General features: G+C 66.5%; 70 protein-coding genes and 1 tRNA gene (1 of these 71 cut by a window edge). 55 read left to right on the top strand and 16 right to left on the bottom strand.

What is annotated here, in order from left to right; all coding sequences use genetic code 11:
• The 4 genes from recJ to AC1PPL_RS03480 form a co-directional block, all read left to right on the top strand.
• A protein-coding gene (gene recJ / locus AC1PPL_RS03495; protein WP_479972659.1) for a single-stranded-DNA-specific exonuclease RecJ crosses the window boundary here: on the top strand, positions 1-1,423 show its 3' portion. The gene continues 302 nt to the left of window position 1, outside the view; 1,423 of the gene's 1,725 nt are visible here — the last part of the coding sequence; its start codon lies off the left edge, out of view; the stop codon is at positions 1,421-1,423.
• 94 nt (positions 1,424-1,517) lie between these two features.
• Positions 1,518-2,198, top strand: a complete 681-nt coding sequence (locus AC1PPL_RS03490) for a CsgG/HfaB family protein (RefSeq protein ID WP_479972658.1) — start codon at positions 1,518-1,520, stop codon at positions 2,196-2,198.
• Positions 2,195-2,572 (top strand): DUF4810 domain-containing protein, encoded by a 378-nt coding sequence (locus AC1PPL_RS03485; protein ID WP_479972657.1) that lies wholly within the window; start codon positions 2,195-2,197, stop codon positions 2,570-2,572. The genes AC1PPL_RS03490 and AC1PPL_RS03485 overlap by 4 nt, the downstream gene beginning before the upstream one ends.
• Positions 2,569-3,243, top strand: a complete 675-nt coding sequence (locus tag AC1PPL_RS03480; protein ID WP_479972656.1) for a DUF799 domain-containing protein — start codon at positions 2,569-2,571, stop codon at positions 3,241-3,243. Before AC1PPL_RS03485 ends, AC1PPL_RS03480 begins: the two co-directional genes overlap by 4 nt.
• 109 nt (positions 3,244-3,352) lie before the next feature.
• Here the strand turns inward: AC1PPL_RS03480 and AC1PPL_RS03475 are convergent, their stop codons facing one another.
• Positions 3,353-5,107: a methyl-accepting chemotaxis protein gene (locus AC1PPL_RS03475; protein WP_479972655.1), complete on the bottom strand. Its 1,755-nt coding sequence runs from the start codon at positions 5,105-5,107 to the stop codon at positions 3,353-3,355.
• A 212-nt stretch (positions 5,108-5,319) separates the two neighbouring features.
• Here AC1PPL_RS03475 and AC1PPL_RS03470 point away from each other — a divergent pair, with 212 nt between their 5' ends.
• On the top strand, positions 5,320-6,198 hold the full coding sequence (locus AC1PPL_RS03470) for a 3',5'-nucleoside bisphosphate phosphatase (protein WP_479972654.1): 879 nt from the start codon (positions 5,320-5,322) through the stop codon (positions 6,196-6,198).
• 15 nt (positions 6,199-6,213) lie between these two features.
• Positions 6,214-6,849 carry an L-threonylcarbamoyladenylate synthase gene (locus tag AC1PPL_RS03465; RefSeq protein ID WP_015914083.1) on the top strand — a complete coding sequence of 212 codons (636 nt, stop codon included), beginning with the start codon at positions 6,214-6,216 and terminating at the stop codon, positions 6,847-6,849.
• Between the two features lie 124 nt (positions 6,850-6,973).
• Here the strand turns inward: AC1PPL_RS03465 and AC1PPL_RS03460 are convergent, their stop codons facing one another.
• The 4 genes from AC1PPL_RS03460 to AC1PPL_RS03445 are packed head-to-tail and all read right to left on the bottom strand — an operon-like array spanning position 6,974 to position 12,145.
• Complete coding sequence (locus AC1PPL_RS03460; protein ID WP_479972653.1) at positions 6,974-9,043, bottom strand: nitric oxide reductase activation protein NorD; 2,070 nt, start codon at positions 9,041-9,043, stop codon at positions 6,974-6,976.
• 2 nt (positions 9,044-9,045) lie between these two features.
• Positions 9,046-9,849, bottom strand: coding sequence for a CbbQ/NirQ/NorQ/GpvN family protein (locus AC1PPL_RS03455; protein WP_312564659.1), 804 nt, complete (start codon positions 9,847-9,849; stop codon positions 9,046-9,048).
• 19 nt (positions 9,850-9,868) lie between these two features.
• The gene (locus AC1PPL_RS03450) at positions 9,869-11,242 is read right to left on the bottom strand and encodes a cbb3-type cytochrome c oxidase subunit I (RefSeq protein ID WP_287744555.1); all 1,374 of its coding nucleotides are present in this window, start codon (positions 11,240-11,242) and stop codon (positions 9,869-9,871) included.
• 30 nt (positions 11,243-11,272) lie between these two features.
• Entirely contained in the window at positions 11,273-12,145 is an 873-nt protein-coding gene (locus AC1PPL_RS03445; protein ID WP_011806539.1) for a c-type cytochrome, read from the bottom strand.
• Between the two features lie 272 nt (positions 12,146-12,417).
• On the opposite strand from AC1PPL_RS03445, the gene AC1PPL_RS03440 reads away from it, so the two are divergent.
• Positions 12,418-13,104 (top strand): site-2 protease family protein, encoded by a 687-nt coding sequence (locus AC1PPL_RS03440; RefSeq protein ID WP_479972652.1) that lies wholly within the window; start codon positions 12,418-12,420, stop codon positions 13,102-13,104.
• A 24-nt stretch (positions 13,105-13,128) separates the two neighbouring features.
• Positions 13,129-14,433, top strand: coding sequence for a tryptophan--tRNA ligase (locus tag AC1PPL_RS03435; protein WP_479972651.1), 1,305 nt, complete (start codon positions 13,129-13,131; stop codon positions 14,431-14,433).
• Positions 14,434-15,075: 642 nt separating this feature from the next.
• On the opposite strand, the gene AC1PPL_RS03430 is transcribed toward AC1PPL_RS03435, so the two are convergent.
• Positions 15,076-16,167 carry a phage portal protein gene (locus AC1PPL_RS03430; protein WP_479972650.1) on the bottom strand — a complete coding sequence of 364 codons (1,092 nt, stop codon included), beginning with the start codon at positions 16,165-16,167 and terminating at the stop codon, positions 15,076-15,078.
• Positions 16,168-16,169: 2 nt separating this feature from the next.
• On the bottom strand, positions 16,170-18,074 hold the full coding sequence (locus tag AC1PPL_RS03425) for a terminase large subunit domain-containing protein (RefSeq protein WP_479972649.1): 1,905 nt from the start codon (positions 18,072-18,074) through the stop codon (positions 16,170-16,172).
• A gap of 144 nt (positions 18,075-18,218) precedes the next feature.
• Between AC1PPL_RS03425 and AC1PPL_RS03420 the strand changes: the two genes are divergently transcribed.
• From AC1PPL_RS03420 to AC1PPL_RS03270, 31 genes are all read left to right on the top strand, one after another.
• A complete protein-coding gene (locus AC1PPL_RS03420) occupies positions 18,219-19,049 on the top strand; it encodes a GPO family capsid scaffolding protein (RefSeq protein WP_479972648.1) in 831 nt (276 codons plus the stop codon).
• A gap of 59 nt (positions 19,050-19,108) precedes the next feature.
• Entirely contained in the window at positions 19,109-20,116 is a 1,008-nt protein-coding gene (locus AC1PPL_RS03415) for a phage major capsid protein, P2 family (protein WP_479972647.1), read from the top strand.
• Between the two features lie 96 nt (positions 20,117-20,212).
• A complete protein-coding gene (gene gpM / locus AC1PPL_RS03410) occupies positions 20,213-20,917 on the top strand; it encodes a phage terminase small subunit (RefSeq protein WP_479972646.1) in 705 nt (234 codons plus the stop codon).
• Positions 20,918-21,043: 126 nt separating this feature from the next.
• Positions 21,044-21,526: a head completion/stabilization protein gene (locus tag AC1PPL_RS03405; protein ID WP_287806180.1), complete on the top strand. Its 483-nt coding sequence runs from the start codon at positions 21,044-21,046 to the stop codon at positions 21,524-21,526.
• Positions 21,526-21,738, top strand: coding sequence for a tail protein X (locus tag AC1PPL_RS03400; RefSeq protein ID WP_287806178.1), 213 nt, complete (start codon positions 21,526-21,528; stop codon positions 21,736-21,738). Before AC1PPL_RS03405 ends, AC1PPL_RS03400 begins: the two co-directional genes overlap by 1 nt.
• A gap of 15 nt (positions 21,739-21,753) precedes the next feature.
• Entirely contained in the window at positions 21,754-21,948 is a 195-nt protein-coding gene (locus tag AC1PPL_RS03395; protein ID WP_479972645.1) for a hypothetical protein, read from the top strand.
• Complete coding sequence (locus AC1PPL_RS03390; RefSeq protein ID WP_479972644.1) at positions 21,948-22,517, top strand: glycoside hydrolase family protein; 570 nt, start codon at positions 21,948-21,950, stop codon at positions 22,515-22,517. The genes AC1PPL_RS03395 and AC1PPL_RS03390 overlap by 1 nt, the downstream gene beginning before the upstream one ends.
• Positions 22,514-22,789 carry a hypothetical protein gene (locus tag AC1PPL_RS03385; RefSeq protein ID WP_479972643.1) on the top strand — a complete coding sequence of 92 codons (276 nt, stop codon included), beginning with the start codon at positions 22,514-22,516 and terminating at the stop codon, positions 22,787-22,789. Before AC1PPL_RS03390 ends, AC1PPL_RS03385 begins: the two co-directional genes overlap by 4 nt.
• A 46-nt stretch (positions 22,790-22,835) precedes the next feature.
• Positions 22,836-23,381, top strand: coding sequence for a DUF2514 family protein (locus AC1PPL_RS03380; protein WP_479972642.1), 546 nt, complete (start codon positions 22,836-22,838; stop codon positions 23,379-23,381).
• An 8-nt stretch (positions 23,382-23,389) separates the two neighbouring features.
• Positions 23,390-23,905, top strand: coding sequence for a phage tail protein (locus AC1PPL_RS03375; RefSeq protein ID WP_479972641.1), 516 nt, complete (start codon positions 23,390-23,392; stop codon positions 23,903-23,905).
• A 3-nt stretch (positions 23,906-23,908) separates the two neighbouring features.
• Positions 23,909-24,382, top strand: a complete 474-nt coding sequence (locus AC1PPL_RS03370) for a phage virion morphogenesis protein (protein WP_479972640.1) — start codon at positions 23,909-23,911, stop codon at positions 24,380-24,382.
• A gap of 82 nt (positions 24,383-24,464) precedes the next feature.
• Complete coding sequence (locus tag AC1PPL_RS03365; RefSeq protein WP_479972639.1) at positions 24,465-25,058, top strand: phage baseplate assembly protein V; 594 nt, start codon at positions 24,465-24,467, stop codon at positions 25,056-25,058.
• Complete coding sequence (locus AC1PPL_RS03360) at positions 25,058-25,414, top strand: GPW/gp25 family protein (RefSeq protein ID WP_479972638.1); 357 nt, start codon at positions 25,058-25,060, stop codon at positions 25,412-25,414. Before AC1PPL_RS03365 ends, AC1PPL_RS03360 begins: the two co-directional genes overlap by 1 nt.
• Positions 25,411-26,262: a baseplate J protein gene (locus AC1PPL_RS03355; protein ID WP_479972637.1), complete on the top strand. Its 852-nt coding sequence runs from the start codon at positions 25,411-25,413 to the stop codon at positions 26,260-26,262. Before AC1PPL_RS03360 ends, AC1PPL_RS03355 begins: the two co-directional genes overlap by 4 nt.
• Positions 26,262-27,209 carry a phage tail protein gene (locus tag AC1PPL_RS03350; RefSeq protein ID WP_479972636.1) on the top strand — a complete coding sequence of 316 codons (948 nt, stop codon included), beginning with the start codon at positions 26,262-26,264 and terminating at the stop codon, positions 27,207-27,209. Before AC1PPL_RS03355 ends, AC1PPL_RS03350 begins: the two co-directional genes overlap by 1 nt.
• Before the next feature lie 6 nt (positions 27,210-27,215).
• Positions 27,216-27,704, top strand: a complete 489-nt coding sequence (locus AC1PPL_RS03345) for a hypothetical protein (RefSeq protein ID WP_479972635.1) — start codon at positions 27,216-27,218, stop codon at positions 27,702-27,704.
• A 10-nt stretch (positions 27,705-27,714) separates the two neighbouring features.
• Positions 27,715-29,859 (top strand): DUF4815 domain-containing protein, encoded by a 2,145-nt coding sequence (locus AC1PPL_RS03340; RefSeq protein ID WP_479972634.1) that lies wholly within the window; start codon positions 27,715-27,717, stop codon positions 29,857-29,859.
• Positions 29,849-30,877 (top strand): virulence-associated protein, encoded by a 1,029-nt coding sequence (locus AC1PPL_RS03335; RefSeq protein ID WP_479972633.1) that lies wholly within the window; start codon positions 29,849-29,851, stop codon positions 30,875-30,877. Before AC1PPL_RS03340 ends, AC1PPL_RS03335 begins: the two co-directional genes overlap by 11 nt.
• A 9-nt stretch (positions 30,878-30,886) precedes the next feature.
• Positions 30,887-31,525: a hypothetical protein gene (locus AC1PPL_RS03330; RefSeq protein WP_479972632.1), complete on the top strand. Its 639-nt coding sequence runs from the start codon at positions 30,887-30,889 to the stop codon at positions 31,523-31,525.
• Between the two features lie 6 nt (positions 31,526-31,531).
• Positions 31,532-32,317 carry a hypothetical protein gene (locus AC1PPL_RS03325; protein WP_479972631.1) on the top strand — a complete coding sequence of 262 codons (786 nt, stop codon included), beginning with the start codon at positions 31,532-31,534 and terminating at the stop codon, positions 32,315-32,317.
• A 3-nt stretch (positions 32,318-32,320) separates the two neighbouring features.
• Entirely contained in the window at positions 32,321-32,743 is a 423-nt protein-coding gene (locus tag AC1PPL_RS03320) for a hypothetical protein (RefSeq protein ID WP_479972630.1), read from the top strand.
• The gene (locus AC1PPL_RS03315) at positions 32,740-33,513 is read left to right on the top strand and encodes a DUF7338 family protein (protein WP_479972629.1); all 774 of its coding nucleotides are present in this window, start codon (positions 32,740-32,742) and stop codon (positions 33,511-33,513) included. The genes AC1PPL_RS03320 and AC1PPL_RS03315 overlap by 4 nt, the downstream gene beginning before the upstream one ends.
• A gap of 189 nt (positions 33,514-33,702) precedes the next feature.
• Positions 33,703-34,899, top strand: a complete 1,197-nt coding sequence (locus tag AC1PPL_RS03310) for a phage tail sheath subtilisin-like domain-containing protein (protein ID WP_479972628.1) — start codon at positions 33,703-33,705, stop codon at positions 34,897-34,899.
• Between the two features lie 41 nt (positions 34,900-34,940).
• On the top strand, positions 34,941-35,450 hold the full coding sequence (locus AC1PPL_RS03305; protein WP_479972627.1) for a phage major tail tube protein: 510 nt from the start codon (positions 34,941-34,943) through the stop codon (positions 35,448-35,450).
• A gap of 109 nt (positions 35,451-35,559) precedes the next feature.
• Positions 35,560-35,901 carry a phage tail assembly protein gene (locus tag AC1PPL_RS03300; protein WP_479972626.1) on the top strand — a complete coding sequence of 114 codons (342 nt, stop codon included), beginning with the start codon at positions 35,560-35,562 and terminating at the stop codon, positions 35,899-35,901.
• 8 nt (positions 35,902-35,909) lie between these two features.
• Positions 35,910-36,047, top strand: coding sequence for a GpE family phage tail protein (locus AC1PPL_RS03295; protein ID WP_479972625.1), 138 nt, complete (start codon positions 35,910-35,912; stop codon positions 36,045-36,047).
• 11 nt (positions 36,048-36,058) lie between these two features.
• Positions 36,059-36,187, top strand: a complete 129-nt coding sequence (locus AC1PPL_RS03290) for a hypothetical protein (protein ID WP_287806123.1) — start codon at positions 36,059-36,061, stop codon at positions 36,185-36,187.
• 33 nt (positions 36,188-36,220) lie between these two features.
• On the top strand, positions 36,221-38,677 hold the full coding sequence (locus tag AC1PPL_RS03285) for a phage tail tape measure protein (protein ID WP_479972624.1): 2,457 nt from the start codon (positions 36,221-36,223) through the stop codon (positions 38,675-38,677).
• A gap of 14 nt (positions 38,678-38,691) precedes the next feature.
• Positions 38,692-39,153, top strand: a complete 462-nt coding sequence (locus AC1PPL_RS03280) for a phage tail protein (protein WP_479972623.1) — start codon at positions 38,692-38,694, stop codon at positions 39,151-39,153.
• Complete coding sequence (locus tag AC1PPL_RS03275) at positions 39,153-40,166, top strand: contractile injection system protein, VgrG/Pvc8 family (RefSeq protein ID WP_479972622.1); 1,014 nt, start codon at positions 39,153-39,155, stop codon at positions 40,164-40,166. Before AC1PPL_RS03280 ends, AC1PPL_RS03275 begins: the two co-directional genes overlap by 1 nt.
• A gap of 11 nt (positions 40,167-40,177) precedes the next feature.
• On the top strand, positions 40,178-40,744 hold the full coding sequence (locus tag AC1PPL_RS03270; protein ID WP_479972621.1) for a hypothetical protein: 567 nt from the start codon (positions 40,178-40,180) through the stop codon (positions 40,742-40,744).
• A 130-nt stretch (positions 40,745-40,874) separates the two neighbouring features.
• Here AC1PPL_RS03270 and AC1PPL_RS03265 read toward each other — a convergent pair whose 3' ends face one another.
• The 3 genes from AC1PPL_RS03265 to AC1PPL_RS03255 are packed head-to-tail and all read right to left on the bottom strand — an operon-like array spanning position 40,875 to position 42,732.
• Positions 40,875-41,318, bottom strand: a complete 444-nt coding sequence (locus AC1PPL_RS03265) for a thermonuclease family protein (protein ID WP_479972620.1) — start codon at positions 41,316-41,318, stop codon at positions 40,875-40,877.
• A gap of 32 nt (positions 41,319-41,350) precedes the next feature.
• Positions 41,351-41,977: a BRCT domain-containing protein gene (locus AC1PPL_RS03260; protein ID WP_479972619.1), complete on the bottom strand. Its 627-nt coding sequence runs from the start codon at positions 41,975-41,977 to the stop codon at positions 41,351-41,353.
• 50 nt (positions 41,978-42,027) lie between these two features.
• Positions 42,028-42,732, bottom strand: a complete 705-nt coding sequence (locus tag AC1PPL_RS03255) for an XRE family transcriptional regulator (RefSeq protein ID WP_479972618.1) — start codon at positions 42,730-42,732, stop codon at positions 42,028-42,030.
• A 100-nt stretch (positions 42,733-42,832) separates the two neighbouring features.
• On the opposite strand from AC1PPL_RS03255, the gene AC1PPL_RS03250 reads away from it, so the two are divergent.
• Genes AC1PPL_RS03250 through AC1PPL_RS03235 form a run of 4 tightly spaced genes read left to right on the top strand, consistent with a single transcriptional unit; the run spans position 42,833 to position 44,027 of the window.
• Positions 42,833-43,057 carry a hypothetical protein gene (locus AC1PPL_RS03250; protein WP_479972617.1) on the top strand — a complete coding sequence of 75 codons (225 nt, stop codon included), beginning with the start codon at positions 42,833-42,835 and terminating at the stop codon, positions 43,055-43,057.
• 18 nt (positions 43,058-43,075) lie between these two features.
• Entirely contained in the window at positions 43,076-43,288 is a 213-nt protein-coding gene (locus tag AC1PPL_RS03245) for a hypothetical protein (RefSeq protein ID WP_479972616.1), read from the top strand.
• A gap of 5 nt (positions 43,289-43,293) precedes the next feature.
• Positions 43,294-43,557, top strand: coding sequence for a hypothetical protein (locus AC1PPL_RS03240; protein ID WP_287806098.1), 264 nt, complete (start codon positions 43,294-43,296; stop codon positions 43,555-43,557).
• A 53-nt stretch (positions 43,558-43,610) separates the two neighbouring features.
• Positions 43,611-44,027 carry an Ogr/Delta-like zinc finger protein gene (locus AC1PPL_RS03235; RefSeq protein ID WP_479972615.1) on the top strand — a complete coding sequence of 139 codons (417 nt, stop codon included), beginning with the start codon at positions 43,611-43,613 and terminating at the stop codon, positions 44,025-44,027.
• On the opposite strand, the gene AC1PPL_RS03230 is transcribed toward AC1PPL_RS03235, so the two are convergent.
• Positions 44,022-44,144: a hypothetical protein gene (locus AC1PPL_RS03230; RefSeq protein WP_287806094.1), complete on the bottom strand. Its 123-nt coding sequence runs from the start codon at positions 44,142-44,144 to the stop codon at positions 44,022-44,024. The genes AC1PPL_RS03235 and AC1PPL_RS03230 overlap by 6 nt on opposite strands.
• Here AC1PPL_RS03230 and AC1PPL_RS03225 point away from each other — a divergent pair, their 5' ends adjacent.
• The 12 genes from AC1PPL_RS03225 (at position 44,145) to AC1PPL_RS03170 (ending at position 49,475) form a co-directional block, all read left to right on the top strand.
• Positions 44,145-44,561, top strand: a complete 417-nt coding sequence (locus AC1PPL_RS03225; protein WP_287806092.1) for a hypothetical protein — start codon at positions 44,145-44,147, stop codon at positions 44,559-44,561. It abuts the gene before it with no gap.
• On the top strand, positions 44,558-44,719 hold the full coding sequence (locus tag AC1PPL_RS03220) for a hypothetical protein (protein ID WP_287806089.1): 162 nt from the start codon (positions 44,558-44,560) through the stop codon (positions 44,717-44,719). Before AC1PPL_RS03225 ends, AC1PPL_RS03220 begins: the two co-directional genes overlap by 4 nt.
• A 110-nt stretch (positions 44,720-44,829) precedes the next feature.
• Positions 44,830-45,096, top strand: a complete 267-nt coding sequence (locus AC1PPL_RS03215) for a hypothetical protein (protein ID WP_479972614.1) — start codon at positions 44,830-44,832, stop codon at positions 45,094-45,096.
• Positions 45,097-45,100: 4 nt separating this feature from the next.
• Positions 45,101-47,065 (top strand): replication endonuclease, encoded by a 1,965-nt coding sequence (locus AC1PPL_RS03210; protein ID WP_479972613.1) that lies wholly within the window; start codon positions 45,101-45,103, stop codon positions 47,063-47,065.
• Positions 47,062-47,337: a hypothetical protein gene (locus AC1PPL_RS03205; RefSeq protein WP_479972612.1), complete on the top strand. Its 276-nt coding sequence runs from the start codon at positions 47,062-47,064 to the stop codon at positions 47,335-47,337. The genes AC1PPL_RS03210 and AC1PPL_RS03205 overlap by 4 nt, the downstream gene beginning before the upstream one ends.
• Positions 47,338-47,342: 5 nt before the next feature.
• Positions 47,343-47,561, top strand: a complete 219-nt coding sequence (locus AC1PPL_RS03200; RefSeq protein WP_479972611.1) for a hypothetical protein — start codon at positions 47,343-47,345, stop codon at positions 47,559-47,561.
• A gap of 23 nt (positions 47,562-47,584) precedes the next feature.
• Positions 47,585-47,863 (top strand): hypothetical protein, encoded by a 279-nt coding sequence (locus AC1PPL_RS03195; protein WP_479972610.1) that lies wholly within the window; start codon positions 47,585-47,587, stop codon positions 47,861-47,863.
• The gene (locus AC1PPL_RS03190) at positions 47,860-48,108 is read left to right on the top strand and encodes a hypothetical protein (RefSeq protein ID WP_479972609.1); all 249 of its coding nucleotides are present in this window, start codon (positions 47,860-47,862) and stop codon (positions 48,106-48,108) included. Before AC1PPL_RS03195 ends, AC1PPL_RS03190 begins: the two co-directional genes overlap by 4 nt.
• Positions 48,108-48,434, top strand: a complete 327-nt coding sequence (locus AC1PPL_RS03185) for an ASCH domain-containing protein (protein WP_479972608.1) — start codon at positions 48,108-48,110, stop codon at positions 48,432-48,434. The genes AC1PPL_RS03190 and AC1PPL_RS03185 overlap by 1 nt, the downstream gene beginning before the upstream one ends.
• Entirely contained in the window at positions 48,431-48,757 is a 327-nt protein-coding gene (locus tag AC1PPL_RS03180) for a hypothetical protein (RefSeq protein ID WP_479972607.1), read from the top strand. Before AC1PPL_RS03185 ends, AC1PPL_RS03180 begins: the two co-directional genes overlap by 4 nt.
• A complete protein-coding gene (locus tag AC1PPL_RS03175; protein WP_479972606.1) occupies positions 48,754-49,263 on the top strand; it encodes a hypothetical protein in 510 nt (169 codons plus the stop codon). The genes AC1PPL_RS03180 and AC1PPL_RS03175 overlap by 4 nt, the downstream gene beginning before the upstream one ends.
• Before the next feature lie 11 nt (positions 49,264-49,274).
• Complete coding sequence (locus AC1PPL_RS03170; RefSeq protein WP_479972605.1) at positions 49,275-49,475, top strand: helix-turn-helix transcriptional regulator; 201 nt, start codon at positions 49,275-49,277, stop codon at positions 49,473-49,475.
• An 18-nt stretch (positions 49,476-49,493) separates the two neighbouring features.
• Here AC1PPL_RS03170 and AC1PPL_RS03165 read toward each other — a convergent pair whose 3' ends face one another.
• From AC1PPL_RS03165 to AC1PPL_RS03145, 5 genes are all read right to left on the bottom strand, one after another.
• On the bottom strand, positions 49,494-49,952 hold the full coding sequence (locus AC1PPL_RS03165) for a hypothetical protein (RefSeq protein ID WP_479972604.1): 459 nt from the start codon (positions 49,950-49,952) through the stop codon (positions 49,494-49,496).
• Positions 49,945-51,105, bottom strand: a complete 1,161-nt coding sequence (locus AC1PPL_RS03160; protein ID WP_479972603.1) for a tyrosine-type recombinase/integrase — start codon at positions 51,103-51,105, stop codon at positions 49,945-49,947. Before AC1PPL_RS03160 ends, AC1PPL_RS03165 begins: the two co-directional genes overlap by 8 nt.
• Positions 51,106-51,335: 230 nt before the next feature.
• Positions 51,336-51,425: transfer RNA gene (locus AC1PPL_RS03155), tRNA-Ser, on the bottom strand.
• Positions 51,426-51,459: 34 nt separating this feature from the next.
• Complete coding sequence (locus AC1PPL_RS03150; RefSeq protein WP_312793562.1) at positions 51,460-51,585, bottom strand: hypothetical protein; 126 nt, start codon at positions 51,583-51,585, stop codon at positions 51,460-51,462.
• Positions 51,586-51,630: 45 nt separating this feature from the next.
• Positions 51,631-52,756: IPTL-CTERM sorting domain-containing protein (locus tag AC1PPL_RS03145; RefSeq protein WP_479972602.1), on the bottom strand; the 1,126-nt coding region annotated here is incomplete at its 5' end.

Below are 52,756 nucleotides of genomic sequence, written 5' to 3'. Positions count from 1 at the left end.
TGTTCAGTATTTGGTGCCCGATCGCGTGGTGGACGGCTACGGCCTCACCGCCCCCATCGCGCAGCGCGTGCACGAGCGCGGCGCCGACGTGCTCATCACCGTGGACAACGGCATCGCCAGCATTGAGGGCGTGGCGCGCGCCAAGGCGCTGGGGCTGACGGTGCTCATCACCGACCACCACCTGCCCGGCCCCGAACTGCCCGCGGCCGACGCCATCGTCAACCCCAACCAGCCGGGCTGCGGCTTCGAGAGCAAATCCATCGCCGGCGTGGGCGTGATGTTCTACGTGCTCATGGCGCTGCGCGCCGAGCTGCGCGCGCGCGGCGTGTTCGACAAGGCCACGCAACCCAAGCTGGAACCGCTGCTGCCGCTGGTGGCTCTGGGCACCGTGGCCGATGTGGTGCGCCTGGACAACAACAACCGCCGCCTGGTCGCGCAGGGCTTGAAGCGCATCCGCGCCGGCCAGATGCAGGCCGGCATCCAGGCCCTGTTCGACGCCGCCGGGCGCAAGGCCCCCGTCGCCACCACCTTCGACTTCGGCTTTGCCCTTGGGCCCCGCATCAACGCCGCGGGGCGCCTGGCCGACATGACGCTGGGCATCGAATGCCTGCTGACCGAGGACCCGGCGCGCGCAGCCGACCTGGCCCGGCAACTGGATGCCATCAACCGCGAGCGGCGCGAGCTGGAAGGGGGCATGCGCGAGCAGGCCCTGCTGCTGGCCGAGAGCCTGTTCGACGAAGGCCAGGAGCCGCCGCCCGCCATCAGCGTGTTCGACCCGGACTTTCACGAGGGCGTGGTGGGCATCGTGGCCTCGCGGCTCAAGGACAAGCTGCACCGCCCCACCTTCGTGTTCGCTGCCAGCAGCGCGCCGGGCAAGGAGCATGAGCTGAAGGGTTCGGGGCGCTCCATCCCCGGTTTTCACCTGCGCGACGCGCTGGACCTGGTGGCCAAGCGCCACCCCGGCGTGATCCTGAAGTTCGGCGGCCACGCCATGGCGGCCGGCTGCACCGTGGCCGAGGAGCATTTCGACCTCTTCGAGCAGGCCTTCGCCCAGGTCGCACAGGAATGGCTGGATGCCGCGACGCTCACGCGCCGGTTGGAGACCGACGGCCCGCTGGCCCCGGAGTACTGCCGCGCCGAGCTGGTGGACACCCTGCACCGCGAGGTCTGGGGCCAGGGCTTTGCGCCGCCCACCTTCAGCGAGGAAGTGCAGGTGCTGAGCCAGCGCCTGGTGGGCGAGGCGCGCAACCACCTGTCCATCAAGCTGCTGCACCAGGGCCAGCAGGTGGACGCCATCTGGTTCGGCCACACCGACCCGCTGCCCGAACGCGCGTTGCTGGCCTTCCGGCTGGACGTGAACGAGTGGCGGGGCGAGCGGCGGGTGCAGTTTCTGGTGGAGGGACTGGAGTCGCCTGCAATGTGACGCTCGGAGCAGCCTAAACGCAACAAAATGTGAATTTTGTATACATTAAACCGTATGATCCAGCGCCATTCCTGGACTCTTATTGGTTTTCCCCATGAATGGTTCTTTCTGGCGTTGCCACGCCCTCGTCATTGCAGTCGCCGCCCTGACTGCCGGCTGCGTGACCACCGAGCAATCGCGCACCCTCGAAACTCCGAAGCCCACCGCGTCCGCGCGCGCGTACCAGGGGGTGCGCAGCCCCATTTCCATTGGCAAGTTCGCCAACCGGTCCAACTTCCAACGCGGACTCTTTTCTGATGGTGTGGACCGTCTCGGCGGTCAGGCGCAAACCATTTTGATGACGCACCTGCAGCAAAGCGGACGCTTTAACGTGCTCGACCGCACCAATATGTCGGAAACGCAGCAAGAGGCCGCCCTCCTCAAGCAAGCCCAGACACTCAAGGGGGCGCAGTTCGTCATCACCGGCGATGTCACCGAGTTCGGTCGCAAGGAAGTCGGGGACCGGCAGCTGTTCGGGGTGCTGGGGCGCGGCAAGGAACAGGTGGCCTACGCCAAAGTCAGCCTGAACGTGGTGCGCGTACAGACCGGTGAAGTCGTCTTTGCGGCCCAGGGGGCCGGCGAATACAGCCTGTCCAGCCGCGAGGTTGTAGGTTTTGGCAGCCGCGCAGGGTATGACTCCACCCTGAACGGCAAAGTGCTTGACCTGGCCATCCGCGAAGCCGTGGACAAGCTCGTGAGCGGTGTCGAATCTGGCGCATGGGTGCCCGCACAATGAGCCGCCACACCACCACCCGCTTGGCGCTTTCCATCGCAGCTGCGTTGGTCATGGCGGGCTGCGCCACCACATCCCATCAGCCCCTGTACGGCTGGGATGGCTATCAGCCTCAGGTGTACGAATACCTCAAAAGCAGCGGCAATGCCGATGCTGAACAGCAAGTGGCCAAGCTGGAAGAAGCGCAGCAAAAAATAGAGCAACGCGGCCAAGCCTTGCCCCCTGGCTATCGCGCCCATATGGGCATGCTGTACGCCAAGGCAGGGCAGGACGAAAAAAGCGTCGCGGCCCTTACCGCGGAAAAGACCACCTTCCCCGAATCGGCGTCTTTCATGGACTTCCTTTTGCGCACACTCACCGGAAAGGCCCCCCAATGATTTCCCGTATTGGCGTTCGCACTGCCGTGGCAGCCGGCGCCGCCGCCATCCTGCTTTTGAGTGGTTGCGCGACGCCTCAGCCCTACGACTATTCGGCATTGCGTCAAGCCAAGCCCCAGTCCATTCTGGTGCTGCCTCCATTGAACCAGACGCCCGAAGTGACTGCGCCGGCGGGCGTGCTCTCACGCGCCACACTCCCCCTGGCGGAGTCCGGCTACTACGTGCTGCCAGTGGCCGTGACCGAAGAGGCCTTCAGGAACAACGGCATCATTTCGGCCCAAGACGCACAGGAATTGCCCGTGGCCAAGTTGCGGGAAATTTTTGGTGCAGATGCGGCGCTCTACCTGGACGTGCGGCAGTACGGCTCGGTGTACTCCATCGTGAGCAGTGAAACCCGGGTAACGCTGGCCGCCCGACTCATGGATCTGCGCACGGGCGAGCAACTGTGGTCCGGGGAGGCAACAGCCTCGAGTGCAGAAAACAAGAGTTCAAGCGGCGGCTTGGTGGGCATGCTGGTGTCTGCGCTCATTGACCAGATTGTGGAAACCTTGTCAGACCGCAGCGTGCAGATCGCCGAGGTCGCAAACGGCCGACTGCTGTATGCCGGCCGTCCGGGAGGACTATTGCATGGGCCTCGCTCTCCCAAGTACGGAGCAGACAGCAAGCCATGACCACGTAACGTCCTAAGCGGCGTACGGATGGCGAAAGGCGCGGCACAGGCCGCGCTTTTTTTTGTCCCGACTGGGGACGGGACGTACCAATGACGCTATTTTTTAGAGCTTAGAAGCTCTCCCATTCGCCATCCGCATCCGATGCCGCAGGCGTCTTGGCCGGCGCGATCTGGGGGGCGGACACCTTGGCGGCAGCCTTTGTCGGTGTGGGCTTGGCCAGCGTCGCGCGCGCCGGCGTTGCGGCCGGTGTCTTGACCGGGGCGGGCGCTACCGCTGGCGGCGCCACGCGGGCCGGCCTGCGGGGCGCCGCGACGGCGCCATTGCCCACGTTGAACACGGCCACTACCTGCGCCAGGCGCTGCGCCTGTTCATGCATGGCGGCGGCGGCGGCGCTGGACTCTTCCACCAGCGCGGCATTTTGCTGCGTCATCTGGTCCAGGTTCGCCACGGCCTGGTTCACCTGGCCGATGCCGTCGCGCTGCTCGGTGGACGAAGCGGTGATCTCGCCGATCAGGTCGCTCACGCGGCGCACGCTGTGCACGATGTCCTGCATGCTCTGGCCGGCCTGCTCCACCTGGGCCGAGCCCGATTGCACGTTGTCCACGCTGGTGGTGATGAGCTGCTTGATCTCCTTGGCGGCCTCGGCGCTGCGCTGCGCCAGGCTGCGCACTTCGCCTGCCACCACGGCAAAGCCGCGGCCCTGCTCGCCCGCGCGTGCGGCTTCCACGGCGGCGTTCAGCGCCAGGATATTGGTCTGGAAGGCAATGCCATCGATCACGCCGATGATGTCGGCGATCTTGCGGCTGGATTCGGTGATCTGCTGCATGCTGGTGACCACCTGGCCCACCACTTCGCCACCACGCTCCGCGGCCTGCGCGGCGTTGGCGGCGAGTTGGTTGGCCTGGCGCGCGGTGTCCGCCGACTGGGTGACGGTGGCGGTGAGCTCTTCCATGCTGGCGGCCGTCTCTTCGAGGTTGGCCGCGGTCTGCTCGGTTCGCGCAGACAGGTCGTGGTTGCCCGTGGCGATCTGGCTGGACGCCGCCGAGACCGATTCCACGCCCGAGCGCACTTCGCCCACCACACCGCGCAGACGTGCTCCCATGGCCGACAGCGAGCGCAGCAGGTGGCCCAGTTCGTCACGACGGTCATCGTGCACGTCTTGCGTCAAGTCGCCACCGGCAATCGCGTCAGCCAGCCCCACGGCCCGCTCCAGTGGATGCGTGATGGAGCCCACGAGCAGATTCGCCAGCACCAGGCCCAAGACCACCACCACCGCGGCGATGCCCGCGCCCATCCACATGGCGCGCTGGCGCAAGGCCTGGGCCTCTTGCTTGGCGGCGTCGCGCTGGCGTTCTTGCAGTTGGACGAAGGCGTCCTGTTCGCCCACGTAGCGCTCCACGGCGGGCAGCAGTTTGCTGTCCACCAGGGTCAGCGTGCGGGCGAAGTCGCCTTCGGCCCGGGCCTTGGTGGCTTCCGCCAGCGCGTCCAGCACCACCTTGCGGGCGGCGGCCACGCGTTCCATCTGGGCCTTGTCCTCCGCAGAGAAGGCCACAGCCTCCACCTGTTTTTGCAGGACGTTGATGGCCTCGATCCCCTGCTTGGCTTTCTTCTGCAGGCCCGACGCCAGGGTCTCGTCGGCCGAGGCCAGCGCGCTCACGGACTGGTCCACGGCCAGCGTGGTCAGCCCTTTCCAGCGCAGGGCCAGGCTGATGCGGTCTTCGTTGGCCTGCACGATGCGCGCCGCCTCATCATCGAGCTGGGCGGTGTAGGCCATCAGTCCCGCCAGCAAAAGCAGCATGGAGACCAGCAGCCCCAGGACGAGGCCCCACAGTTTGCGGGCGACGGGCAAATGGTTGAAGTTCATGTTCTACGCAATCAGGGGCGTCGTGGCGCCATAGCGGTGGAAGGAGGCACACGGGCGCAACAACCCGGCAGCCTGGACAAAAGGGGCTCATATTGTCGCATTTATGCACATTTGATTACAAATATTCGTCGCTGCCTGCAGCCCGACCCGTTTGTCACTGTGTTGTAACCACCACGACAACATGCCCTGCGGGCTCCCCCTAAAATGAAATCGTGTCCATCCTCCTCAATGCCGACCTTCACTGCCACTCCGTGGTGTCTGACGGCACCCTCACCCCCGAAGCGCTGGCAGCCCGTGCGCATGCCAACGGTGTAGCGCTGTGGGCGCTGACGGATCATGACGAGATCGGCGGCCAGCACCGCGCCGCCGCCGCCGCGCACGCGCTGGGCATGGACTACCTCACGGGCACGGAGATCTCGGTCACCTTCGCCGACACCACGGTGCATATCGTGGGACTGGGGTTCGACCCGGACAATGCACAACTCGCCCAGGGCCTCGCGGCCACGCGCGGCGGGCGCGGCGAACGGGCACAGGAGATGGCGCAGCAACTCGCGCACGTGGGTATCCGCGGCGCATTCGAAGGGGCGTTGCGCTACGCGGGCAACCCCGAACTGGTCTCGCGCACGCACTTTGCCCGCTTCCTCGTGGAGACCGGCGTGTGCCACGACACCTCCGAAGTGTTCCGGCGCTTTCTCACCGAGGGCAACCCCGGCTACGTACCCCACCGCTGGGCCACGCTGGGCAATGCGGTGCGCTGGATCCGCGAGGCCGGCGGCATGGCCGTGATCGCCCATCCTGCACGCTACCGATTCACGGCGAATGAGGAATACGCCTTGTTTTCCGAGTTCAAGCAGCACGGCGGCCAGGGCGTGGAAGTGGTGACCGGCAGCCATACGCCATCCGAATATCCCGTGTACGCCGCCATGGCGCAGGAGTTCGGCATGGCCGCCTCGCGCGGCAGCGACTTCCACAGCCCGAACGAATCACACACCGATCTGGGCGCCCTGCCGGATTTGCCAGGTCAGCTCACCCCCGTGTGGGAGCTGTTGTCCGATCGCATCCTGCGCGCCCCCCGCGCCACTGCCGGCTGACCGCCGCGCCCCTCCATGGCCCAATATTTCGAGATCTACGCCGACAACCCGCAGCCGCGCCTGCTCAAGCAGGCCGCCACGCTGCTGTCGAGCGGCGGCATCCTGGCCGTGCCCACCGACTCCAGCTACGCGCTGGTCTGCCGCCTGGACGACAAGGACGCCGTGGACCGGATTCGTCGTATTCGGCAGATCAACGACAAGCACCACCTCACGCTGCTATGCCGCGACCTGTCGGAGCTGGCCAATTACGCGCATGTGGACAACCGCCAATATCGCCTACTGAAGTTGGCCACGCCGGGGCCTTACACCTTCATCCTGGACGCCACCAAGGAAGTGCCACGCCGCGTGAGCCATCCGCAGCGCAAGACCATCGGCCTGCGCGTGCCCGACCGCAAGGGCCTGCAGATGCTGCTGGAGCTGCACGGCGCGCCGCTGCTGGCCACAACACTGATCCCGGCGGGCGAAAGCGAGCCGCTGAACGACCCGCAGGAGATCCGCGAGCGCTTTGAAAAGCAGCTCGATGGCATCCTCGACGCGGGCGGCTGCCCGCTGGAGCCCACTACGGTACTGGACCTCACGCCCATGAATACCGGCGGCGACCCCATCGTGGTGCGCGAAGGTGGCGGCAGCCTGGCCAAGCTGGGGCTTTAAGGGCGCGCGCCCGGGCTTGGTGCGTGCCACAGCGGCGAAATACGCCGACGGAAGAATCAGAACGTTTAAGGCCTCTAGCGCCCATCCAGCAAGCGCCAATAGCTACCAAAATAGTAGCAATCAGTCACACCACCACCAGCCGGCGCAGCCATTGCAGCAGCACCTGCGGCAGTTCCTCGGGCCGGGGCAGCAGCGCGTAGTGATGTGCACCGAACACCGTGGGCAGATAGCGGGCCGCCTGGCGATCGATGGTCAGGCAGAACGGCGCGATGCCCTGCAGCCGCGCCTCGGTCACGGCCTGACGCATGTCCTCCAGTCCATAGCGGCCTTCATAGGCATCGATGTCGTTGGGCTTGCCATCGGACAGCAGCAACAGCAGGCGGTGCGCGGCGGGCTGGCGCATCAGCGTGCTGGTGGCGTGGCGCAGCGCGGCGCCGGCGCGCGTGTAGTGCTCGGGCTCCAGACCGGCGATGCGCAGCGCAGCGTCCCGCCCGTAGGGCTGGTCAAAACGCTTGACGTTGCGTACCACCACCCCCTGCGGCCCTTCACCGGAGAATGCCTGCACCGCAAACGGCGCGCCCATGCCGTCCAGCGCCATGCTCACCAGCAGCAGCGCCTCACGCGCTACGTCAACCACGCGCCGGCCCGGCGCCACCCAGGCGTCGGTGGAGCCGCTCACATCCATGAGCACCAGCACCGCCAGGTCGCGGTGCAGGCGGCGCTCGCTGCGGTACAGGCGCTGGGGCAGCGGCAGGCCCGCGGCAAAGTCTGCGCGCGCCTCGATGCAAGCCTCCAGGTCGATCTCGTCGCCGTCGAGCTGGCGGCGCACGGCCACGCGGCGGCTGCGCAATAGCTCGAACCGCCTGCGCACGGCGTGCAGCATGGCCCGGCGCTCATGCAGCGTGGCTTCCAACCAATCGGGCGCGCCCGGGGCTGCGTCGTGCACCCACACGGCGGCGCCAGGGCGGCGGTAGCTGCCGCTGGCGCCGTCCCACTCGGGGTAGTACAGAACGTCGACGCCCGGCGCGGCGGCCGCACCACCGCCCGCCCGCGCCTGGCGCGCCAGATGCTCCGGCGGGTCATCGGACAGCAGCACCTCCTTCGGACGGCCGGGCGTGGCCACGAGGCGCGCCTCGGGCAGTTCGGACAGCGCATCGGCGAACTCCTCGGCCGCCGTGCTGGCGTCGCGGTCGCTCGGGCGCTGCATGCCCATGGGGTCCGCGGCCTGCTCGTGCGGCTGGGCGGTCTGCACCATCCATGCACCGGGACCGTTCGCATCGTCCTCATCGGGAAGCGACTGGCGCACCTGCGGACGGCGCGCCAGACGGGCAGCATGGGTCGTCCCAGAGGCATCCTCTGCGCCGTCCGCCGTGGCGTGCGCAGGCGCGGGCGTAGCCGGCGTACGCAGCTCGCCCAGCCACGCGTCGGCCATGCACCAGCGCTGCTGGCGCGCGGGGGCCGCGGCCGGACGCAGGCGCGAAGCGAGGGCACGTGCATGCGCCAGCACCTGTGGCGCCGGTGCCGGCAGCGGAGGCAGCAGGCCGGGAGGCCCGGCGCCTGCAGGGGGACTGGCTAGCAGGGCGTACGCCAGCGACTCCAGCGGTTGCAGGTGCGGTGGCAGCGCTGCCACAGCCGGGCGCGCAGCCAGCATGGCCTGCCGCAGGCGCGCCAGTGGCGCGGCCATGCCCGGCAGGCGCAGGGCCAGCGCGTGGTCGGCGGCGTGGGCTTCGAGCAGTGCGAACAACGCCCGCTCGAAACCGTCCACCGCCTGGGCAGCGCATGCCGGCGCCCCCCGCACCGCACGCATGCCGTGCATCAGCGCGAGCGTGCGGTAGCGCTCGTCGGCGGGGAGCGCGCCTTCCTTCCCCGCTTGCGCACCGGGTATGTCCGTCAGCGCGGGGGGCAGCCACAGGTTGGCGCCGTCGGTGGCGGGCACGGCGTCGCGCTGGCTGGGGGCCTCTGCACGCTGCATCCAGCGCGAGAGGAAGGTGGGCGGCGCAGGCGGTTGCGCCGCGCGCAGCTGCAGGCGGATGCCCAGCGCGGCGCTTACCAACAGGTCCAGGCGCGGCGCCACATCAGCCAGATGCAGCCGGGGTGGGCCGGCCGGCGGGGGGCGGTGGCGGCGCCACAGCGCCTGGGCATAGATCGTGGCATGTCGCGCCGCGTCGGTGATGACATCCTCGGCCTCGGCCATGGTCAGACGAAGGTGGCGTCGACAAGGTCGCGCATGGCGCCCACCAGCGATGCCTCGTCCGACAGCGGCGCCACGATGGCGTGCAGGCAGGCGCGGCGCAGGTCCACGCCACGCACCGCCAGCTGCGCGGCCGCCACCAGCAGCCGCGTACTGGGCACCTCGGCCAGGCCACGGTCCTGCAGTGCGCGCAGCCGCGTGGCGAGCTGCACCAGTGCGCGCGCCTCGGGCTCGGCAATGCCGCTTTCCTGCGCGACGATGCGCGCCTCTGCCTCGGGCGCGGGAAAGCCGAAGTCCAGTGCCACGAAGCGCTGGCGCGTGCTGGGCTTCAGGTCCTTGAGCATGCGCTGGTAGCCGGGGTTGTACGACACGATGAGCCCGAAGCCGGGCGCGGCCTCGACCACCTCGCCCGTCTTGTCGATGGGCAAGATGCGACGGTGGTCGGTGAGCGGGTGCAACACCACCACCGTGTCCTGCCGTGCCTCCACCACTTCGTCCAGGTAGCACAGCGCGCCCTCGCGCACGGCGCGGGTCAGCGGTCCGTCGTGCCACGCGGTGCCGCTGCCCTGGATGAGGAAGCGGCCGATCAGGTCGCTGGCACTCAGGTCGTCATGGCAGGCGATGGTGATGAGCGGGCGCTTCAGGCGCCAGGCCATGTGCTCTACGAAACGCGTCTTACCGCAGCCTGTGGGCCCCTTGAGCATGACGGCCAGGCCCTGCGCGTGGCACTGCGCGAAGACCTCGATCTCGTCGCCGCTGGGCAGGTAGTAGGGAGGCTCCGGCGCAAGGGAAGTTGCCGGACCGGCCATTCCCGCCCCGCCCCGTGCGTCAAATCGCTGCAGCACGGCGCGTGTCGAGGGGGCGGTCCACCGGATCGCTGGCGCTGACTTCCAGCCGCAGGGGGTGGCGGAAGAAATCGATGATGAACAACGCGACGCCAATCGCGAAGATGGACGCGGTGATGACCAGCATGACAAAGTGCACCTGGATCTTGAGCTGCGCATCCAGGTAGCCCATGCCCATGATGCGCTCCAAGTACACCTGCCCAATGCCCGCGGTGGCGAACGACAGCGTCATGCCGAACATGCCCGCCAGCTGCATCCAGAACGACAGGTAGCCCATGGCGGTGCCTTCCTCGGGCCTGCGTGTGAGGGCCGGCTGCGCATAGCTGATCATGGCCATCACGATCATCGCGTAGGCTCCGTAGAACGCCGCGTGCCCGTGCATGGCGGTAATGAGGGTGCCGTGCGTCCACTTGTTCACGCTGGGAAAAGTGTGGGCCAGGCCCAGCAGGCCGGCACCGAACAGCGTGAACACGGCGCTGCCCACCGTCCAGTGCAGCGCCAGCTTGTTGGGGTGGGCCATGCCCGAGCGGCGCATGGCGAAGTAGGCATACATGGCCATGCCCACCAGGGCCACGGGCTCCAGTGCGCTGAAGAAGCCCCCGATGGGCAGCCAGTACTGCGGCACGCCCACCCAGTAATAGTGGTGCGCCGTACCCAGGATGCCGGCAATGAACACCAGCCCCACGATGACATAGAGCCACTTTTCCATCACCTCGCGGTCGGCACCCGACAGGCGGATCAGCAGGTACGCGAGGAAGCCGCCCTGGATCATCTCCCACACGCCCTCCACCCACAGGTGGATGGTCCACCACCGGTAGAAGATGGCCACGGTGTAGTTGTGAAACTCGAGCAACGCCGGCAGGTACAGCACCGCCGCCAGGCCCAGGCCGCCCAGCAGCACACCCTCCGGTGTCGTGAAACGGCCGGACTTGCGGATCGTCATGCCGACGTTGTAGAGGAACATGAGCATCACGATCACGATCACGATCTTGGAGGGCAGCGGCTGCTCCAGCAGCTTGTTGCCCGTGCCCCAGCGGAACAGGTAGCCCACCACCGTAGCCACACCCATCACCGTCCACAGCACGAGCTGGATGTAGGCCAGCCGTGTGCTGTGCAGTTCGGTGCGCGACTCGTCGGGCACCATCCAGTACGTGGCCCCCATGAAGCCGCACAACACCCAGACGATCAGGATGTTGGTATGGATCATCTTGGTCACGTCGAACGGCAGGATGTACAGCAGCGGATCCGGCCCCAGGTACTTGGTGGCCGACAGCAGGCCGAACACCAGCTGCAGCCCGAACAGGGCCACAGCCACGGCGAAGTACCAGTAGGCGACGGATTGGGACTTGTATCTCATGGCGGACTCCGGCGATGGCTGCGGGCGTGCTTACTTCATGGACATCAGGTAGGCCACGAGCTGGTCAATCTGCTCGGCCGTGAGGTCCTTGGCGTAGGTCGTGGGCATGAAAGAGGTCCCATCAGCCGAGTACATGGGCCCAGGCACCAGGTGCGCACTGGGCGAAACGATGGACTCATGCAAGTAGGCCGCCACATCCTTGGCCTGGCCTTTGTAGTCGGACGAGCCCAGCAGTGCCTCGGTGCGGCCCTTCACACCTGCGAGGGACGGCCCGGCCATATTCACGCCAGGCGCGGTGGAGTGACACGCAGTGCAGGCGGGCGTGGCCGTGCGGAATACCCGCTCGCCCAGGGCAATCGGGTCTTCGTTGCCCGACAGCGGGCGCGCACCGGGGGGGGCAGCGATGCCGCCCCGTTCGATCTTTGCGTCGTCCGCCTGCTGCGCGGCGCTGCGGTCAGCCCCCGGCAGCGTGGAGCCCGTCACAAGGATGGGCCGCGGCGGCCATCCCTGGTTGTCCACGTTGCTGACCCAGTCGAAGAAGGCGATGAGTCCGGCAATGTCCTCGTCGCTCAGGTCTTGCTTGGGCATCAGGCGACGGTGGCGCTGCTCGTCGTAGAACTTGGAAGGATCCTTCAGGTAAGCCTTCAGATAAGCCTCGCCGCGCAGCTTGGTGATCTTGGTCAGATCGGGCGCGTAGTAGGCGCCTTCGCCAAAGATGGTGTGGCAGTTGATGCAGTTGTTCTTGTGCCAGACATCCTTGCCGTGCACGACCGCCGGAGTAATGGACTCGGCATTGGTCAGCGCATCGAACTTGCGGTGGCTGTCAAAAGTGAGGAGGAGGAACACCGCCGCCGAGATGCCCGTGGCGACGATGGCGAAAAGACGCGTCTGGCGCTTGTTCATGGGGCCCTCCCTTTCACACGCCGATGCCAGACCAGTACATGACGGCCATGGTGCCGGCGTAGACCATGGCCACGACCATCAGCAGCACCACGACGAGCGCAAACACCTTCACAGGCAGATACCAGGCATGCATGGGGTGGCCTCCTCTAGCTTGTTGTTTGGGCCGGCGCGCCGTGGGAGCGCGCGCCACTGCCGTGCATGGTGACGGCCTGTCCAACATGCGGCTGTCGGACAACTGCCCGTGCGCTGTCAGACAGGAAGCCACGGCGCGCATGGGCGACAATCGGCGGGTGCCCATGACCGACCTTATCCAGACCGTCCTCATCTACGCCCTGCCGGTGCTGTTTGCCATCACCGTGCACGAAGCCGCGCACGGCTATGCCGCCCGGCACTTTGGCGACAACACCGCGCTGATGATGGGCCGTATCACGCTCAACCCCCTCAAGCACATCGACCCGGTGGGCACCGTGCTCATGCCGCTGCTGCTGTATTTCGCCACCTCGGGGGCGTTTCTGTTTGGCTATGCCAAGCCCGTGCCGGTGAACTTCAGCCAACTGCGCCATCCCAAGCGCGACATGATCTGGGTGGCGCTGGCGGGTCCCGCATCCAACTTCATCCAGGCCATCGGCTGGGCGCTGCTGCTGGTCGCGCTGGTCGCCACCGGCACTCAGGAGCGCTTCTTCCTGGAGATGGCGCGCGCCGGCATTGCCGTCAACCTCGTGATGTGGGCGTTCAACCTGTTTCCGCTGCCACCCCTGGACGGGGGGCGCATCCTCGTCGGCCTGCTGCCGTGGAAGCAAGCCCATTTGCTCTCGCGCATCGAGCCCTACGGCTTCTTCATCGTGCTCGCACTGGTGGTGGCGGGCATCGTGGGCGCGCTGTGGCTGCGTCCGCTGATGGCGTTGGGCTACAGCGCCATCAACCTCTTGCTGTCGCCACTGGTCGCGCTGCTGCGCTGACCGGCTCCTTCTCTGACTCCCCTCATGCCAAAGACCATCCGCTTCCTCACCGGCATCACCCCCTCGGGCACGCCGCACCTGGGCAACTTCGTGGGCTCCATCCGCCCCTCCGTGGCCGCCAGCCGTAACGCAGGCGTAGAGAGTTTTTACTTCCTGGCCGATTACCACGCCCTCATCAAGTGCCAGGAGCCCGAGCGCGTGCACCGCTCCACGCTGGAGATCGCCGCCAGTTGGCTCGCCGCCGGACTGGACCCACAACAGGTCACCTTCTACCGCCAATCCGACATCCCCGAAATTCCCGAACTGCACTGGTTGCTGACCTGCGTGACCGGCAAGGGGTTGCTCAACCGCGCCCACGCCTACAAGGCCGCACAGGACAAGAACCAGGAAGCCGGCCGCGACTTGGACGACGGCGTGAGCGCAGGGCTGTTCATGTACCCCGTGCTGATGGCGGCCGACATCCTGATGTTCAACGCCCACAAGGTGCCCGTGGGCCGCGACCAGATCCAGCACATCGAGATGGCCCGCGACATGGCGGCCAGCTTCAACCACCTCTACGGCGAACACTTCACGCTGCCCGAGGCGGCCGTCGAGGACAACGTGGCGCTGCTGCTGGGCCTGGATGGGCGCAAGATGAGCAAGAGCTACGACAACACCATTCCGCTGTTCTCGACGCGCGAGCAGTTGAGGAAGCTCATCGGCTCCATCGTCACCGACTCGCGCGCCCCTGGCGAGCCCAAGCAGGTGGAGGGCTCGGCTCTGTTCCAGATCTACCAGGCCTTCGCCACCCCCGAAGAGACCGCCGCCATGCGGCGCGCCTATGCGGACGGCATCGCCTGGGGCGACGCCAAGCAGATGCTGTTCGAGCGGATCGACCGCGAAATCGCGCCCATGCGCGCGCGCTATGACGATCTGATGGCCCATCCCGAGAAGGTGGAGGCCGCCCTGCAAATCGGCGCCAAGCGCGCCCGCGCCATCGCCGCCCCCTTCCTGCAGCGCCTGCGCGCCGCCGTAGGCCTGCGCAGCCTGAGCGCCGTCGCACACCCCGCACCGGCCACACAGAAGACCAGCAAGGCCGGCCTGCCCGCTTTCAAGCAATACCGCGAGGCCGACGGCAAGTTTTACTTCAAGCTGGTGGCTGCCGACGGCCGCTTGCTGCTGCAAAGCACGGGTTTCGACGCCCCGCGCGACGCCGGCCAGTCCATCGCTCGGCTGCAAAAGGAAGCCGGCGCACTGCAGGCCCTGGCCCCCCTGTTGACGCCGGTGGACGGCGTGCCAGCATCAGAGGTGGAGGCGGCGCTGCTGGCTCTGGCAGCCGCGCAGGAATGAATTCCGGCGCCCGTTGCTATTATTTACATAGCTGCTGGCGCTAGCTCAGCAAGGTCCCGCGGGCAAAATCGCTCGAAATTTGGTCACAAGAGCTGGCCCCAGAAGGGACGCACCAAGAAAAAAGCCTTGCAAGCGACTGGCTTGCAAGGCTTTTTAGTTTGGCGGAGAGGGTGTCCGGCGGGCGCCTTTGAAAACAGGGCCGCCAAGGGGTTTTTGGTGGTTAATGGGCCATTGCTATGGGCCAATAAAAATAATGGCTCCATTGCGCGGAAAAGGGCATTGCCGGGTGTGGTTGAAGGTGGGGAGAGGATTCAAAACACGGGTCGACAAAACCCGACGATTCCCGACGCCTGGGCAGCCTAAAAAATCGCGTGCGAGGCCACGCCAGGCTTGACATTGGCCAGGATCGGCACTGCCGACGAAATCAACACATGAAGCGGGCAGGCGCGGCGGGGTCTCGACCGCGCGCCGCTGGTCATGGTGGGGGCCGGGCGGGCGCCGGCCAGGGCGCGGGGCGTGCAGGAGGGGGCGCCGGGGGCACCAGGCGGGCCGCAGGGCGCGCGCGCGGGCGCGGCCAAGGCCGGGGGTGGGCGTGAAAAAGCCCGCGCTTGGGCGGGCTTGTGGGTCGGCGGCGGGCGGGTGCTACGCGGGCGCGTCTTCCAGCAGGTAGGGCTTGAACGCGCAGGCGGGCACGCCGGCCCAGCTGTTGATGGCGTGGGCCATGGTGGACTGCAGGGGCGCGATCTCATTGCGCGCGAAGACCTTGGCGGCTTTCTCCACGTCGCCGAAGCCGCCAACGTTGTTGGGCAGCATGCCCATGAGCTGCGGCGGCACGCGGTGCACGGCCAGCACATCGTCACGGCTGGCGTTCTTGATGTTCAGGAAGTCATCCTTGGCGGCCACCTCGCTGATCGGTATCAGCTGGATGCCCTCCTTCTTGCCGCCTGGCGCGTAATAGAACAGGTTGCGGAAGTTGCCCATGCCCTTGGCCTTCGTCAGCTGCTCGCGCATCTTGTCGATGTCGCCCTGCGACTGGGCCGGATCGGTCACGTAGAGGATGAAGCCGGCGTGGCTGCCGTTGTTGTAGTAGCGGCGGCGGAACAGCGTGGCCGATTCATTGAGCAGCGCCGACTGCAGCGCGCCCAGGTACGGCGGAAGGCCGTACACCTCCTGATGAATGTCCTGCTCGCGCAGGTGGAACACATCGTGACGCGGGAATTCGTGCGGGCTCTGCATGTCCGTCACGAAGAAGTAGCGGCCGGGCTCCACGCCGCGGCGCACATACTTGCCCAGCGCGTGGCGCAGCTCCAGCAGGTTGCCAAGCCGGTTGCGGCGGCGCTCCAGATAGCCATTGCCCAGCACCATGAAGTCCAGCGCCAGCGCGCGGAAGGTCTCCGCGCTGAGCCACTGCGACGGCACGAAGGTGCTAGCCAGCACATTGATCTTGAAGCGCAGCGCCGATTCATGGTGCGCGCCAACGCGCAGCAGCCGCGCCAGCGCCGCCAGGCTCACGGGCGGCTCGTACCAGTCACCGGACTGCAGGCACTCCGCATATTCCAGCAGCGCCGACCGGCCACCGATGACGGGTTCGGGCTCGCCCAGGTCGAAGGTGAACGACTGCACGCTCGGTGCGGTGTCGGTGGCGGCCGCGGGCGCAGCGGATAGCGTGGGAGCGGCGGCACCAGCAGCGTGATGCCGTGCCTGTGCGGGAGTGCGGCGTGTGCGTTGTTTCATGGCTATTCAGAGATTTCAAGAAAGGACTGCCCCTGCACCGTGGCCAGGCCGGTGCCGACTTCCAGGGGCTCATTGCTGATCGCGTTCATGCACGCCCAGGCCAGGTCAGAGTGGCCGGTTTCCTCGCTGCGGCCGGCGGCATAAGTCACGCTGCGCCCGCTCGCTGTCAGCTCGCGCTTGATGGCCATGAAGCTGCTGGCCAGTTCTTTGTTGCCGGCGTCAAACTCCAGCCGGCCGGCGTTGATGACCTGCTGCGCCTTGAGCACCAGCATGGTCTTGGTCTCCACGCTGTAGTTGATGCCGCGCGCGGCCGGGTAGAACTTCTGCACCAACTGGAAAACACCCTGGCCGATGCCCGTGGTGTCCAGCGTCATGGCCGCCACGTTGTAGCGCTGGGTGATTTCCTTGATGGCCTTGGCCTGGGCCTCAAAGTCCATACCCTTGAACTGCTGGGTGTGCAGCACGCGCAGCTGCCCGCCGGGCTTGGCTGGCGGGGCCAGCACCACCAGTCCGGCGCTATCGCCCGTGTGGCTGGGGTCATAGCCGACCCACACCGGCATCCAGCCGGCCGGGCGCTGGCTGAACGGCTTAAAGTCGCTCCACAGCTCCCAGCTGTCCACCATGCAGCCCTGCAGCATCGACAGTGGGAACACCGAGAACGAGTCATCGACAAACCCGCACATCAGCAGGTTTGCGAACTCCGCGTCGGAATACTCCAGCCGCAACTCGTCAAGGTCGAACAGATCGCAGCCGCCCGCCAGGGCGTCCATGATCGTGACGATATTGCGCCACACGCGGTCTTCGCCCGTGAAACCACTGCCGCCGAGGCGCGCATGGCTAAGATCCACTTCAATCTTCGACTTCTTCTTGAGTCGCAGCCCGCTCCAGAACGCATAGGCCGCGTGCTGGATGCTGCTGGGCGTGCTGAAGTAGGTCTTGCGCCACTTCTTGTGCATGGCCATGCCGCTGGCCACCTTGTTCAGACGCTCAAAGTCCTGGGTCCAAAAGAACTCGTCAAAGTAGAAGTTGCCGTGGTAGCCCTGGGCCGTGCGCGCGTTGCTGCCCAGGAAATACAGCGTCGCGCCGTTGGCCAGAACGATGGGATCGCCCTTGAGTTCCACGCCAGTGACCTCATGCACGAACGCCACGATGTACTGCTTGAAAATGTGCGCCTGCGCCTTGCTGGCGGACAGAAAAATCTGGTTGCGCCCGGTCTCCAGCGCGTCGATAAGCGCCTCGCGCGCAAAGTACCAGGTGGCGCCGATCTGCCGGCTCTTGAGAATGGCCCGCGTGCGCTGCTGGCTGCTCTGCCACCAGCCCAGCTGATACTTGAACAGCGAATCGAGGAACGCACTTTTCAGCTGCTCGATCTGCTCATCTGACAAGAAGTTCTTCGCGCGGCGCTTCTTCGGCCCCGCATTGCGCGCCTCGATGGCCGGGTTCAGGTCCGCCTCGCGGCCCGTGCGTTCGTACTTGCCAATGCGTGCCAGGCGCTCCAGCTGGCGGCCCAGCAAATCAATTTCCTTGAAGTCGCCGCCCGTCTTTACATCCTTTGCGATGAGCGTGGACATGCGCGCTTCCAGCGCGAACTCAACGCGCTGCGCGGCCGGCGTGTCGGCCCACTTCTCGGCCTTGTGCCAGCCATGCAGCGTGCCGCGCGGGATGTTCAGGTGCTCCGCGATGTGCGATAGTTTCCAGCCCATCCAGAACAGCGCGCGCGCCTCGCGGCGCACGCCGGCGCCGCCATCAACCGGCCGCGTCTCGCCAGCTGGCAACGCATCCAGCGCCAGGGATTGGGCGGGCTTCGTGATGGCCTTTTGCGCGGCGCTTCCGGTGTTGCGCACCGCGCTCACCGCGCGCTTTGGCTTCGCGGCGGGTGCGGGTTTCGTGGCGGCTTTGGCGGTCATGGCTTGCCAGTGTCTGCCGCGCGCGCGCGGAAATCACGGGGTCAAAAACATGGGGCGCGCAGCCACAGCGCACACAAATTGCGGCGCATGAGGTAGGTGCGGAACATAGGCGGTAGATCAACTTCCACCGCACAGAGCCTCACCATGCCATCCAAGTTTTTCCGCGTAGCCACCGAAGGCGCCACAACCGACGGCCGCGAAATCCAGCGCAACTGGATCGAGCAGATGGCCAAGAACTTCAACCGCGAAAAGTACGGCGCACGCGTCTGGCTGGAGCACTACCGTGGCGTGCTGCCCGACAGCTCGTTCGCCGCGCTGGGCGATGTGATCGCAGTGGAAGCGCGCCAGGTGGAAGGCGGCAAGCTGGCCCTGTTCGCACAGATCGAGGCCCTGCCCGCACTGGTGGCCATGAACAAGGCCAAACAGAAGATCTACACCAGCATCGAGGTGGACCCCAACTTCGCCAAGACCGGCGAGGCCTACCTGACCGGCCTGGCAGTCACCGACAGCCCGGCGAGCCTGGGCACCGAAGTACTCAAGTTCGCCGCAGGCAACCCCGACGCCAACCCGTTCAAGGGCAAGAAGCACTCCGAGGGCGCGCTGTTCACCGCGGCGGTGGAAACGGACCTGGGACTGGAGGGCGACGCCGAGGGCATCGCCCTCCAGCTGCTGAACAAGTTCTCCACCATGCTGGAAAGCCTGGGCGCCATCGTCACGGCCAAGCCCACGCAAGCGCAGGCGGATGCATTCGCCATCAAGACCATGGAAGTGCTGGGCGCGGCCGATGCCGCCATCCAGCACCAGGCCAAGGAACTGGCGGCATCGCAAGCCGCACACGCCACGCTGGCCGGCGAGTTCTCCAAGCTGCAGACCGAGTTCAAGGCCCTGACAGAGAAGCTGAGCAAACAGGACGGCAGCACCACGCACCGTCCCGAAGCCACGGGCACCGAAGGCGCCTTGAAGGCCGACTGCTGACAAGGCCGCAGCTACCGACAACGCAACTACCGCAATCCATATCCGCGAGGGACCAACCCATGAAAAACGCAACCCGCCTGCTGTTCAACCAATACCTGGAAGACCAGGCAAAGCTCAACGGAGTGCCGTCCGTGGCGCAGAAGTTCGCCGTGGCGCCCACCATCCAGCAGAAGCTGGAAAGCCGCATTCAGGAAAGCAGCGCCTTCCTGCAGTCCATCAACATCGTGCCGGTCGATGAGATGCAGGGGGAGAAGCTGGGCCTGGGCACGTCCGGCCCCATCGCAAGCCGCACCAACACCACGGTGAACGACCGGGCAACAGTGGATGCGTCCTCGCTGGAGGGCACCGGCTACAAGTGCGAGCAGACCAACTACGACACCCACATCCGCTACAACACGCTGGATATGTGGGCGAAGTTCCAGGACTTCCAAATCCGCCTGGCACGCGCCATCCAGCGCCAGTGCGCGCTGGACCGGATCATGATCGGCTTCAACGGCACCAGCGTGGCCGCGGCCACAGACCGCAATGCAAACCCGCTGCTGCAGGACGTGAACAAGGGCTGGCTGCAGTACCTGCGCGACAACGCCGCCGCCCGCGTGATGGACGAAGGCGCCACGCCCGGCAAGGTGGTGGTGGGCGCTGCCGGCGACTACAAGACGCTCGATGGCCTGGTGTACGACGCCACGCAATCGCTGCTCGACGCGTGGCACGCCAATGCCGGTGACCTCGTGGCCATCGTGGGCCGCGACCTCATGCACGACAAGCTGTTCCCGCTGGTCAATGAAAAGCAGGCGCCCACCGAACAGCTGGCCGCAGACATCGTGCGCAGCCAGATGCGCCTGGGCGGCTTGCCGGGCATCACAGTGCCGTTCATGAAGCCCAACGCGGTGCTCATCACCAGCCTGGACAACCTGTCGATCTACTACCAGGCTGGCGCCCGCCGCCGCGCCGTGCTGGACAACCCCAAGCGCGACCGCATCGAGACCTACGAAAGCTCCAACGACGCCTTCGTGTTTGAAGACCTTGGCAAGGCCTGCCTGGTCGAAAACATCGAAATCACCGCCTGATCGGGCGCACCGCAGACCGCACATAGCCGCTCCTAAAAAAAGGGGCCGCTATTTGCAGGCCGCGCACACCACACGGCATCAACACGGGGAACAGACATGCGCCAAACACCGGCACAGCGGCACCGCATGCACCGCCTGGCACTGCAGCAGGCAGAGCTGGTGCACGCGGCCAACGCCCACGGCCAGACCACGGGCACCGCCTACGAACTGCAGCTCGCGCAGCTGCACCAGCACCGCCTGCGTCTCAAAGACCTGCAGAGCGTGGAAAAGAAGGTGGAGGCCAAGCGCACCCTGCTGCCCGAGTACGACGCCTACCTTGACGGCGTGCTGCAGGCCCGCCCCGGCACGCAAGACGACGTGCTGGCCACCGTGCTGGTGTGGCACATCGACGCCGGCAACTACGCCCGAGCGCTGCAGTTGGCCGCCTACGCGCTGGAGTGCGGCATGAGCCCGCCCGACCGCTACAACCGTGACCTGCCCACCATCGTGCAGGACGAAGTGGCCGAGGCCATCCTGGCCGGCCGGCTGCAAGGCGCCGACGCCGTGCAGGTGGCGGCCCAGGCCATGGCCATCACCGAACACGCCGACACACCCGACCAGGCGAAGGCCAAGCTCTACAAGGCGGCCGGCTGGGCCATCCTGGGTAAGACCGGCAGCCACGACGTGGACATGAAGACCCGCACGCTCAAGGCCTGCAAAGAAGCGCTGCCGCTGCTGCAGCGCGCCCTGCAGCTGGACACCCGTACGGGCGTGAAAAAAGACATCGAGCGATTGGAGCGCCGGCTGGCAAAGCTGGACTGACGCACCAACCGCTGTAACCCGAGCGCACCCCGCGCCGTGGCGGCCCCAGGGCAACGCAGGCCATTGAATTGATTGCCGCGCCGACGCCCTGGGCCACCGCCACACCTATTGCAAGAAAGCCCGCCCATGTCGTTCATCGCCACCGCCAACCCGCCAGCCGCAGGCATCGAGCCGGTGGTGGCCAATGACGGCTTCTGGCCCGACATCGGCCGCGAGCAGCTGCGCAAAGACATCCGCATGGACGGCACCGTGACGGCGGAGCGCCTGCACCTGGCCATCGAGGCCGCCATGTGGTCCATCAACGCCGAGCTGCAGGCCTGGCAGGACGAACAGCTGGCAGCGGGCCACGCCACACTGGCCGCCGTGCCGGCAAAGCAGCTGGCCGGCGAAAGCGTCAAGGCCAGGCAGTACCGCCGCGCCATCTACAGCCATGTGCAGGCACAGCTGGCCGAGGCCTACCGCGACATGGACACGCTGCCCCAGGGCGCGGGCAAAGAGCCGCGCGTGCTGTCGGCGCTGGAAGTGCGAGTGGACGGGTTCAACCAGCAGTTGCGCTGGGCCATCGCGGACCTGCAGGACAAGCCGCGCACGATCGTGGAGCTGCTGTGATGGAGAACACCGCCACCGTGCGCGCCCACCAGCACGAAACCCTGGACGCACTGGCCTGGCGCCGTCTGGGCGCGACCGCCGGGCACGTAGAGGCCACGCTGGCCGCAAACCCAGGCCTCGCCAGGATCGCCACCGACCTGCCCGAAGGCCAGCCCGTGCGGCTGGTCAAAGCGCCAGAGCCCAAGCGGCCGATGGTTTACCTGTGGGACTGACAAATGAGCAAAGAAATGGTCAAAGAAATCGCAGTGGAGGGAGCCAAGGCAACGCCGCCTGTGGCAGTCGTCACAACGTCCATGGCCAACGGCTGGACCATGAACGACACAGTGATCGCGCTCACCATCGTGTACTTGCTGCTGCAGATCGGGTGGCTGCTGTTTCGCTGGTACCGGGCCGCCTATGGCCGGGAAGTGAAGGCAGAGTGATGGACACACGGCAAGCCATCGCCCGCGTGGCCGTGGCCGCCCTCACGCTGTCGGCCGCGGGCTTCGCCACCTGGCAGGCCAGCGAAGGCGACGGACCCACCAGCGTGCGCGCAGACGGCGCCGTGGTGCACCACCCCTACATCCCGACCGCGGGTGACGTGCCCACCATCGGCCACGGCTCCACGCGCTACGAAGACGGCACCCCCGTGCGCCTGTCCGATCCGCCCATCACGCGCCAGCGCGCAGAGCAGCTGGCCCGCAACCTCAACAGCGCGGAGGAAAGCCGCTTCAAGGCCAGCCTGCCGGGCGTGCTGCTCTACCCCGGAGAGTTCGACCTGTACATCGACTTCGTGGGCCAGTACGGCATAGGCAACTGGCACAAGCCCAAGTCACCGCGCACCTGGCTGCTGCAGGGCGACTACCTGGGCGCCTGCCAGGCGCTGCTGGCCTGGCGGTTTCAAGACGGACGCGACTGCCGCGAGCCACGCAACTGGGGGCCGAAGGGCTGCAAGGGCGTGTGGACGCGGCAGCTAAAACGGCACAACGACTGCATGGAGCTGCAAGCATGAAACGCCGAGTTCTGTACATATCCATCATGGCCGCACTGCAGTCCATGGCTGGCTGCACCGTAGTGCCCGCGTCCACTGCTGTGAACGCGTGTCAGCTGCTGGACACCGCAACGCGGGAGGCCGACCTAGCCCCGGCCTGGTACATCGGCGCCGGCCAGGTGCTGGAGAGCTGCGGCCAGCAACAGGCGCGAAAGGACGGGGAGGTGCGGGCCTGCTACGCGGAAGCACGCAACGGATACCGCGATAGCCAGGAATGCGAGGCCATGCAATGAACCCCATCTTCTGGGCCATGTGGCGGCAATGGTGGAGGTGGTGGGAATGATCCTCGACAAGTTCAAGGCCTACGGCTGGATGCTGGCCGCCGTGGCCCTTGCCGCGCTGCTCGCAGTACAGAGCGTGCGCTTGGCCAACGCCGAGCGCGACCACGCCGTGGCGGTGGGCGTGTTCAACGCATCAGCTGCCAGAGCGGAGCGCGAGGCGCGCCAGCTGTCGGAAGCCTATCGAACCCTGGAGAACCAAAACCGTGAACAGATTGCCAAGATCGGGGCCGAGACATCGGCCGCCATTGCCGCTGCTGATGCTGGCGCTCGCCGCGCTCGCGCTGCTCATGACAGCATGCAGCGCGACCTCGCCGACTACATCGCCGCCCACCGTCGCGCCGCCCAAGCGCGCGCCGCTGCCGGACAGTGCTCGCCAGACACCGCCGCCATCGATCTGCTTGCCGACCTGCAGCGACGCGCTGACACGCGAGCGGGAGAGCTGGCGGCAATTGCTGACGCCGCCCGCAGCCGCGGCACCGGATGCGAGCGCGCCTACGACGCGGGCGACGCACTGAACGAGGCCGGCACGCCGGAAACACCATAGGGGCCGCCATGTGGAAGTTGCAAAGCCTGCGCGCCATCATCACCAGCGCCGTGCCGGAGCTGGCGCGCGACCCGGAACGCCTGATCGTCATGGCCACCGATGGCAAGGCCGTTTCCACGCTGGCCGGCGGCCTGTCGTTTGAATACCGGTACACGGCAGCCATCACCGTGCTGGACTACACGGGCCACACCGATGCGCTGTTCGTGCCCATCCTGGCATGGGTGCGCCGCCACCAGTCCGAGCTGCTGGCCAACCCCACCGCACAGGAGCGCGGCGTGGAGTTCACCGTGGAGCACCTGAACACCGCGGCGGTGGACATCGGCATCCGCGTGCCGCTGACAGAGCGCGCCATCGTCAAGCCAGACGCGGCGCACGCCACGCGCTTCAACGTCACGCACCCGCAGGAGCCGTGCCACCCCGGTGGCCAGTGCCTGCCCGAGCACTGGGAGCTGTGGCTGAAAGACACTCTGCTGGCGGCCTGGGATATCGAGGCGCCGGCCGAGCAGTCGCGCTTCGGGATGTAGCGCGTGGCCGACTTCACCGCGCTGGAGGCCTGGGCCGAGGGCATGCTGCGCAAGCTGCAGCCCGCGCAGCAGCGCCGCCTGCTGGTGGACGTGGCCCGCCGCCTGCGCACCGCCAACGCCCAGCGCATGCGCGCGCAGCAAGACCCGGAAGGCCAGGCGTGGGAGCCGCGCAAACCGCCCGGCCCGGCGCTGCGCAGCCGACGCGAGCAATTGCGCCAGCAGGCCCAGCAGCGCCAGCCCATGTTCGCCAAGCTGCGCCAACGAAAGCACCTCAAGGCCCACGCCGCTGGTGCAGCGGCCGTGGTGGAGTTCGCAAGCCGCGCCCAGCGCATCGCGCGCGTGCACCACTTCGGCGAAGAAGACGCCGTGAACCCAGGCGGGCCGCGCGTGCGATACCCCGCGCGCGAACTGCTGGGCATCAGCGAAGACGACGCCAACGCCCTGCGCGACGTGTTGGTGGACCACTTCCGCAGCTGACAAACGCCCCCCGAAAACGTGAAGCGCGCAGCCACAGCACACCGCGCTGGCCTTCGCGCGCGCGCGGCAGCACCATGCCTGCATGCCGCAACACACACCACCGCAAGACAGTCCGCAAGAGGTAACGCGCCGCGTGGAAAACCTCGCGCGCCTAGGCACCGTGGTGGCCGTGCGCCTGGGCAAGCCTGCCCGCTGCCGCGTGCAGCTGGGCGGCAATACCACCGACTGGCTGCCATGGATCGCGGGCCGCGCCGCCGGCAACCAGGGCAGCCACTGGTGGCCGCCCGTGGTGGGCGAGCAGTGCCTGGTGATTGCGCCAGGCGGCGACCTGGCGCAGGGCGTTGCCCTGCTGGGCGCCTACAGCAACGCCATGGACGCGCCGAGCGACGGCGAAGGCGTGGAGCGCACGCAGTGGAGCGCGCAGGACTGGGCTGAATACCGCGAGGGCCGGCGCACCATCCACACGGCCGAGGCCATCACGCTGGAAGTGGGTGACGCCTGCAGCTTCACCATGGAGGCGGGAAGCATCACCCTGCGCGTGGGCGCTGCCGTGTTCGCCATGACCGAGACGGGCATCACCACCAACGTGGACATCGTGGCCCAGGGCATCAGCGCTGTGCACCACATCCACGGCGGCGTGCGCAGTGGCGGCGACACATCGGGAGAACCGCTGTGATGAACCGCGCAACCGGCCAGCGCCTCGATGCCATCGCCCACCTGCAGCAAAGCGTGGCCGACATCCTGACCACGCCCATCGGCAGCCGCGTCATGCGCCGTGAATACGGCAGCCTGGTGCCGGCCCTCATCGACCAGCCCGACAACCTGGCCACGCAAACCCGCGTGTATTCCGCCATCGTCTCCGCGCTCATGCGCTGGGAGCCTCGCCTGTCCATCGACAAGATCGCCACCGTGCGCGACCCCGAGCGCGCAGGCCGCGTAACGATTGAACTCACCGGCACCTACGTGGGCAGCTTCGGCCGCGAGGCCGCGCCGCTCACCCTGTCGGTTCCACTGAGCGGGGGCATTGCATGATGGACCTGCAGACCCTGCCAGCGCCGCGTGTGGTGGAAGAACTGTCTTTCGAGGCCATCCTGGCCGCGGCCAAGGCCGACTTCGCCGAGCGCATGCGCCCGCACCTTCCGGCCATTGACGACATCCTGGCGCTGGAGTCAGATCCCGTGGTCAAGCTGCTGGAATCGCATGCCTACCGCGAGCTGCTGTTCCGCGCGCGCGTCAATGACGCCGCCCGCGCCCACCTGCTGGCCTTCGCCACCGGCACCGATCTGGACCACCTAGCTGCCATGTTCGGCGTGCAGCGCATGCCAGGGGAGACCGAAGAACGCCTGCGCACCCGCCTGCAGCTGCGCATTGCTGCGCTGGGCGCCCAGGGAACGCGCGAGCACTACGAGTTCCACGCCATGACGGCCTCGCCCCAGGTGCGCGCCGCACAGGCCAGCCAGCCGCAGCCTGGCAGCGTGCTGGTGATGCTGTGGGTCACCGACCAGGCGCAGGCCCAGGCCGTGCGCCAGCTGGTGGCCGACGCGCTAAACGCCGACAACGCCCGCATGCTGGGCGTGGCCCTGTCGGTGGCCGTGGCCGTGCCCCGGCCCATCGCCATCACCGCCCGCATCACCCGCACGCGAAGCGCACCGGCCAACCTCATGCAACAGCTTGCCGACCGATTGACGGCCGCATTCAACGGTATGGGAACCATGGCCACCAGCGTGGCGCGCTCCTACATCACCACCATGCTGCACGTCGAAGGCGTGCACGCCGTGGACTATCCAGATGCCGCGGCGCCGCAGCAGCTCACCACCATTGCGGTGGGTGAGTACCCGGCGCTCGGCGCCGTGCAGCTGATCGACTCGGGGGTGGTGTAGTGGCCGACGTGCGCACCATCCTGCCCACCGGCTCCACCGAGCTGGAGCGGGTGATAGACACCACGTTCCCGCGCGGCTGGGGCGCCCTGGTGGACGGGGCGGAGCCTGCGGCCACGGCCACCAACGCGGTGTTGCTGCCCTGGGTGGCACAGCAGTGGCAGGTGGCGCAGTTTGAGCGCTACTTTGCTGACCCGCGCGCGCTGCTGGACGCTGCACTGCCATGGCTGCGCGAGCGCGGCAGCGCTGCCGCAGTGCGCCGGGCGCTGGCATGGATCGGCTACACCAGCGTGGTGCTGGAAGAAGACGGCGCGCGCCTGCACATCAACCCAGGGCGCGAAGTCACCAATGCGGACCTCGCGCGCATGGCGCACGTTGTGCGCGCCAGCATCCCGCTGCACGTCAGTTTCTATCGGGTGTTCTACAGCTACGACCTGCGCCTGCTGCGCTGGGATAACCGCCCCACCTGGGACGCGGCCCTGTGGGACAACCACAGCGGCGCGCCCGTGGACGTGGGCGACGGCGGCCCGCCCATCATCGGCAGCCAGGGCCGGCGCACATCGTCGCAGGCCAACGCGCCGCAGCTCACGCCGCTGCGCGCCGCCACCTACCTGCACCACGCCAGCCGCGTGCGCCGCGGCGACAGCCTGCGCCTGGACGTGTGGCGCTGGGATGGGGCCATCCAGCGCACGCTGGCCATGGTTCAGTGGCTGCGCACATCCGCAGTGCTGCCCGCATACGTGCGCAAACAGCCGCTAGGCACCCCCGTGGAAGTGCGCTCCGCAGTCGTAACGCAAGCGCTGTCGCAGCCCGTGGCCGCCGGCCACACGCACACCGCGGGGCAGGTTTCATCGCGCATGGCGCCGCCACGCAAATGGCAAGGGCGCTGGGACGGCCAGCCATGGCGCGCACTGAGCATCCGCAGCAAGACCACCGAATCAACGGAGTAAAGAACCATGCAAGTTCTGCAAGACGCCGGGCGCATCGCCTTGGCAAAAGCACTGGCCGCCATGCCCGCGCACATCGCCTGGGGGCGCGGCGACGGCGTGTGGAATGCGCCGCCCGCAACGCCTTCTAACCGCACCGCGCTACTCGATGAAATCTGCCGCCGCCAGGTGGTGGACGTGGGCTACGCGCTGCCCGCAGCGGCCTCCGACTACGACGTGGAGATGCCCGGCCCGGTGTACTACAAGCGCAGCGTGGACCCAACGCCTTACCTGCTGCTCACCACCACCTTCGGATATGAAGACGCGCAGGGAGAGACGGTGCGCGAGTGCAGCGTGTTCTTCGGCACGCAGGCCGCAGCCGGTGTACCTGCCGGCCAGCGCCTGCTGCTGCCGGCCGATGTGGCCACGCCAGGCGCCATGTACGCGTTGGAATATCGCGCGCCCGTGCTGCGCAGTGGAACCACAAAGGCCACCGAAGAAATCGTGATTCCGCTGTGAGGCCAGACCGATGACCGTCTACAACCGATTCGACCCAGCCAAGGGCTACACGGCGCTGCAGTTCCACGCCGACCGCGTGGCGCAGAGCGCGGAAATGAACGAGCTGCAGGCCGCCAGCGCCAACCGCCTGCGCCGCATTGCCGACGTACTGTTCGCCGATGGCGACATCACCGAGGGCGCCCGCTGCACCGTGGACGCACAGACCGGCGCATGCGCTCTTGAGGCGGGCAGCATCTACATAGCGGGCGCCGTGCACAGCGTGGCCGCCGCGCAGCTGGTGGTGCCGGTGGCGGGCACCGTGGCCGTGGGCGTTTACTACCTGCAGCGCGTTGTCACCGCGGTTGAAGACCCGACCCTGTACAACCCCGCCATCAACACCGCTGGATATGGCGAGCCGGGCGCAGATCGTCTGCAGGTAACAACCACGTGGGGTCGTGCGGGCGACGGATCGCCGGGCGACTTCTACCCCGTGTGGTCCATCGAGGACGGCATAGTCCGCCAACGTGAGCCAGCACCAACGCTCAACGCGGTGACAAAAGCCATTGAACGCTACGACCGCGACAGCGTGGGCACCAACTACGTGGTGACGGGCTTGAACGCCCTGCAGCTGCCGGATGACGGCGGAGCCCAGGTGTACACCATCACCGCCGGGGCCGCGCGCATCGGCGGATCGGCAATCGAAGTGCCGGTGGACCGGCGCCTGGTGTACGAGGCCGCGCCCAACACCGCACAGGTGAACAGCGAACCGCACAGCAGCAGCACTGATGCCCTGCAGCATGTGGAGTTCGACCGCTGGCCCGTGTTGCAGCCGGCTACCGTGCGCATCCAGAAACGCAAGACCGAGCTTGTCGTGCACGGCGGCTTCGTGGGCGCGGCGGACCCGCTGCCAGACAACAGCGTGGTGCAGATCAACACCATCACCCAGGGGGCCACCACCTACACAAAGGACGTGGACTACAAGCTGACCGCCGGGCAGGTGGACTGGAGCCTGGGCGGAGCAGAGCCAGTGCCGGGCAGCACCTACCAGGCCACCTATGAGTACATCAGCACCGAGGGCGTGCAAAACCAGACGCCCCGCGGCTTTGACGTAGAGGGGGCGCTGCAGGGCACGCTGATCCTGGTGGACTACCAGTACGCGCTGCGCCGCATCGACCGCATCGTGATGGATGCCGAGGGGCGCCTGTCCGTCATCAAGGGCGTTCCTGCCACATGGCAGCCGGTCCACCCCGACGTGCCGGCCACCGCTCTTGCCCTGGCCAGCCTGTACCAGACATGGGACGCAGCCACGCGCACCACCACGGTGGACAGCGTGCGCACCGTGTCCATGCAGACCCTGGTGGCCTATGCAACGCGCATGGATGACATCGAGATGGACCTGGCAGAGCTGCGCCTGGCCACCGACGTGAACGGCCGTTATGGCGGGCTCAAGAAGGGCTACTTCGCAGACCCAATGATCGACAACAGCATGCGCGATCAGGGCATCGACCAGACCGCCATGATCGAAGGCCGCGCGCTGCAGCTCTACGAGTCGCAGAGCGCCCACATGCTGGGTGACGGCCGCACAGCGCACATGCCGGACTACACGCTGGCGCCCAGCATCAGCCAGCAGGCCTACAGCCGCGCCATGCCGGTGAGCGATTCGCCTATTCCGGGAGAACTGCCGGCCACCGTCACGCTCACGCCAGCCGCCGACCGATGGGAAGTGCCTGGCGTGCAGCGCTATCCGCAGACCGTGAAGCTCGGCGACCTGGCGCAGGTCAACAACCGCGATGAGTTCCTGCGCAACAGCATCGATCCTGGGCAACTGAACGCCAAGGGATACACCATCCGCGAAATCGAGGTGCAGTTCGCCATCGCCGGCTTCCGACCGCTGGAGGCGCTGGAGTCCGTCGCCTTCGACGGCCAGCAGATCGCGCTGGGTGGCGTTGGGGGCAGCAAGGTGGCCAACGCGGCCGGCGTGCTGTCGGGCGCATTCACGATTCCTGCCGGCATACCGACCGGCACCAAGACAGTGGAGTTCAAGGGTGCCAGCGGCAGCTTGGGCACCGCGCAATTCACGGGCAGCGCCACGCTGAAAGTGTTGATGAGCGCCGTTTTCTGGGCGGTCAACATCCGGGGCGGGTATGGCTTCTACGAGGTGACCTATGTCGTTTAGCTCCATCCATCAACTCGTCACTACGGCAGCGCAGCAGTGCGCAGGCGTGGACCTGTATTTCACCGCCGCGGGCGGCGACGTGATCGTTTCGCTGGGCAAATTGGACGAAGCCGGCATGCCGGCCAAGTCACTGGCGCAGCAGCGTGTGGCGCAGGCCACCATCAACACCATGGGCGCGCCAACCCGAGTGACGTGGGATGAGCCGGTGCTGCTGCAGGCAGACACCACCTACGCACTGAGCATGAACGCGGCGGACAACGTGACGGCGCTGCAGGTTGCCCAGGTGGGCGAAGCCAGCGCAATAGGTGGCTGGGTGACCGCCGCCAGCGCGTCCATCGGCGACATGCTGCAGGTCAATGCATCGGGCATCGTCAAGCGCCACACCAATCGCATGCTGCGCTTCGCGCTGCTGGCGGCGCAGTACACCGCCGCGCAGAAAACCGTCACGCTGGGCGAGCAGGCGGTGGTCAACGCCACCGGACTGATGCTGGTGACGGGCGCCGAGCAGCCTGCCGCAGACGCGCGCATCACCTACGCGCTGGAGCTGCTGGACGGAGGCGGCGCGGTGCTGCAGACCATCGCAATGGACGCAGGACAGCCCGTGGTGCTGGATGCACCGCACACCGGCACCGTGCGCGCCAAGGCCACGCTGAGGGCCGGTACGCAGGGCCTGGGCGCCGTGCTGCAGCCAGGCACCGTGCTGGCGGTCGGCGCCCTGCTGACCGATGGAACCTACATCACGCCCGCCATCGCCACCGCTGGCGGCGACGATCTGCGCGTGACGTTTGAGGCCGACATTCCCGCAGGCGCCGCAGTTGCAGTGCATGCCCAACTGGACAACGCCGCAGCATGGACGGTGGTGCCATACGCATCGAGCAGCCCGCAGACAGCGGGAACGCTGGAAATCACGCACCAGCTGGACGCCATGACGGCCACGTCGCTGCGCCTGCGCCTCACGCTCACAGGCACCAGCAAGGCCAGGCCCAAGGTGCGCAATCTGCGCGCGGCCGTGTTGTAAGGGGCAGGCATGGAAATCGACAACACCACACCGCACCTTGCGCTGCCGCTGCCGCACCCGGACAACGATCTGGAAGACGATGTACTGCGCCTGGTCAATGCCTTTGGTGCGGTGGATGCGGCGCTGAAACAGCTGGGAGACAGCAACACCGAACAGGGCGTGGACATGCAGGCACTGGGACAGGCCGTTACCGACCTGAACCAGGCGCTCACGGACTTGAATCAGTCCATCACGCTGCAGATGGCCACGCTGCAGGGTGCCATCGACGCCAAGAGTGTGGACCTGCAGGCCGTGGCCGGCGCCAGTAGCGCCGCGCAGGCCCGAATGGGCGGTGTGGCTTTGGAGCGCATGCGTTTCGAGTTGGCCAACTCCGCGACGAACGGGCAGCCGCTGGAGGCCGGTGTGGTCTATGCACTGCAGGCAGATGCCGTTTTCAGCCGACCGCTGCCGACAGCGCCGCAGGCGGGCGACACCGTGGTGTTCATGGACCCATGGGGCCTTTGGGCCACAGGGCGGTTCACGTTGACGCGGGGAAATGCAGCGCACCAGATCAACGTGCGCGCGGAGGATGTGGTGTTCAACGCCAACGCGTGCCGCGTGACGGTGACGTATGCAGCAGAGAACCGATGGGCGCTTTCCATAGGGTAGGAACCAATGTCCAAATTGACAGACTTTCTGGGCAGCGGCGGCTTGCTGCTGCCCGTGCGCCAGACGCTGGTCCAGCAGTCCGGCAGCTTCACCGTGACGGCGGACGGCTGGGCCATCGTCACGGGGATGGGGGGTGGCGCGGGAGGAACCAGGAACTACAAGCCGGGAAACTCCGCGCCCTGGGGGGTGAAGGGATTTCAGGTGAAGGCGGGGGACGTCATCGCGTTCTCCATCGCCGCCGGCGGCATTGCCACGTCGGCAGCCGGCGTGGCGGCCAGTGCGGGCGGGACCACCACCATCACGCTGAACGGCGCCACCGTCATGACGTGCCAGGGTGGTGATGCGGGGCAGGCCAGCACCACGGCATATAGCCCAGTGGCGGCACAAGTGATAGGGGCCGACTTCTGGACGCCGGGACGGCAACCGCAGTCTGCGCAGACAACCACTGCGCACGGTGGTGCGGCTGTGGATGTCGGAGGCGGGACGTACTCGGCAAGCAACTCGCAAGGTGACCATGCCGTGGACCTCACCAACGCGATGACAGGCGCAGCCGTGGGCTCCTACTTCTGGCCTTTCGATGTGACCTTCGTAGGAACCGCGCCGGGGAATCCCGGCGTGGGCGGAACGTTGAGCGCGGCTGCTGGGCTCTTTGCGGGAGGCAACGGCGCGCAGGACGCTTCGGCGTCCACTGCGCCGGGCAGAGGGGCGTCCGCGGGGCGCCACGCCAGTTCAGTCGTGCATAACGGCGGAGCCGGGCTTGGTTTTCTGCGACTGTTCAAGACGATGGGGTGAGCGATGCAAGTGATTGAAATTCTTGGACCAGGCGGCGCGGTGATGAATCGCATCATCGGCACGCCGCAAGAGGCGCAGCGGCAGTACCCAGGAAAATGGCGCATGGCAGCAACGCAGCCGCAGCAGCAAGTGCAGGTAGAGCGGCGGGTGGTGTCTGCTCTGGCATTCAGAAGGCGCTTCACGCTCGCGGAGCGCGCCGCCATCGAGTGGGCCGCAGTGGACCGTGCAGACCAGTTAACGGCCCAGCGGCAGCAGGCCGCGGCGCTGCGGGCACGTCTGGCTGACCAGGCAGCGGCAACATACATCGACCTGGATGACGGGGACACCATGGAAGGTGTGCAGGCGCTGGAGTTGATGGGCCTGCTCGCCAAGGGCCGCGCCACCGCGATTCTGGGGGCGACCGTGCAGCAGGAGGAACGGCCATGAGTGGCGCACCCGCTGTACTGGGCGCACTGCTCGCGCTGCCGCTGGCCATGGTGACACTGCTCTACGGGGCGCTGTGGACCATCGACTTGCTCACATGGCGCGGGGCGATCCGGGAATTCAACGCCCGCAACCTGCAAGATGCCGCCGCAGCTGTGGACTGCTTCAAGCGCGCTCGCAAGATCGACCAGCGCGTGCGCATCTACGACGCCACCGCGCCGCTGGTGGTGGCCATCGCGCTGCTGTTCACACGGCGCGACGCAGAGCGCCTGCCGCGCCTGTTCTCGCGCTGGGACAACGACGCCAGCCTGAACGGCGACGGCTGGGGCCAGCTCGTGGATGGCAAGTGGGTGCGGGCTGTGGAAGGGCAGCACCCGGATGTGCCATGGGTCAGCTATTCGGACCCTGCCTACACGGGCGATGCCTACTACGCACCGGGCCACCACCCGCGCAGCTACTGGGCGCGCTATGTGTGGCTGGGGTGGCGCAACCGGGCCAGCAAACTATCGCGCGACCTGGGCGTGATGGCGCGCAAGGCCGACATCGCGCTGCTGTCCGGTGACATGGCCATCGGCACGCGGCAGACGGGCCACTTCCTGCTGCGCCACGGCGACGCCTACCATTACAAGAGCGTGCACCGCATCGGGCGCTTCGTGTTGATCCGCAGCCTGGGGTTCAAGCTCGAAATCCGCTACAAGATGCAGGCCGCCGAAGGCCAGGTGGCGGCGGTGCTGATACCCGTCAGCATCAAGGGATGGAAAGGCACCGCCTGACCGTCACGGCACAGCATCGCCACCCACCAGCCCACCCGGCCCAGCGCCCGGTGGGCTTTTTCTTGTGCGGTGCGCAGCCACAACGCACCGCGCTGGCCTTCGCGCGTAGGCGAAAGCACCATAGCCCCATTGATCCTGCGCAGTACCGAACAAGCACGTTCAAGCGCCAGCAACTTCAAAGGGCAGACCATGGCTATTGCAGATTTTCATCACGGGGTGCGCGTCACCGAACTGACCGAGGGCACCACCACCCTGCGGCTGGTTTCCACGGCCATCATCGGGCTGGTGGCCACGGCCAGTGATGCGGATGCGGCCGCCTTCCCGCTGGACACGCCCGTGCTGTTCACCAGCATCGCCAAGGCACAGGCCAAGGCGGGCACGCTGGGCACGCTGTCCACTGCGCTGGCCGCCATCGCAGACCAGGCCCGTCCGGTGCTGGTCATCGTGCGCGTGGCGGACGGCGAAGGCATTGACGAAGCCGCCAAGGCTGCAGACCAGACAAGCAAAGTGGTTGGCGACTACGCGAACGGCAAGCGCACCGGCATTCAGGCGCTGCTCGATGCCGAGAGCGAGCTAGGCGTGAAGCCGCGCATCCTGGGCGCGCCGGGCCTGGACACCAAGCCCGTGGCCGAAGCACTCACCGCCGTGGGCGAGAAGCTGCGCGCCATGGCCTACGTGTACGCAGACGGCGCCGAGGACGTGAGCACAGCGCTGGAATACGCCAACGGCTTCGGCAAGCGCGAAACCATGGTGATCTGGCCCAACTTCACACGCTGGGACACTACCGCCAACGCCGTGAAAGAAGTGCCCGCCGTGGCCTACGCGATGGGCCTGCGCGCCGCCATCGACCAGGCGCAAGGCTGGCACAAGAGCCTGTCCAACGTACCGGTGAACGGCCCCACGGGCATCAGCAAGAGCGTGTTCTTTGACCTGCAGAGCCCGTCCAGCGACGCCACGCTGCTGAACGACGGCAAGGTCACCACTCTGATCCGCAAGCAGGGTTTCCGCTTCTGGGGCAACCGCACCACCAGCACCGAAGAAGCATTCAGCTTCGAGACCGCCACCCGCACCGCCCATGTGCTGGCCGACACCATGGCCGAGGGGCACTTTGAATTCATCGACAAGCCGCTGACACCGGCGCTGGTCAAAGACATTCTGGAGGGCATCAACGCCCGCATGCGCAGCTTGAAGGCCGGCGGCTACATCCTCGATGGCCGGGCCTGGATCGACTACGAGGTGAACACCACCGAAACGCTCAAGAGCGGCAAGCTGACGATTGACTACGACTACACGCCGCTGCCGCCGCTGGAAGACCTGGGGTTCCGCCAGCGCATCACCGACCGCTACTACGCCGACTGGGCCATCCGCGTGGCCACGGGCCAGTAAGCGCGCGCCACCCGTAACCCACACACCGAGGACACACCGCCATGGCACTGCCGCGCAAACTCAAAGCCTTCGCCGCCTTCGTGGACGGCACCAACTACATGGGCGAGGTGCCCGAAGTCACCCTGCCCACCCTGTCGCGCAAGCTGGAGGAATACCGCGGCGGCGGCATGAACGGCGCCATCGAGCTGGACTTTGGCCAGGAAAAGATGGAGGCCGAGATCAAGGGCGCGGGCTGGATCGCAGGCCTGGCCGCCAAGTGGGGCGCCGCCACGCATGACGCGGTGCTGATCCGCTTTGCCGGCGCGCTGCAGGCCGACGACAGCGAGGCCGTGGTGCCCGTGGAAGTGGTGATGCGTGGCCGCCTGGTCGAACGCGACCCCGGCAGCTCAAAGGCTGGGGACGCCACAGAGCGCACCTACAAGTACAGCCTGACCTACTACAAGGAAGTGGTGGACGGCCAGGTGGAGCTGGAAATCGACCTGGTGAACATGGTCGAGAACGTGGCCGGCACCGACAACCTGGCAAGCACCCGCGCCGCGCTGGGCATCTGACGCGCGAACGAATCAGGGCGCCGGGCCGGAGTTCGCCGGGCCGGCTTGTAGCGGCGCAGGTCCAGCACCAGGGCCGGCCGCTATTTTTTCAATGGTCCGAGGAAGCGATATGACCACTCAGCAAGTCACAGAACAGCAAGAACCCGCAGCTAAGGGCACCGGCCGTGCCACTGTGCCGGTGCCCCTGCAAGCGCCCATCAAGCGCAAGGGCGAAACCATCACGACGCTGCAACTCATGAAGCCTCGCACGGCCGACTTGCGCGGGCTGGCGCTGGCCGATCTGCTCACGATGAAGGCCGACGCCGTGGCGGTGCTGCTGCCCCGCATTAGCGTGCCCACGCTCATGAAGCACGAAGTGGATGACATGGACCCGGCGGACCTCGTCTCCTGCTGCGTGGAGGTGGCCGGTTTTTTGGTGCCGAAGGCGGCTATGGACTCCCTGGCCGAGTAGAGGAAGCCATGGCCGACGTGGCCATGCTGCTGCACTGGACTCCAGAGACCATGCACCTCATGGAACTGGCCGAGCTGATGCAGTGGCGCCATCTGGCCGTGGAGCGCCACAACGCCATGCACGCACCGCCTGAGAGGACGCGATAACATGCGCCACCATGTTCGATTTCTTCATGTACCTGCTGTGGGGCGCCGCCATGCTGGCGCTGCTGTGGATTGCGGCCGGCGTGCTCATGCTGCCGGTGTACCTGTGGGTGCGAGGGCGCGACAGCCTGCAAACCGACTGACGGACGATGGCGCCCCGGCCAAGGGGGCGCGCCATGGTTGACAAGCTGCGCCTGGAGGTACTGCTGGCCGCCGTGGACAAGGTGACTGGCCCACTGCGCGCCGTTGCCGCGGGAAGCAAAACCACCGCCAAGGCGGTAGGCGAAACAGAAGCCGCACTCAAGCGCCTGCAGGCCCAGCAGCGCACGCTGGCCCGCTTTGAGAAAGAGCGCGACCAGCTGGACAACGCGCGTAGCATGCTGGACCAGGCCAAGGCCGCCAACGCTAGCCGCACCGTGGTGCGCCAGCTCACCGCCGACTACGAAAAGCAGCTGGCCGTCGTCAAGCGGCTGCAGGCCGACATGGCCAACCGCGGCTGGGGCGACGCCCGCGTGGACCAGCAGCAGCTGGCCAGCGCCATCATGACGGCCAACACCCAGCTGGATGCGCAGCGCCGCAAGATGGAACAGCAGCGCCAGGTGGAGGAACGCCTGGCCACACTGCGCGAGAAGCACAGCAAGGCCATGGTGAAGCTGGGCGCATGGGGCGCCACCGGCGTGGGACTGCAGATGGCGGGCGCTAAGGCGCGCGCACCGCTGCAGGCCGCCATCAAGGCCTTCATGCCGGCGGAGGATGCAGAGGCGCAACTGGGCGCATCGCTGATGCGCGCTGATGGCACCGTCCCTGCGTCCATGCAGCAGATGCTGGACCTTTCCACCAAGCTGGGCGACAGGTTGCCGGGAAACACCAAGGATTTCACCGAGCTGATGCAGGCCCTGAGTCAGGAAGGCCTGAGCGACAAGACCATCCTGGGCGGAACGGCCGAGGCGGCTGCCTACCTGGCCGTGCAGCTCAAGAAGGTGCCGAAGGAAGCGGCCACCATGGCCGCGAAGATGCAGGACGCCACGCGGGCAACCGAGTCCGAAATGATGGGCGTTCTGGACATGGTGCAGCGCGGACACTATGCCGGCGCCGATGCCGACTACATGCTGTCGGGCTTCACCAAGCTGGCACCGGTGCTGGACATCACCCGCAAGAAAGGCATGGAGGTGATGAATGCGCTCAGCCCGATGATGGTCATGATGAACCAGGCGGGCATGGTGGATGGGGCGTCCGCAGGCAACGCGATCCGCAAGGTGTTCCAGGCCAGCATGGACGCCAAGAAGCTGGGCAAGGCCAACAGCGCCGTGAAGTCCGCAGGCGGAGGGTTCACGCTGGATTTCAGCGACGGCCGGGGCGAGTTCGGCGGCATCGAGCAGCTGTTTAAGCAGCTGAACAAGCTGCAGAAGCTCAATACCATGCAGCGCGGCAGCGTCATTAAGGAACTGTTTGGCGACGACGCGGAAACCCTGCAGGTGGTCAACACCCTGATGAACAAGGGCATCGACGGCTACGAAGAAGCCGCCAAGAAGTTGGCCGACCAGGCCAGCCTGCAGCAGCGCGTGAATGAGCAGCTGAAAACCCTGCGAAACGCCGCAGAGGCGGCTGATGGCAGCTTCACTAACATGCTCGCGGCCCTGGGGAAATCCATCGCGCCCGAGCTGAAACAGCTGCTCGGCTGGTTGGCAGAGCTGGCAAACGCCGTGGGCGGTTGGGCACGCGAGAACCCGCGCGCCACCAAGGCCCTGGTGCTGACGGCAGCGGCCACGGCGGCGCTGCTGTCTGCCATGGGCGCGTTGGTGATCGGAATCGTTGCGGTGCTGGGGCCGCTGCACATGGCGCGCTTTCTGCTGGGCCGCTGGCTGCTCAACCTGGCCGCCGCGCGCATCGCCGCCCAGGCTGCCGCGCCGGCCATGGGCCTGCTGTACCGCGCGGGATTCATGTTGGGGCGGGCGTTCACGTTCCTGCGCGCGGGCGCCGGCCTGCTGCTGGGCGGCCTGCGGGTGCTGGCGGCGTTCCTGATCGCCAACCCTATCGTGCTGGCCATCGGCCTGCTGGCAGCGGCGGGCTACATGCTGTATTCGCGCTGGCGGGACGTGGTGGGCGGCTTCAAGCTGCTGATGCAGGACATCGGCGGCGCCGTATCAGGCGCCGCGCAGTACGTGTGGGGCCTGGGCGCGCGCTTCTTTGAAGCCGGGGCCGCCATCGTGCAGGGCATGGCCAACGGCATCACCAGCCGCATCACCGCCGTGCGCGACGCCATCAGCATGGCCGCGGGCGATGCGATCGACTGGTTCAAGAACAAGCTGGGCATCCACAGCCCGAGCCGCGTGTTCATGCAGCTGGGCAGCTACGTCGGCGAAGGCGCAGCCTTGGGCATTCAACAGGGCGCGGGCATGGTGCGCACCGCGGCGCTGGGCATGGCCACCGCCAGCATGGTGCCCATGGCCGCCATGGGCGCACCGGCAGCGGCCGGGACTGCACCTGCCGCCGGCAGCACGTACAGCATCACCATCAACGCAGCGCCGGGCATGGACGCGCAGGCCATCGCCCGCGCCGTGGCGGCAGAGCTGGACCGGCGCGAGCGCGCGGCCGACAGCCGCCGCTACAGCCGCCTGGCAGACATCGACTGAAAGGACCGACCACCATGATGGCCGCCCTGGGGCAGTTCATTTTTGCCCTCAACACCCTGGCGTATCAAGAGCTGCGCCGCAGCAGCAGCTGGCGCCACCCCAGCAACAGCCGCGTTGGCGCCAGGCCCGCGCGTCAGTACGTGGGGCCGGGCGATGAAACGATTACCCTCACCGGCCTGCTGGCGCCCGAGTTCATGGGCGACCGCAAGGCGCTGGACCGCCTGCGCGGCATGGCCGACAAGGGCTCCGCCTATGCACTGGTCAACGGGGCGGGCGAAGCCTTCGGCGCGTGGGTCATCGAGGGCATGGAAGAAACCGGCAGCATCTTTGTGCGCGAGGGCGTGGCCCGGCGCGTGGAATTCACCATCACCCTTGCGCGCGTGGACGATGCGCTGGCCGACCCGGCCGGCGGCACCGACGGCGGCGACGACTGGGGCGACTGGTGGACGGGTGACGACTGGGATTGGTGGATGTGATGGCGCTGGAGCTGCAGGCACAGGACACGGCGCACCGCCAGGTGCAGTACCGGCTTGCGGTGAACGGCCGCGACATATCGGCCACCGTGCGCCCGCTGCTCATGCGCCTGCAGCTGCGCGAAAGCCGCGGCGAAGAAGCCGACCAGCTGGACATCACCCTGGACGATGCGCTGGGCAACCTGGCCCTGCCGCCCGTGGGCGCCACCATCACCCTGGAGCTGGGCTACCGGCACACGGGCATGGTGGACAAAGGGCAGTTCACCGTGGACGAGATCGAACACAGCGGCGCCCCGGACGTTGTGCAGCTGCGCTGCCGCAGCGCAGAGCTGCGCGCCACCCTGCGCCAGCGCGCCAGCCACAGCTGGCACGGCACAACGCTGGGCCAGGTGGTGCGTGACATTGCCGCAAAGAACGGGCTGCAGGCCAACGTGGACGCCAGGCTGGCCAGCGTGCCGGTGCAGCACATCGACCAGACCAACGAAAGCGACGTGCACTTTCTGACCCGCCTGGGACGCCAGCACGACGCCGTGGCCACGGTGAAGAAGGGGCGCATGGTGTTCCTGCCCATCGGCAGCACCACCAACGCCGCAGGTAAGCGGCTGGACGCCATCACGCTGACGCGCAGCGATGGCGACCGCCACCGCTACCACCAGGCCGCCCGTGACAGCTACACGGGCGTGCGCGCGTACTGGCACGACGCCGGCGCGAGCGAGAAGAAAGCCGCCATCGCCGGCACCGAGGACAACCTGAAAACCCTGCGCGACAGCTACGCCACCGAGGCCGACGCCATGGCCGCCGCCCAGGCCGAGCTGGGCCGCATAGCCCGCGGCGCCGCCACGCTGGAAATCACCCTTGCCATTGGACAGCCGGCGCTGATGGTGCAGACACCCGTGAACGTGCGCGGCTTCAAGCCCGAGGTGGACGGGACCGACTGGCTATGCAAGACGGTGGAGCACAGCCTGGATGACAACGGACTGACCACGCGGATGGAGCTGGAGCGCCGGGCGGCGTGACAATGGAAGCGATGCAAATCCCCAACGAAGTGATTGACCTGGCCGAAAAGCACAGCCAGGAAGTGGCCCGATTCAGCCTGGCCGGGCTGGAGGAGGTGCGCAGGCGTGCCCATGCGCTGCTGGTGCTGCTACTGGCCGGCGGCGGTGCGCTGGGTGGGCTGGGATTGGCTCGAGCGGATTCGCTGCAGAACTGGCCGCTGGCCGCTGCCGCACTGGCGGGGGCGGTGCATTGGTTCGCACTGGCTGCTTACGTGTCGTGGAAGGCCAGCACCACGGCAGAGGTGCGCAGCTGGGCAACGCCTGGGCTGGCCAAGGAAGGCTATGGGAAATGGCTGTCCTATGCCAAGGCTGCCAATACCGAAGCTGCGGCGCTGGGCGGGACGGCGGGCGGAGTCGATGCACTGCAAGAGCTGCGCATGGAAGCCGTGCGCAACTGCGAGCGGGCCGCGCACGAATACCGCACCGCATCCGGCGCAGCCTTTGCCGTGGTGGACCGGGGTTACCGCCTGGCGGCCTGCATGCCGCTTAGCGCTGCGGCGGCTGCGGCGCTGGCGTTGGCCGCCGGTCGTTGGGGTTGAATCTGTCGCGCCGCTCCACCGGAGCGGGGTTGTCTTCGGGCCGGGTGGCGGAGATGGCCATAGGCGATGGTAAAAAGCTAAGGCGGGTTGGAATCACGGTTTTCATGGATTTCGTTATACAAAAGCGATTTCATTGGGGGCGCCGCTGTTCGCGCCAGTCCCACGGCGCAACAGGATCGGCATCAGCCCATAAGCCGGCGCCGCGCGATCGGGCGTCATCCTCGGTGGATTCGTACTGGCCGCGCTCCTGTGGCGACTGCTCACGCGCATAGGCGCGATACCACCAGGCCATGCCAGTGCTCACCATAGCCAGGCCCGCATCCAGCGTGCGCGCGCCATCAGGTGCTGAGGCAGGCGCAACCCACACACTGCACACCTTGCGCCGGTAGCGGTCTGTCTTGCCGCAGCGCAGATCGGCCCAGCGCTGAAACACCAGATCGCTCATGGCCTGCCGCGCGCGGTTGCCAAAGGCCTGCTTGCGCTCGGGTGCGTCAATGCCCTGGATGCGTACCTTCACCTGCTCGTAGGCGCCGGGCTCCCCACAGCGCGCGGTGATGGTGTCGCCATCGCTCACGCCAACAACAAGGCAAAGAAGTGCAGCGGCTATCACACGCCAGGGAGGGCACCGCGCCAAGCGGCTTCGGTCAACACATAAATGGGGTGCCCCTTCTCGCGCAGCTTCATGGCGGAGTCGATCTTTTGGCCATAGCTCGCCTGCTTCCATGAAGCGGTAGCGCCCGCGGCGCCGATCACCAGGTAATGCACCTTCTTGGAAACGCTGTCTGCGCAGGTGGCGCCTGCGGCGATAGTTGCGGACTCGCATTGGCCACGCGAGCCGAACTCAAACTTGCCTGTTAGGCAGAACGTGCGATCAGAGAACACTACGTCGCATTCATCGGCGGGGAATGCGACAGGCTCGGCGGTCACGCTGCCGGTCTCTGCAAACTGCACACCGCTGGTTGATTGCAGCGTGGCCATCAGCGACTCGCGCTCTGCATCGGTGATGACGCCATCGGCCATCACATGGTCCATTTGTGCGACCAACTGCGCGCCAAGCCAATGCTCTGCAGCCTGTTGGTTCTCTGCCAACCAGGTTCGCAGGTACTGGATTTCAAGGTCGTGAAGATGCCCATCCGCAGTGATGCCGCCTATTACGCCAAGCAGCCGGGCGCATGCTCGTTCGCCTTGGTGCCGCGCTTGAGTGCGCCCCACCAATCCGCCGTATTCATCCATGGCTTTCCCCCACTCCTGTTGAACAAAGCTTGCCCAGGACAGAGTGCGGCCTAAAACCGCCTCCCGTTCCACCCATACACCACCCGACCGCAGATATGCACCTGCTGCGAGCCGTCCAGCACTTCCACAGTGCGCACGTTCGGGTTGTCGCTGGTGATTTCATGCGTGCCGTCCAGCTTGCGCGATATGCGTTTGATGAACAGCTGGTTGTTGGCCTGCAGGACATAGACGCCGCTGACATCTGGCACCCGGTAATCGGTGTCCACGATGGCGAAGTCCCCCGAGTGCAGCGTGTCGCCCATGCTGTCGCCATAGGCGTGCACCAGCTGCAGGGATTCGGGCCGACTACGCGGGAGATTCACGGCCAGCCACTTACGCGACACGGGCACCTCGCCCAGGATCACGTCCTCGGTGATGAGGTCATTGCCGGGGCCCATGCTACCCGTGGCGCTGAGTAGGGGCAGCTGGATGACGTCAGAGTCACCGGCAGGCGCGGGAGCGGGGCCAGACGGAAGACCAGCAGTGCGGCGGCCGGTGATGATGTACTGCACATCGAGCCCGAGGGGTTCGACATCTGCGAAGAATTCAGCTTTGGGAGTTGCCTTCCCAGACTCCCACCCATACACCGTACGCGCGGGCCAGTCACCGAACTGGCCAAAATCGGCAGCCTTCAAGCCCAAGCGATCCCTTTCCTCCTTGAGGCGCGAGCCGATTTCGGCGCGTTGTGCTGTTTTTGGCGTTTCTTTTTCGTCCATTGCTTGCAATGTGCTGAAATCAGCACTATCATCCGGCGCAAAGGGTGTAGTGCCGTATTACACGATGGTACACGCGCAATTTTCAGCAGGGAGTATTGCCATGGCATATGAGGACAAGGAACAACGCCGCGAATTTCGGCACACCGTTCGCTTCAAGAAGGCGGATGACCAGCTCATCACGGTGCTGGCGGCTCGCCTGGGAGTCCAGAAAGCCACGCTGATCCAGAACATGGCGCTGCTGGCCGCTGAAAAGGAGCTGCAGAAGATCGGCCTGGGTGGCCAGCAGCAAGCCGCCTCTATGGGCAGCGCCGCACTCCACTGCTGATGCGGAAAGCCATGCTCAATGCAGACCCAAGAAACCACGGTGGAGGTATCCGCCGAGCTGCAGCACAAGCTGGAGCGGCTGCGGCAGGCGTACCGCCTGCCGAGCACCACTGCGGTGCTGGAGCTGCTAATTAGCAGCCAGATCGACCAGTCCGTCTTTGCGATGACGGGAATCCGGCCAGGTCCAAAGCTGGCCATTGACAACACCAGGCACACGGGGTGCGAAGGATGAACATGATGACCACCGGCAAGCAACACCACACCAGCTTCAAGGCCCTGGTGGCCGCCAACCGAGCCGCGGGGCGGCTGGATGAACCCGCACCGCCTGCTGAGAAGGACGCGGCGCAGAAGATGCGAAACACCGGCATGCGTCTGACGCCGGATGAGTACACGCAGGCCCAACAACTGGCTGCAGCGGACGAACGCGCAATGGCATGGTTCTGCCGCCGCATGTACCTGCGCGGCCTGGAGTCGTTCCTGGCCGAGCAAGGTAAGCACTAGGCAGCAAATAGCCGCTCAAAAGCCGCAACACGATGCCCAAGGGAGACGCCACGATGATGCACACCGAAGCGGAGCGCCGCGCGTTGCTGTCGGCGCAGCCGGCGCGCCAGCAGCGGCGCCACCAGGGCCGCGAGCTGCGCTACGAAGGCACGCGCATGGAATGCGCCCACTGTGGCGCAAAGAGCGTCATACGGCACGGGCGCGTGGTGAGCAAGACCATGCGCGAGGTGATCTACCAGTGCACCAACGTGGAATGTGGCCATTGCTTCGTGGTGATGGCCGAGACCGTGCGCAGTCTGACGCCATCGGCCATCCCTGACCCCACGGTCAACATTCCGCTGTCCACGCATGTGCGTCGCGGGATGCTGCGCGTACTGCTGGACAACGCGCAAGAGGCCGAACACGAACCCATCACACCCGTGGAGCCCGTCACGGGCGACCTGTTTGCGGGAGGCGCCGACACCTCATAAACGGCGCACCACCAGCCGCTGAATAGCAGCGGCACCCATCACCACCAACTTGATTTTTTGCAAGGCGGCAACGCCTGGCAGGGACTTTTTTTGCCCGAAGAAACCGGAGGTCAGCAAATGTCGTCACGCCCCACCGCTCGCCAAGATGAAGCGCCGAAGCCACTTGGCGCCCAACTGCTGGCATTTGAACTAGGACGCCACGCGGACAGGCTGGCCGCCATCAAGCGCATGGGCGCACGGCTGGTGCTGCTGGATGCATTCATGCCCGCCATCACGGCCGCCGGCCTTGTGCTGAATCTGGAAGACGTGCGCGACTGGGGCGGCAAGACGATCTACCTGGGATCGGGCTTACTCGACCACTCGCGCAATGCCAAGCTGGCCAACGTGCTGTTGGCGTGCGGTATGCGCGTGGCGGATCGCAAGGAATACGACTACGGCCATGGGGATGTGCGCCTTGAACTGGTGAAGGGTCGCCTGCGCGTGTCGCTGAGCATCGACGGACGCAGCAAGCATCTGCTGGAGGTGCCAGCATGAGCACCTTCGTGATGACCTACCGCACCGCGGACGGACTGCGCCTGCAGCCGCTGCTGGCGCATACCTTGGCTACTGCCTGGGACCGCGCTTTCGACGTGGTGGAGCGCATGGGCTGCGGGGCGTGCAGCTTCGGCGTGTACCGGGCTGCGAAGGGCTGACCATGGCGTACAGGGAGCCTACGCTGTGCAGCGACGGGGAAGGCCCGGTAGGCCATAGGCCTGCGGTGGCGACGACTGCCCCGCCATCGGCCGAGCAGCTGAAAAAGCTGATGGCCTTGCGCGATGACTTCGTGCAGATTTCCAGCGGGGGGCGATTCGTGGATTCCGCGTCACGCGAATGGCGCGAGCTGCCGCACAACTGGCGCATGGCGCTGCTGATGTTGGCCGGCGTGGGACTGGAAGTGGATGACATGTCCACCCTGGCCAGCCGCAACTGGCAGGAGTTCCCCGAGCCCGAGCGCATTGCGCTCAAGTCCACCATTCGGCTGGGCAAGCACCACCTGTGCCGCGTGACGGCACTGGCCGCCAAGGTGTAAGGCCATGCCGACGATCCCGCGCAAACTTCCCAACGCCAGCCTGGCCGACTGGGAAAAGAACAAGCCCACGCTGCACATGGCGCGCGGGCACTTGGAGCGCGTGATTCGCTGTGCGCCGGCCAGCTGGCAGGCCGCCATCAAGGGGCGGTTTGACAATGCGGTGCCGCCTGTACTGGCGGCCGTGCAGACAGCGCGGGACTTCTTGAACACCCCGCCCGAGTGGGCGCAGGCCTGGGACTTGCTGCAGGCGGTGGCCGACTTTGAGGACCGATTCGGCGCGGCCAGCCTGTGGAACCTCGATGACTATGAAATCTGCGCCATGGCCAAGAAGCTGGCCACCGAGGCAGATGAGCTGGATGCGCTGGCCCAGGGCCAGAACGCCACGTTGGCGGATCGCGTGGATTCCATACGCCTGCTGGTGCGCTGTGTGGGAATCATCGAGGACAAGCCCATCACGGGCGAGCCGGCCATCCTGCGCGCGCAAGACCCAGCATGGTGGCGCCGACGCCTGCGCGTGCATGTGGCGCGCGTGGTGGAGGCCGGCGCCGTGGGCCTGGGGCAGGTGCATAAGGGACGCGGCGGCTATGTGAGCGGCGAAGGGCTGCTGCGCCGGCAGGCACAGCTGAAACGCAACGCGGAGGCGCTGGGCCGCACGCTGTACCGCAATGAGGCCGGCCAGGTCTACAACCTGGCAGAGCTGGCGGCGCTGGGCACGGCCAACCCGATCATCCGCGGCGGCGAGCTGATGACGCGCATTCGCGGCGCAGAGGAATACGCGGACGCGCGCGCCCATGTGGGCCTGTTCGTCACGCTGACGCTGCCCAGCCGCTTCCACCCCGTGAAGCTGGGCAGCGGTGGTCGACCGGTGCCGAACAAGAAGTTCGTGCCGGGCACCACGCCGCGCGACGGCCAGCTGTGGCTGCGCGATATGTGGGCCAAAACGCGCGCGGCCCTGGCCCGCAGGGGCGTGAAGATGTACGGCCTGCGCGTGGCCGAACCGCACCACGATGCCACCCCCCACTGGCACGCGCTGATATGGGCAGAGGACGAGGCCGGCGCGCTGGAGATCGAAAAGCAGGTGCGTCGCTACTGGCTGAGCGATGACGGCCAAGAGCGCGGCGCGGTCGAGAACCGCGTGAACGTCAAGCGCATGGTGAAGGGCGGAGCCGCGGGCTACGTGGCCAAGTACATCGCCAAGAGCGTGGGCCATCTGGCGCTGGCTGAGCACATGGATGTGGTGGACGGCCAGCAGCTGGTGATGGACTTTGGCCAGACCGACCAGCGCCAGCTGCAGGAGACGGGCCAGGGCTACCGCCGCGTGGACGCCTGGGCGGCTACCTGGGGCATTCGGCAGTTCCAGACCATCGGCATGCCCAGCGTGACGGTGTGGCGCGAGCTGCGCCGCGTGACAGGCGACCAGCTGGAGCTGTTCGCACGCGAGGGCGACCGAGACACGGTGCGCGCGTACCAGGCCTGCCACCGCCGCGGCGAACTGCGTGCGGACTGGCGCCTGTTCATGGAGGCCATGGGCGGGCATGCGTTGCCGCGTGGCCGCTGGCACCTGCGCACCGCGCACCGCACGCCCGAGGACGGGCAGGTGAATAAGTACGGCGAAGAAGTGAAGGTGGGCCGCATCGTGGGCCTGCGCGCACAGCGCGGGCGCATGTGTGGCCGCTGGCTGGTGAGCCGCCGCATTGCGTGGGCGCCCGTGATCGGAGAAGACACGCACGCCGCCCACGAGGTGGATGCAGCAGGACAAGCGCAGGGCCACGACAGCGACACGCAAGGGGCGCCGGCCCGCGCGGCTTTGCCGCGCGCTTGGACTGGTTTCAATAACTGTACGGCCCGCCTGACGGGCGAGGTCTCGCGCATCGTTTTTGGCCGCGGCGACCACGAAATCGAGGACTGGTGCACCCCCCAGGTGGTGGCCCATTTCAGGGCCTTGCGCAACGCGGAGGCCTGGCAGTGACGAAAAAACAGGCAACCCAGCGCACCACCGGCACCCAGCCGGGCCGCCGCATGGACGGCGGCGCGCAAAAGGTGACGCCGCTGCGCGCCCAGGTGCTGCTGGCGGCCCGCCGCCGCTGCGACGACATGCAGGACAGCCAGCCGGCGCGCGACCAGATGAAGCGCGAGGTGATGGAGACGCCGGCCGAGCTGCTGGCGGACCTGCTGACCGCGCTTTCCACCGTGCGCGTGCTGCGCGCCGACTTTCCCACCACCAACCCACCACAGGAGTGAAGGCCATGAACGCCAAACGCACCGACCCCCGCGTGCACTGCTACCAGCGCCCGCTGCATGGCGGCTACGTGCCAGCCGCCGGCACCACCCAGGACCACCTGGCCGCCGTGTTCGCCGCCGAGCGCCAGCGCCTGGCCGACGCCGCACGCCCGCGCCGCAAGCGCCGCCACCCGGCGGCACCGGCCATCAATCCGCAACAGGCCCAGCTGCAGCTGGTGGCCTGAACCAACTTCACAGGAGAGAGAACATGCGAACCGACCATTTCCATCATCACGCCGCGAAGCGGGCCGCCCGGCCCATGCCGCTGGTGGAGCCCGTGCAGCAGGTGCTGCCCACGCACAGCTACCGTGCCACGCTGATGCCGGCGGGCGTCACGCCTTCCGATGTGGAAGACCTGGCAGACGCCGGCCTGCTGCCCACCATCCGCCTGAAAGCCGTGAACGCCACCCACGCTGAGGCGAATGCGCACTTGGTCACCGGCAAGGCCGTGCTGCGCGTGGAACGGGTGGAGGGCGGCGCGACATGAGCATCCTCAACGCTTTCCAGATCGTGCGCCAAAAGGGCACGCCGACACCTGCGGAGAAAGCGCGCAAGCGTGCCCAGGCACACATCACGGCAGCGGCGCGCGCAGGTGCACGCGCACTCGACCGCAACGGCCGGCCGGTGGTGCCACTGGCACCGCGGGCGAGCAGTTCGATGGTGATCGAGAACGCGGCGCAATCGAAGGCAGCGGCGCACAAGCGGCAGGCCCTGCGCAAGGGGAGCATCTGATGGCTGACCTTGTTTTGCCGCTCAAAACGGTGTACTTCGGCGCCATCCGCGACGGCCACAAGGTGGAGGAATTCCAAGGTGGAGGAATTCCAAGGTGGAGGAATTCCAAGGTGGAGGAATTCCGAGAGCGCACGCTGTACTGGCGCCGCCGGCTGGAAGGCCGCACCTTTGACCGCGTGGTGCTTACCAAGGGCTACCCTGCAGCCAGCGACGACAGCCGCCGCCTGGTGCGTCAGTGGCGTGGATACCGTGAGACCACCATCACGCATCCCCACTTCGGTGACAAGCCAGTGGAGGTGTTCGCCATTGATGTGGGTGCGGCATGAAAAAGGGATCCATCCGCAACGAAATACCGCCAATCGGGGCCTTCCTGCGCCCGGTGGGCCGCTGGTACCGCTACTGCTATCGCGTGCTGGCCGTGCACCCGGAAGACCGGGATGGCCCGGAGGTGATCGTGGCAGAGCGCTGGGGCGTTGACGAAGGCGGGGCGCCGATACGCGATGAACACGACGCGAAGCACTGGCTGACCGGGTTGCGCCCGGTGCTGCCAGGCGTGTGGCGCGACATGAGCGAAACCATGCCCATGGGGCCGGTGTACTACCGAGTGACAGGAACCGGCCCGGCCGGTCAAAAGGAGCTGTTCGCATGAGTGCGACAAAGAAGAAGCAAGCCATAGGGCGACGCCCAGACCCGCTGCAAAACCCCGTAGGCCGCGCCATAGCCATGAAGGCGCTGCGCCAGGACATGCTGGACATCGGAATCAAATGCCTGACGGTGGAGCACGGCAGCGAGCAGCGCGCGCTGTTGGCGCGCCTGGCTTTCATGCTGGGGGTGGGTGCCGAGGTTGCGGCGGTGGCCAAGGTGCTGGGCGACAACCGAGCCGGCCTGCACCAGTCGCTGGCAGAGGTGATCCGCATGGCCTGCGATGACTGCCGGTGGGACGATGCCTGGGCGGCGCAGCTGCTGCTGGCGCTGGAGGTGTCGGCCGAGGTGATGCTGGACAACGCCGTCCTGGCCATGCAGATGGTCCCAGGCGCCCGTGCGCTGGCAGACGACATCACCAACGGGCGCATCAGGCCAGATGCCATAGAGCCGCTGCAGTGGCCGCAGGCCAATGAAAAAGATAGCTGTCAGCACATGATGGCCGTGGCATAGAGGGTGGAATCTTGGAAAAGCTGATATTCACCAAAGCCCAGCTACTGGAGGAACTGGACGTTGCGGAGAACACCCTGCGCGCACTGATCGAGCAGCGCGGCTTTCCGCACCCGCGCAAGATGGGCGCCAAGCTGTTTTGGCTGGTGGCCGAGGTGGCTCAGTGGCTGCAGGGGTGCCCGAGGGCCTGGGGCGCGGCGATAGATTCGGAATAGGACCGCGGCAGTGTGCGGCTACACCTGCCGCCAGGTGCCCGTATATCGCGCGGTCAGCCAGGGTGCGAGTTTGTCCAGCGCGCTTTCGATGCTCCCGCAGTCAGGCCCGCACAGCCAGTCCTGAGGCCAGTCACTACGAAGGTAGCCGGGGTCCGCAGACTCGCCGCGGAGCAAATACACCTGGCCCTGCAGCTTCACGTCGCGCGTGAATAACGTGTGTCCCAGCGGCTTCGCGTCAGCTTCCCTGCCGGCGCGCAAGTCGCACCGATAGAGCTTGGGTGCCGAGTGTTCGATGATGAGGGTCACAAGCCAGCCCTGGCGGATGAAGTCACGTTTGATGAGCGCGGCGGGAAGATAGACGCCACAAAAGCGCAGCTCTGCGACATAGCAGGGCCACGCAGCATCCGCATGCTCTTGAAGGGCGTGGGCGCTTCCAGGCGCGCACGATATGCGGACAACTCCGGGCGGCTCAATCATTTGGTGATGGCGAGGGCGCCGCATAGTCGGCCCACTCTTGCATGATGGTGGCGCGCTTTTCCAGCATGTCGCCGCGCCGGTAAGCGGCCTCGACCTTGGTGTCGATGGCGTGGGCCAAGCACAGCTCCACCGCATCTCGCGGGTGGTGCGTCATCTCGCCGGCCCAGTCGCGGAAAGTGGAACGGAACCCGTGCGGAACGGCGTCCAGCGCATGCCGGCGCATCAATGCCGTCAGGGCCATATCCGACAGCGGCCCCTTTCTCTGCGAAGGGAACACGTACTCCACCAGCGGATCGCGCGACTGGGCGCGCAGCAGTTCCAGCGCCTGGAGGGAAAGCGGAACTCTGTGTTCTCTTTTGGCCTTCATCCGCTCCTTCGGAATTACCCACAGGCCTGCATCTAGGTCAACCTCGTCCCACACCATGCCGCGCACTTCACCCGAGCGCGCGGCCGTGAGAATCAGGAACCGCAGGGCACGCGCGCTCTGCCCTTCAATCGCCGCGATCTGCAAGTACGTCGCTGGCAGCTTTGCCACGGGAACGGCCGCATGGTGCTTCACTGGCGCCACCTTGCTGGGGTTGGCCAGAAGGTGCTCCAGTTGGCCACGCCAGCGCGCCGGGTTCGGGCCTGACCGATGGCCGTGGGCCGTGGCCCAGTCCAGGACCTGCTCAATGCGTCCGCGCACGCGCACTGCGGTTTCCGTCTTCTTCTTCCACAGCGGCGTGAGCACGCGCAGCACCAGCCGCTGGTCCACCTCCGACACTGGCACGTCGCCCATTACGGGAGTGACGTACATGGCAAGCGTGCTGCGCCACTGCTGCGCATGCTTGAGGCTGCGCCAGGTGCTTTCGTGCTCGGCTATGTAGGCTTCCGCCGCCTTGTCGAACGCCAGCCGCTGGGCGTGCGCGAGACGGGCCGCCTCGCGCTCATCGTCGCGGACCTTGATCGGATCAGCGCCGCTGTTGCGTAGCTTCAACGCAGCGCGCGCGGCTTCGCGCGCTTCGGCCAGGCTCACCAGCGGATAGCTGCCCAGGCCCATCCGGCGGCGCTGGCGCATGAACAGGTAGCGGAACACCCAGGAACGCGACCCGCCGACGATGTGCAGGTAGAGGCCCGAGACGCCGCCAACGGCGTGCGAGCCTTCCGTCCGCAAGCGTGAGACCTCAAGTGCCGTTTTCTCCAAAATCCGCTTGGGCATGTGCTTCTATGGGCCAACCCAATGGCCAAAAAACATTGCATTACGAAAAAATGGCCGCTGCATGGCCGCTGAAAAGATGCTGTATATAACACCAGTTCACACAGCGTAACACGTTGATTTATTGAGGTCAAATCAGCGAAAAAGACAAAAAAAAGCACCCCGGTTGGGGTGCTCTTTCTGTTTCCTGGCGGAGAGGGTGGGATTCGAACCCACGGTAGTGTTGCCACTACGCCTGATTTCGAGTCAGGTACATTCGACCACTCTGCCACCTCTCCTGTGTGTCGAAGCCCGCGATTCTAGCAGGAAATTTCAGACCGGCAGCGTGGCTTGGCCGCCCATGTAGGGGCGCAGCACCTCGGGAATGGTCACGCTGCCGTCCTCGTTCTGGTAATTCTCCAACACCGCTACCAGCGTGCGGCCCACGGCCAATGCCAAGCCTCTGAACCGGAGCGACGGATAAGCTGATGGGCAAGGGGTTGCTTAACGGCTATCGGCCACTCGGCGGCGCATCCTCGCAATGCCGAGTAGCGCAACAAGCGAGGACAAGCCAATCAGCGCCAACTCGGATAAGGTAGGGATGGACGCTGGCGCAACCGGGCCTGCTCCGACGCTGATGGACACAGTAATAGGCGGGGTACCGTATCCATCGAATGCTGAGTAGGTGAATGTATCAATACCGCTGAAACCCGGGTTGGGGGCATAGGTGAAGCTGCCGTCGGCATTCAGCACGAGTGTTCCGTTCGCGGGCGCTGAAACTAACGAGGCGGTAAGTGGCAACGCCAGCGGTGAATTATCGTTGCTCAGTAGGCCTGGGGCAGCGATAGTAAGTGCGGTGTTGAACGCCGTGGCGTAACTATCTACCGCCCCAATGGGCAAAGGTCGGGCTGCTACGGTGAGGTTATAGGTTTGCGCTACTGTGCCACCTACGCCATCAGTGATGGTTATCGTGAAACTGGCGGGGCCTGCCGCGCTTGGCATCCCGCTCACTACGCCAGTTGGCGCAAGAGAAATGCCTGCAGGCAGAGCGCCAGCGGTGACGCTATATCCATAGGGCAGCGTGCCACCAGCCCCACTTAGTGTTTGGCTGTAAGCCGTTCCGACTTGCGGCGCAGGGAGAGCCACCGGCTTGAGAGTGAGAGGCCCAGCCGTAACAGTCATGGTCCCCCAGTGACCATCCCACCAGTCCGTTGCAGTAACAACGGAATTGACTCCGTCTGCCGTCGTTGGGGTGTATGTCAACGTGAACTGACAGCTCGTACCCGACGCCAGAGGAGTCCCGCTGGGTCCAGCAGGATTACAAGTACCTAAATTGAGTTGGAAATCGCTGTAAGTCGTCGCCCATGTCATGTCGACAAAACCATTGATCCCAAGGGAGCGAAGTCTGTCACTACCACTTGTCAGATCAAGATTGACAATAAGAGTCGAACTGCTTCCTACGGGAACTACGCCGAAGTTTAACGATGACGGTGCAAAGCGCGGGGTGCCTGCATATGCGGTGATGTTGGCGGCGAGGCCGATCAGCAAAACGGCTATAGGTTTCAATCTCAAACTCCCTCTTCTCAGTGTTGTTGGCGCAGCGATCGTAGCGATTTGTTTCTTTGCCGCA

This window comes from Diaphorobacter sp. B2A2W2 (genome assembly GCF_056730635.1).
Note: the sequence above shows the minus strand (reverse complement) of the source record. Positions and strands in the feature narration are given on the sequence as shown.

Coding starts and splice junctions, on each gene's coding strand:
- AC1PPL_RS03490 (WP_479972658.1), top strand. CDS start 1,518: ATGAATGGTTCTTTCTGGCGTTGCCACGCCCTCGTCATTGCAGTCGCC.
- AC1PPL_RS03485 (WP_479972657.1), top strand. CDS start 2,195: ATGAGCCGCCACACCACCACCCGCTTGGCGCTTTCCATCGCAGCTGCG.
- AC1PPL_RS03480 (WP_479972656.1), top strand. CDS start 2,569: ATGATTTCCCGTATTGGCGTTCGCACTGCCGTGGCAGCCGGCGCCGCC.
- AC1PPL_RS03475 (WP_479972655.1), bottom strand. CDS start 5,107: ATGAACTTCAACCATTTGCCCGTCGCCCGCAAACTGTGGGGCCTCGTC.
- AC1PPL_RS03465 (WP_015914083.1), top strand. CDS start 6,214: ATGGCCCAATATTTCGAGATCTACGCCGACAACCCGCAGCCGCGCCTG.
- AC1PPL_RS03460 (WP_479972653.1), bottom strand. CDS start 9,043: ATGGCCGAGGCCGAGGATGTCATCACCGACGCGGCGCGACATGCCACG.
- AC1PPL_RS03455 (WP_312564659.1), bottom strand. CDS start 9,849: ATGGCCGGTCCGGCAACTTCCCTTGCGCCGGAGCCTCCCTACTACCTG.
- AC1PPL_RS03450 (WP_287744555.1), bottom strand. CDS start 11,242: ATGAGATACAAGTCCCAATCCGTCGCCTACTGGTACTTCGCCGTGGCT.
- AC1PPL_RS03445 (WP_011806539.1), bottom strand. CDS start 12,145: ATGAACAAGCGCCAGACGCGTCTTTTCGCCATCGTCGCCACGGGCATC.
- AC1PPL_RS03440 (WP_479972652.1), top strand. CDS start 12,418: ATGGGCGACAATCGGCGGGTGCCCATGACCGACCTTATCCAGACCGTC.
- AC1PPL_RS03435 (WP_479972651.1), top strand. CDS start 13,129: ATGCCAAAGACCATCCGCTTCCTCACCGGCATCACCCCCTCGGGCACG.
- AC1PPL_RS03430 (WP_479972650.1), bottom strand. CDS start 16,167: ATGAAACAACGCACACGCCGCACTCCCGCACAGGCACGGCATCACGCT.
- AC1PPL_RS03425 (WP_479972649.1), bottom strand. CDS start 18,074: ATGACCGCCAAAGCCGCCACGAAACCCGCACCCGCCGCGAAGCCAAAG.
- AC1PPL_RS03420 (WP_479972648.1), top strand. CDS start 18,219: ATGCCATCCAAGTTTTTCCGCGTAGCCACCGAAGGCGCCACAACCGAC.
- AC1PPL_RS03415 (WP_479972647.1), top strand. CDS start 19,109: ATGAAAAACGCAACCCGCCTGCTGTTCAACCAATACCTGGAAGACCAG.
- gpM (WP_479972646.1), top strand. CDS start 20,213: ATGCGCCAAACACCGGCACAGCGGCACCGCATGCACCGCCTGGCACTG.
- AC1PPL_RS03405 (WP_287806180.1), top strand. CDS start 21,044: ATGTCGTTCATCGCCACCGCCAACCCGCCAGCCGCAGGCATCGAGCCG.
- AC1PPL_RS03400 (WP_287806178.1), top strand. CDS start 21,526: ATGGAGAACACCGCCACCGTGCGCGCCCACCAGCACGAAACCCTGGAC.
- AC1PPL_RS03395 (WP_479972645.1), top strand. CDS start 21,754: ATGGTCAAAGAAATCGCAGTGGAGGGAGCCAAGGCAACGCCGCCTGTG.
- AC1PPL_RS03390 (WP_479972644.1), top strand. CDS start 21,948: ATGGACACACGGCAAGCCATCGCCCGCGTGGCCGTGGCCGCCCTCACG.
- AC1PPL_RS03385 (WP_479972643.1), top strand. CDS start 22,514: ATGAAACGCCGAGTTCTGTACATATCCATCATGGCCGCACTGCAGTCC.
- AC1PPL_RS03380 (WP_479972642.1), top strand. CDS start 22,836: ATGATCCTCGACAAGTTCAAGGCCTACGGCTGGATGCTGGCCGCCGTG.
- AC1PPL_RS03375 (WP_479972641.1), top strand. CDS start 23,390: ATGTGGAAGTTGCAAAGCCTGCGCGCCATCATCACCAGCGCCGTGCCG.
- AC1PPL_RS03365 (WP_479972639.1), top strand. CDS start 24,465: ATGCCGCAACACACACCACCGCAAGACAGTCCGCAAGAGGTAACGCGC.
- AC1PPL_RS03360 (WP_479972638.1), top strand. CDS start 25,058: ATGAACCGCGCAACCGGCCAGCGCCTCGATGCCATCGCCCACCTGCAG.
- AC1PPL_RS03355 (WP_479972637.1), top strand. CDS start 25,411: ATGATGGACCTGCAGACCCTGCCAGCGCCGCGTGTGGTGGAAGAACTG.
- AC1PPL_RS03345 (WP_479972635.1), top strand. CDS start 27,216: ATGCAAGTTCTGCAAGACGCCGGGCGCATCGCCTTGGCAAAAGCACTG.
- AC1PPL_RS03340 (WP_479972634.1), top strand. CDS start 27,715: ATGACCGTCTACAACCGATTCGACCCAGCCAAGGGCTACACGGCGCTG.
- AC1PPL_RS03335 (WP_479972633.1), top strand. CDS start 29,849: ATGTCGTTTAGCTCCATCCATCAACTCGTCACTACGGCAGCGCAGCAG.
- AC1PPL_RS03330 (WP_479972632.1), top strand. CDS start 30,887: ATGGAAATCGACAACACCACACCGCACCTTGCGCTGCCGCTGCCGCAC.
- AC1PPL_RS03325 (WP_479972631.1), top strand. CDS start 31,532: ATGTCCAAATTGACAGACTTTCTGGGCAGCGGCGGCTTGCTGCTGCCC.
- AC1PPL_RS03320 (WP_479972630.1), top strand. CDS start 32,321: ATGCAAGTGATTGAAATTCTTGGACCAGGCGGCGCGGTGATGAATCGC.
- AC1PPL_RS03315 (WP_479972629.1), top strand. CDS start 32,740: ATGAGTGGCGCACCCGCTGTACTGGGCGCACTGCTCGCGCTGCCGCTG.
- AC1PPL_RS03310 (WP_479972628.1), top strand. CDS start 33,703: ATGGCTATTGCAGATTTTCATCACGGGGTGCGCGTCACCGAACTGACC.
- AC1PPL_RS03305 (WP_479972627.1), top strand. CDS start 34,941: ATGGCACTGCCGCGCAAACTCAAAGCCTTCGCCGCCTTCGTGGACGGC.
- AC1PPL_RS03300 (WP_479972626.1), top strand. CDS start 35,560: ATGACCACTCAGCAAGTCACAGAACAGCAAGAACCCGCAGCTAAGGGC.
- AC1PPL_RS03295 (WP_479972625.1), top strand. CDS start 35,910: ATGGCCGACGTGGCCATGCTGCTGCACTGGACTCCAGAGACCATGCAC.
- AC1PPL_RS03290 (WP_287806123.1), top strand. CDS start 36,059: ATGTTCGATTTCTTCATGTACCTGCTGTGGGGCGCCGCCATGCTGGCG.
- AC1PPL_RS03285 (WP_479972624.1), top strand. CDS start 36,221: ATGGTTGACAAGCTGCGCCTGGAGGTACTGCTGGCCGCCGTGGACAAG.
- AC1PPL_RS03280 (WP_479972623.1), top strand. CDS start 38,692: ATGATGGCCGCCCTGGGGCAGTTCATTTTTGCCCTCAACACCCTGGCG.
- AC1PPL_RS03275 (WP_479972622.1), top strand. CDS start 39,153: ATGGCGCTGGAGCTGCAGGCACAGGACACGGCGCACCGCCAGGTGCAG.
- AC1PPL_RS03270 (WP_479972621.1), top strand. CDS start 40,178: ATGCAAATCCCCAACGAAGTGATTGACCTGGCCGAAAAGCACAGCCAG.
- AC1PPL_RS03260 (WP_479972619.1), bottom strand. CDS start 41,977: ATGGATGAATACGGCGGATTGGTGGGGCGCACTCAAGCGCGGCACCAA.
- AC1PPL_RS03255 (WP_479972618.1), bottom strand. CDS start 42,732: ATGGACGAAAAAGAAACGCCAAAAACAGCACAACGCGCCGAAATCGGC.
- AC1PPL_RS03250 (WP_479972617.1), top strand. CDS start 42,833: ATGGCATATGAGGACAAGGAACAACGCCGCGAATTTCGGCACACCGTT.
- AC1PPL_RS03245 (WP_479972616.1), top strand. CDS start 43,076: ATGCAGACCCAAGAAACCACGGTGGAGGTATCCGCCGAGCTGCAGCAC.
- AC1PPL_RS03240 (WP_287806098.1), top strand. CDS start 43,294: ATGACCACCGGCAAGCAACACCACACCAGCTTCAAGGCCCTGGTGGCC.
- AC1PPL_RS03235 (WP_479972615.1), top strand. CDS start 43,611: ATGATGCACACCGAAGCGGAGCGCCGCGCGTTGCTGTCGGCGCAGCCG.
- AC1PPL_RS03225 (WP_287806092.1), top strand. CDS start 44,145: ATGTCGTCACGCCCCACCGCTCGCCAAGATGAAGCGCCGAAGCCACTT.
- AC1PPL_RS03220 (WP_287806089.1), top strand. CDS start 44,558: ATGAGCACCTTCGTGATGACCTACCGCACCGCGGACGGACTGCGCCTG.
- AC1PPL_RS03215 (WP_479972614.1), top strand. CDS start 44,830: ATGGCCTTGCGCGATGACTTCGTGCAGATTTCCAGCGGGGGGCGATTC.
- AC1PPL_RS03210 (WP_479972613.1), top strand. CDS start 45,101: ATGCCGACGATCCCGCGCAAACTTCCCAACGCCAGCCTGGCCGACTGG.
- AC1PPL_RS03200 (WP_479972611.1), top strand. CDS start 47,343: ATGAACGCCAAACGCACCGACCCCCGCGTGCACTGCTACCAGCGCCCG.
- AC1PPL_RS03195 (WP_479972610.1), top strand. CDS start 47,585: ATGCGAACCGACCATTTCCATCATCACGCCGCGAAGCGGGCCGCCCGG.
- AC1PPL_RS03190 (WP_479972609.1), top strand. CDS start 47,860: ATGAGCATCCTCAACGCTTTCCAGATCGTGCGCCAAAAGGGCACGCCG.
- AC1PPL_RS03185 (WP_479972608.1), top strand. CDS start 48,108: ATGGCTGACCTTGTTTTGCCGCTCAAAACGGTGTACTTCGGCGCCATC.
- AC1PPL_RS03180 (WP_479972607.1), top strand. CDS start 48,431: ATGAAAAAGGGATCCATCCGCAACGAAATACCGCCAATCGGGGCCTTC.
- AC1PPL_RS03175 (WP_479972606.1), top strand. CDS start 48,754: ATGAGTGCGACAAAGAAGAAGCAAGCCATAGGGCGACGCCCAGACCCG.
- AC1PPL_RS03165 (WP_479972604.1), bottom strand. CDS start 49,952: ATGATTGAGCCGCCCGGAGTTGTCCGCATATCGTGCGCGCCTGGAAGC.